This is a genomic window from Octadecabacter sp. B2R22 (assembly GCF_018861045.1).
GTDB lineage: Bacteria > Pseudomonadota > Alphaproteobacteria > Rhodobacterales > Rhodobacteraceae > Octadecabacter.
Genome location: NZ_JAHKQJ010000010.1, coordinates 452,420 through 508,443 on the forward strand (window position 1 = coordinate 452,420; position 56,024 = coordinate 508,443).

Below are 56,024 nucleotides of genomic sequence, written 5' to 3' on the forward strand. Positions count from 1 at the left end.
CTAAAAATCGGCTTGGCGGCCGTCGCGCTTGTTGGGGCCCTTGCGGCGTCGGCGTCTGCGCAAACGTTTGAGCGCGGAGAGCAGTCAGGCCGCATTCAGTGGGGTATCTGGATTGATCCGGATGGCTGTATGCACTGGATGGCTGATGGTGGCTTTGAGCAGTATCAGGTCAACCGTCTTGACCCAGAAACAGGCCGTCCGGTTTGCATGCAGGTCGAAACCTGCTTCGTTGGCGAAACGGACGCTATGTTCCACACGGACAGCTACCGCCTGACAGACAGCGCAACTGCGCGTTTGCAAGACGTCTTCAGCCAAGGTGGCGTTTCGGGTTTTGCGGTTTATGGCCACACCGATAGCCGTGCATCGAATGCCTACAACCAGACCCTTTCTGAGCACCGTGCACGTGCGGTTGCGAACGTTGGCCGTAGCGTTGGCGCTATGATCGAACGCGAGATTGGCTTCGGTGAGACCCGTCCAATCGCATCCAATGGAACCAGCGCCGGGATGGCTCAGAACCGTCGCGTCGAAGTAATCTGCTACAGGTGGTAATCATGAATACATTGAAACTTGCACTCGTAATCGGCGCTGTCGGCAGCTTGTCGGCTTGTGTTGAAGGGACCCGCCAATATCAGGGGCCAAACGACTACATCGCCGTTGCCGCTGACCTTGGCCGCGACAAGGACGACCACTTGTCAGACAATGCCGGTATCGCGGTGACACCTGATGGGTGTCAGGCATGGCTTATCGATGATGGAATTGATGGCCGCGCAAGCAACCGCCTTGACCCAGTAACGGGCCTGCCAGTGTGTGCTGGTGAACCTGGCGTGGTTTACGGCAATTACCAGAGTAATTCAGCGGGTATCCGGGACGATGTTCCTGGTGATCCTGTAGCGGTCCGTGTCGAGAACGTTGAAGTACGGGCTTACGACGGTCAGTATCAGACAGTTCATTCTGCAGACGCGCATACGCACTGATGCACTTAATGACTAAAAGAAAGGCCGCGGTGAGAACCGCGGCCTTTTTTCGTTTCAAATGTGTGACAATTTGCAGGGATGGCTTGCGTGTTCGCCCGCGACCCGCCACCATTGAAGAAACCAAACGCCGGAGAGTTGATTGACTACGACAACGCTACCCCCGACACCGTACGAAAAAGACGCAGCACCAGTCGTGCTGGAGTTTCCTGATAACTTCCTTTTGATCGACCTGTGCGGCGAACATGACCGCCACCTCGCTGACATTGAGCTTAAACTCGGCGTGCAGGTTCTGCGCCGTGGAAATCAATTGTCTATTCACGGTGAACCCGCAGCACAGAAAGAAGCCGCCGAAGTGCTGCAATCTCTTTATGAACGCCTTGAGGCGGGGCGTGCCGTGGAGATGGCCGATATCGACCGTGAAGTGCGCATGGGATCGTCCGAAAAGGGAACCGGATCCCCTGTTGGAGACCAGATGGATTTGGGAGTCGGTGATCGGGTTGAGATCAAGACCCGCAAAAAGCTGGTCGAACCCCGCACCGATGCCCAGAAGGCTTACGTCAAATCCTTGTTCAAGAACGAGCTGGGGTTTGGCATTGGTCCCGCTGGGACAGGCAAAACCTATCTGGCGGTCGCTGTCGGGGTGAACCTGTTTATTGGCGGTCATGTCGATAAGATCATCCTCAGCCGTCCTGCGGTCGAAGCGGGTGAAAAACTTGGTTATTTGCCCGGTGACATGAAGGACAAAGTCGATCCGTATATGCAGCCGCTTTACGATGCCTTGAATGACTTTTTGCCCGCCAAGCAGGTGGAAAAGCTGATTGAGGAAAAGAAGATCGAAATCGCGCCGCTTGCCTTTATGCGCGGGCGGACCCTCAGCCGCGCTTTCGTGGTGCTGGACGAAGCCCAGAACGCAACAACCATGCAGATGAAGATGTTCCTGACCCGTTTGGGTGAAGGGTCTCGGATGGTGATTACGGGCGACCGGACCCAAATCGATTTGCCGCGCGGCGTTAGTTCGGGCTTGCGGGACGCAGAGCGGCTTTTGGCCCATATTCCCAAGATTGACTTCAACTACTTCACGTCCAAGGACGTCGTGCGTCATCCGCTTGTTGCGGCGATTATCGAAGCCTACGACAAAGACGACCCGAAATAGGCCCCGCCCGTGACAGTCGCTGACATTATCGTTGAGGATGACCGCTGGATGGAAAACCTAGCCCCGCTGGCTGAGCAAGCGGTAGTGGCTGCTTTGGGGGGCGTTGGGTTAGACGCTGGGGCATTTGAGGTCAGTATTCTGGCCTGTGATGATGCCCGCATCGCCGCGCTCAACGAAGATTTCCGTCAAAAGGGCAGTGCGACCAATGTACTGTCATGGCCATCTGATGAGAGGGCCGCCGAAGATGACGGCGAAATGCCTGATCCGCCAAACCTTCCGATGGACGCCGAATTGGGTGATATTGCCATTTCCTACGATACTTGTGCGCGCGAAGCCGCCGAGGCGGGCAAGCCATTTGAGCACCATGTGATCCACCTTTTGGTGCATGGAACCCTTCATTTGTTGGGCTTTGATCACATACGTGACGGGGACGCCACGCTTATGGAGGGTTTAGAGACAGAAATCCTTGGTAAACTGGACATCCCTGACCCATATTCGTAAGGACAGTATCTTGGTCGCAGTATGCGGCCGCATTTGGAAACGGAGACAATGGGCGACACCACTGACGGACCTTCTAGCGCAGCGCAAAGCGCGCTAAGTGATACCCAAATTAGCAAGAGTAAGCGCGGCTTTTTCAGCCGTATTGTCGAGGCGCTTAGCCCCTCGGACACCCCCGAAGATATTACCCCCGTAACAGGATACTCGCCGCCGCTCGAAGCGCGTGGGATGATGAACCTGCGCAGCATGCGGGTCGAAGACGTGATGATCCCCAAAGCCGATATTGTGGCTGTTCCGGTGACGATCAATCGTGATGACTTGGTGCAGGTGTTTCGCGATAGCGGGCTGACACGTTTGCCCGTGTTTGACGGGACGTTGGACACGCCCATCGGGTTTGTGAACCTCAAGGATTTCGCGCTGACGCACGGATTTAACGGGCGATCCAAAGCATTCAATCTACGTGATCTTGCGCGAACTTTGTTGTTTGTACCGCCATCTATGCCGCTAGGAGTCCTGCTTCAAAAGATGCAGGCGGAACGTATTCACATGGCATTGGTCATTGATGAATACGGTGGGTCTGACGGACTGGTAACCATCGAAGATCTGATCGAACAGGTCGTCGGTGAAATCGAAGACGAACATGACGCTGATGAAGACACTCTTTGGGTCTTAGAGAAGCCAGGTGTCTTTATGGTCGAAGCCAAGGCGCCGTTGGATGAATTTGAGTCCGAAATTGGTATGCCTTTGACGGAACACGAAGAGATCGACGAAGAAGAGATCGACACATTGGGCGGCCTTGTTTTCATGTTGGCCGGTCATGTGCCTGCACGCGGCGAAGTGATCGTTCACCCTGAAGGTCCTGAGTTTGAAGTGGTCGAAGCCGACCCTCGCCGCATTAAACGACTGCGCGTCCGACTAACAGGGACAAGCAGTGGCTAAGCTGCACCCTAGCAATCTGGCGCAACGGTTTGCTGCTTGGCCACGCGTGGCGCGCATTGCCGGACCTGTCGTGTTGGGGGCTCTGGCTGCTCTCGGCCATGAAAGTTGGGCGACCGGTTTTTGGTGGGTCACGATCCCGTTCATTTTGGCGTTGCTGAGCTTGCCAGCGGCCTCGAAAAAGGCCGCATCGTTTGGCTGGCTCCTTGGGGTTGGTTACTTTGCCGTGACATTAAGATGGATTGTCGAACCGTTTCTTGTTGATCCGGTCCGTCATGGTTGGATGGCGCCCTTTGCGATCCTATTTCTGTCGGGTGGATTAGCCTTGTTTTGGGGGGCTGCGTTCTGGTTGGCGCGGTGGTTTTCAGTTGGGCGGGCGAATGCCATGCTTTGGTTGCCGATCACATTGACCCTTGCCGAACTTATGCGCGGTCACGTTTTCACGGGGTTCCCGTGGGGGTTGCCGTCTTACACCTTGATTGGCGGCGTCGGGGATGTGTGGTTCGCTTGGGTCGGGCCTTATGGCACGACTTTGTTATTGTTGGGTCTTATCGGAGTGGTTGCCTATAGTTTGCATCGCGGATGGACGTTGATTTGGCCGGCTTTGGTTGGGTGTCTGTTTGCCACGCTTGGTTTGCAGGCGCTCACGCCGCAAGCGCCAGAACCGAATAGGGATGTCACACTTCGTCTGGTTCAACCGAACGCGCCGCAGCATCAAAAGTGGGATCGCGACTGGATGCCAGTTTTCTTTGAACGCGCGATTGCCCAAACGAGCGCAGGTGATCCACCCGACGTGGTTATTTGGCCGGAAACATCAATTCCGTCGTTGTTGAACTATGCCCAACCCTTGATCGAACGGATGTCGATTGCCGCGCGTGGCGCCCCCGTTGTGGCGGGCATTCAACGCGAAGACGCCAACGCCTACTTCAACTCCGCCATTGTAATCGAGGGGCCGACGACCGTTGGCGACATTATGGATAAGGCCCATTTGGTGCCGTTTGGTGAATATATTCCGCTGGCCCATGTTCTGGTCCCGCTTGGGCTTGGCACTTTGGTTGAGCAAGTCGCAGGATTCACAGCAGGGCAGGGCGATGGGTTGATGGAGATCGACGGGTTTGGCCTTGCACGAGTCCTGATCTGTTACGAAGGGATTTTCCCTGAAGAAATCCAACGTGGTGACGTGCGGCCCGATGTTTTGTTGATCCTGACGAATGATGCATGGTTTGGGACGAATGCTGGCCCTCGCCAACATCTGGTGCAAGCGCAGGCGCGCGCGATTGAACAGGGCTTGCCTGTCATCCGTGCTGCGAATACTGGAATTTCCGCCGTTATCGATGCGCGTGGTGAAATCGTTGATAGCTTGCCGCTGAACGAGGCCGGTTATCTTGACGCTCATGTCCCCAACGCTTTGCCGCCGACGGCCTATGCGCAGATCGGGGATTGGCCGTTGTTGGTGTTGCTGGGCCTCTTCTTTTTGCTGGGGCTTGTGCGACGTCGCGTTATAGCCGTTGACCCATTGGTTGAGCAGGGATAGGCGGAACCAACCTTAATCCATCCACAACGGCTTCCTGACGTGGATTGGCATATGAACTGGAGCACTTCTCATGGCACGTCAAAACTATACCTTTACGTCGGAATCCGTTTCCGAGGGGCATCCCGATAAAGTCTGTGACCGTATCTCGGACGCGGTCCTAGATGCGATGATCGCGATCGAACCCGAAGCACGCGTGGCCGCGGAGACCTTCGCGACGACAAACCAAGTTGTTATCGGTGGAGAGATTGGCTTGTCAGACCCGACCCGCCTGACGGCGATGATGGGTGATATAGACCAGATTGCCCGCGATTGCATCAGAGACATCGGGTATGAGCAGGACAAGTTTCATTGGAAATATTGCAATGTGCTGAACCTGTTGCATGAACAGTCCGCGCATATTGCTCAAGGCGTCGATGCCGCTGGTAGCAAAGACGAAGGCGCTGGCGATCAGGGCATCATGTTCGGCTACGCTGTGAATGAAACGCCAGAATTGATGCCGGCCCCAATTCACTACGCCCATGCCGTGCTGCGTCGTTTGGCTGAGGTCCGCAAGAACGGAACTGAACCGACGCTTGGCCCTGACGCTAAATCCCAGCTGTCAGTTCGGTATGAAAACGGTGTGCCTGTTGGGGTGTCGTCGTTGGTATTGTCGACCCAGCACCTAGACGAAAACATGACCAGCGCAGATGTGCGCGCCGTGGTGGAACCTTATATCCGTGAAGTTCTGCCGGAAGGTTGGCTTGATGATCAAACTGCGTGGCACGTGAACCCGACGGGTAAGTTTGTCATTGGTGGACCTGATGGTGACGCGGGCCTGACGGGGCGCAAGATTATCGTTGATACGTATGGCGGTGCCGCACCCCACGGCGGCGGCGCGTTTTCTGGCAAAGACCCGACCAAGGTGGACCGCTCTGCTGCATATGCGGCGCGCTATCTGGCCAAGAACGTTGTGGCGTCTGGGATGGCGGAACGCTGCACTGTGCAGTTGTCCTATGCCATTGGCGTTGCTGCTCCGCTGTCTATTTACGTGGATACGCACCAGACAGGGACTGTTGAGGCTGCGGCGATTGAGGCTGCGATCCCGAAGGTTATGGATTTGACCCCGCGCGGCATTCGCACACATCTGCAATTGAATAAACCGATCTATCAGCGCACGGCTGCTTACGGGCACTTTGGCCGTAAACCGGATGCGGATGGCGGGTTTTCATGGGAAGCCACTGATCTAGTTGAAGTTTTGAAAAAAGAAGTTTGAGGAAGTTACCATGACCAAGTCATTTGGGTTCTACTGTACGCGTTTTGTTATCTATTCTGTTGCCGTCATTTTGATGTCTGTGGCGATTATTTGGGGCGCATATGCTTTCGCGCCTGACCTTGCGGCGACCTTCTTTCAGGGCGGCAGTGGAACAGGTATGGGTATCGTGACGGTCTTGTTGCCAGCGATGCTTGTTGCGCAGCAGTTTTACAAACATGAACAGCGCCGTATGACTTCTGGCGAAGGGTGGTCGATGGCATTTGTGTTCACGGTTCTGACATTTGCGGTGAGCGCTGCAATGATTTGGGTTGGTACACTGATCGTTCCGTTGACGGACGTCGAGCGCGGTACAATGGCGGACATGTGGAACAATGACAGCCAATTGTTGATGATGATTGCAGGGGGCTTTGCAGTTTTCCTGATCCTTGTGATCAAGCTGATGCTTTGGTCTGGTGTGCGCGGTGAAATCAAGAAAGCGGAACGTCTGGCCGCGAAAGCAGCGCGCAAAGCTTGAGAATGTCGGACGGCAAAGCTAAAGGGCAGGGATGAAACATCCTGACCGTCCGCATCGCAATTTCTATGGCCGCCTAAAAGGCAAACATCTGAAGGATAGCCAAAAGGGCTATCTGGAAGATGATCTTGCGGCTTTGTCCCCTGGTCTTGTGGATTGGGACGTGAACCCAACCCGCGAAAACCTTGATTTGCAGGGTTTGTTCGGGGGCAGTGATACGTGGCTTGAGGTTGGCTTTGGCGGTGGTGAACACGTGATCCATCAAGCGGCTGATAATCCGAACGTCGGGATCATCGGTTGCGAACCTTATATCAACGGCGTCGCGATGTTGTTGGGCAAAATCCGCAATGCGAGCGTTGATAATCTGCGCATCTACCCGGGTGATGTGCGGGACATGTTTGATGTCTTACCGGACGCATCTATTTCCAAAGCGTTCCTGTTGTATCCTGACCCTTGGCCCAAGGCGCGTCATCACCGTCGCCGCTTTGTAACGCCAGAACATCTTGAACCACTTGTGCGGGTTTTGAAACCAGGCGCGGAGTTTCGTGTTGCGACAGATATTCCGGATTATGTGCGTCAAACGCTAGAAGAAGTTCCGAAGGCTGGGTTTGAGTGGCTGGCCGAAGGGCCAACCGATTGGCGCACACCTTGGAGCGATTGGATTTCCACAAGGTACGAACAAAAAGCTCTGCGTGAGGGTCGCACACCCCATTATCTGACGTTCCGAAAGCGGTAATCGCCGTGATCGAATGGGCTGCGCCCATCCGATCCGCTGGGGGCTGTTTGCCCCCAGACCCCCAAAGGTATTTCTGAAACAAAGGCAAGGGGCGTGGACCTTGCGGCGTGTGCAGTTTATCAGGCGCTAACAGTTTTGAAGGACACACTATGTCGAGCCATGGCGACCCTATTCCAATGACATCCCGCAAGGGCGGCCCTTTGAAGGGCGAAGCCCATGTTCCCGGTGATAAGTCGATTTCGCATCGGTCGTTGATTTTAGGTGCGATGGCCGTCGGTGAGACAAAGATTTCCGGTCTTCTGGAAGGGCAGGACGTGTTGGACACGGGCCGCGCTATGGAAGCGTTTGGCGCTGAAGTGATTAACCACGGCGGTGGAGAATGGTCCGTGCATGGTGTTGGTGTCGGCGGGTTTTCAGAACCTGACACTGTGATCGATTGTGGAAACTCGGGCACGGGTGTTCGATTGATCATGGGGACAATGGCAACCAGCGATATTACGGTGACGTTTACGGGGGATGCGTCTTTGAACGGGCGTCCCATGGGGCGCGTGACGGATCCTTTGGCCTTGTTTGGCACACAGGCCGTTGGCCGTGAAGGCGGCCGTCTGCCGATGACGATTGTTGGTGCGAAGGCGCCCGTGCCGGTGCGCTACACCGTACCGATGCCGTCCGCGCAGGTGAAATCAGCTGTTTTGTTGGCAGGGTTGAACGCCCCCGGTGAAACTGTGGTCATCGAAAAAGAAGCAACGCGCGACCATACCGAGCGGATGTTGGTGGGTTTTGGTGCAAAGCTAAGCGTTGAAGAAACCGACGAGGGGCGCGTTATTACGCTGGTGGGTCAGCCTGAGTTAAAGCCACAGACGATTGTAGTGCCGCGCGACCCAAGCTCGGCAGCGTTTCCTGTGTGTGCCGCGTTGTTGGCCGAAGGGTCTGACGTATTGGTCCCCAATATCGGGCTGAACCCGACGCGCGCTGGGCTGTTCTACACCCTCCAAGAGATGGGTGCAGATCTGACATTCGAAAATATGCGTGAAGAAGGTGGTGAGCCTGTTGCCGATCTGCGCGCGCGGTATTCACCTGATATGAAGGGCATCGAAGTGCCTCCTGCGCGGGCTGCGTCGATGATCGACGAATACCCAGTTTTGTCAGTGGTCGCGGCCTTTGCGAAAGGCGACACTGTGATGCGCGGCGTCAAAGAATTGCGCGTCAAAGAAAGCGACCGGATTGATGCTATGGCCAAAGGGCTGCGGGCGGCTGGTGTGGCTGTTGATGAGGGCGATGATTGGTGGATCGTTACAGGTGCGGGCTTTGGCAATGTTGAGGGCGGCATAACCGCAGCCAGCCAGTTGGATCACCGTATCGCGATGTCGTTCCTTGTGATGGGACTGGCCACGAACAAGCCGATGTCGGTGGATGATGGCGGCCCGATTGCCACATCGTTCCCGATTTTTGAAGGCCTGATGAAAAATCTGGGCGCGGGGATCGTGCGGCAGAACGCATGATTTTGGCCCTGCGCAGGGTTTCGGGGTGGACCGCGATTTATGCCTATCTGATGATGGGGGCGGTTTTGTATTTCCGCGTCTTGCCGGGGACAGATTGGCATTGGCCGCCGGATTTTCACCTGACAGGGTATAGCGCCCAAAGCATCGCACCCTTTCTTGAAGCCCTTAGTGGGCGGATACTGGATGGTTATGCGCGAGTACTTGGCCTCTACGACCGGATATTCATTGTGGCTCTTGCGTGCTGGATGGCTCTCGTCGGGTGGCGCGGATCGGGGATCCGGTATTTTGTTGTCGGGTTGGCGTTGGTTTACGCCGCCATTGATCTGTCCGAAAATGCGGCGTTGTTGCGGGTGATCAGGGCGGATCAGCCATCTTTGGCGATGGTCGATATCGCGCATCATTTAACATTGGCGAAATTTGCGGCACTCTATCTTTGTGCGCTGGTTTTGATTGTGCACCTAAGGAGATCGGTATGAAGTTCACGGTTGCTATCGACGGGCCTGCGGCTGCAGGCAAAGGAACCATTTCCAAAGCGGTTGCCGCGCATTTTGGGTTTGCCCATCTGGACACAGGCTTGTTGTACCGCGCCGTTGGGGCAAAGGTGCTGAACGGGGCGGACCCGTTGCAAGCGGCACAAACCCTTGAGGCGATTGATCTGGACGCCACGCATCTGCGCACGCCTGAAGTCGCGCAAGCGGCCAGCCGTGTTGCAGTGGACAGCGATGTCCGCGCGGCCTTGACCGCGTTTCAAATACAGTTTGCCGGGCGCGATGGTGGCGCGGTACTGGACGGGCGCGATATTGGAACCGTCATTTGCCCGAACGCAGATGTTAAACTGTTTGTCACAGCCAGTGCCGCAACTCGTGCGCAACGACGGCTGGATGAGCTGACTGCCAATGGGATGGGTTTGGATTTCGAACAGGTTCTCGCCGATGTGCAGGCGCGTGACAAACGAGACAGGGAGCGCGAGACGGCGCCATTAAAGCCTGCGGAAGATGCGATACAGTTGGACACGTCTGACATGAGTGCCGAGGATGCCATTGCGCAAGCGATTGCGCACATCAAATCCAAGCACGGCTAAAGTCTAGATGTGGGTCCGATGATCCGAGAGGCTTGGCGCGTCTAGGTGCGGTATTCCGTTGAAGGTCATCAGAAACGTGCCCTCCGGACGGATGCGGAAACGATGCAGCGAAGAATTGTAGATCGGCAAAAGCACATGGGCCATTTGGTGTGTGCTGAGGCCGAGTGCGCCGCGCATCACCATGCCAATAACGCCACCAGATGTGACGCAAAGCACCCGTTTCCCAGGTTTGGTGGCTTCTTGCAGCGCCGTGAGGATGCGGGTTTCGAATGTTGCAAAGGGTTCGGCACCATTGATCGTCGCCTTTTCCCACGCGGCCAAGGTTTGCGGCATGTGCACTGCAAATTCATCGGCGCTGTTTGGGGGCTCTACGCCGTGATGCAGCTGCATATCCCGAACAAGGGCGAAATATTCCATTTCGTTCAGGCGTTCATCAAAGCGTTCTGGAGCATAGCCCATTCCTGCGGCGGTTTCGCGGTGACGTCGCATCGTGCCTGCTAAAATTTGGTCAAAGGGGGCCTCGTGGTCGCGCATCCAATCGCCCAATAGCTTGGCTTGAACGTGACCTAGGTCTGACAGGCGGTCATAGTCTTCTTCCGTCTCGGCGCCTGTGTTGGCTTGCCCGTGTCGAACCAAATAAAGCTCACCCATTAGTTTTCCCGTTCCATTTCTTTTGCCAAGTCAGCCCAAAGACTGGCCGAACGTGCGCTGGTGCATTCGAGCGCATTGAGATCGATGGCCCAGCCGCCGATGTCGCGCGACTGCATTTCACACTCCGCAATGTTGCGCAATTGAAGTTCCCGGATTAGCGGGTCGTCTGGGGCAGCCTGTTCGACTTGGTCCTTCCAGAACGCATCGTTGATGAGCGCCAGTTCACCGCATTCGATCCAGTTGATCCCGCAGTAAATATCCAGCCGTAAGGGCACGACGCCCTCGTCAATCATGATGTCGGAGGCAACGGTGACGCAATGGTTTGGCGGGAAGGGTTCGTCTTCAGGCAGGGTTGCAATGGCTGTCGCATCGCATCCCACGTTAATTGCGATAGAGGCTGCCAAGGCGGGCAGGCCTTCGTCCTCAAAAGGGGCTACACATGTTTCGGCATCTGTAAAACCGCACTCGAATGCGGCCCATGCGACGGCGCGTTTCAAGGCATAAGCCGCGCTGAGGTCTTTTTCGCAATTGCGCGCGAGATCGGGGCGATCTGGGTCCGCGACACAGGTGTCCAAAGTTGCTTCATACGTAAAAAGCAATGGGCGCGGCGTCCAATCGGCGGCGACGAGCGAAGGTAAAAAGGCCATCAAGGCAAGCAATCGAAACATTGTGCGACAATGACCTACCACCGCTGGAGGCACAATCGGTGACGTGCTAGGAGTTGGGCAATTCCCAGCCGAAAGCACCATGATGTCTGACCTCACGATCACATGCCCGACTTGCAACAGCGAGATCGAACTGACCGAACAACTTGCCGGACCATTGTTGGCGGACAATCAGAAACGATTTGCGGAAACGCTGGCGCGACAAGAAGCCGACGCTGCCCGCGCCGTCGCCGACGCCAAAGCACAAGCCTTGGCGGCCGGTAAAGCGGAGGCGAACGCCGAGCAGGTCGCCATGACAGAACGCTTGAAAGAACAAGACGCCAAATTGCGCGAGGCCCAAGCTGCAGCGACCAAGGCGATGAAACGAGAACAGGAACTGCAGGACAAAGAAGCAGAACTTGAGCTGACTGTCCAAAAAATGATCGCGGCGGAGCGCGAAGCGATGGGCGAAAAGCTGGCCAAGGACGCCGAAGAAAAGGCCGCACTGAAAGTTGCCGAACAGGCGCAGATGATCGAGGGCATGAAAAAGCAAATCGAAGCGCTGAAACAAAAATCTGAACAAGGATCGATGCAGACCCAAGGCGAAGCGGCGGAAATTGTTCTGGAAGACACGCTTGCGCAAGCATTTCCGATGGACGGCTTCTCTCCCGTGGCTAAGGGGCAAAGTGGTGCAGATGTGCAGCAGGATGTCATGGGGCAGGGCGGCATTGCGGGGCGTATCCTTTGGGAAAGCAAACGCACGAAGAACTGGACTGCGGGTTGGCTGGCCAAGCTGCGGGACGATCAACGGAGCAGCGGGTGCGAGATCGCCGTGATTACGTCGGTGGCCCTACCGGACGGCATCGACAGTTTTGGCATCGTCGACGGTGTCTGGGTGTGCGCGCCGCGCTATGCCATTCCGCTGGCAACGTCGTTGCGCCAAGGCCTCATTGAGGTTGCGGGCGCCAAAGGGCGCGCGATGGGGCAGGAAACCAAGATGGAAATGGTTTACGATTATCTGACGGGAACCCAGTTTAAGCAACGGATTGATGCCATCGTTGAACGGTTCGAAGACATGCAAGACAATCTACGCAAAGAACGCGTGTTCATCGAAAAGCAATGGGCGTTGCGCGCGAAACAGATTGATTTGGTGATTGCGTCGACCGTCGGAATGCATGGGGACCTTCAGGGAATTGCGGGCCGATCCATGCCCGAAATCGAAAGCGTGGATGGCTTGATGATTGGTCAGGACCGCGACCTCGACTAGTCACGCAAATACGCACATTAAATGTGTGTGTCGGGGCATTGCGTACACGGGGAAACACCCTACTTGTCGCTAGGAAGCACTCAATGCGGGTGCAGCGATTAAAAGGATTCTCCGATGTTAGATGCACTTCCCTCTACGCTTTCAGACGCTTTGCAGTGGCGTTATGCCGTGAAAAAGTTCGACCCCTCAAAGCCAGTCTCAGACGACAAGATTGACGCTATTCTGGATGCGATCCAATTAGCGCCGACATCCAGCGGCTCGCAACCGTTCAAAGTTTTTGTCATTCGCAATGATGATGTGCGCGCCAAATTGCGCGCGGTGTCGTTTGACCAACCACAGGTGACGGACAGCACGGCATTGCTCGTTTTTGCGGCTTGGGAAAACTACAGCGAACAGCGGATCGACGATGTCGTTGATGTTCACGCGGAACAACGCCCCGGCACGCGCGAGATGCTCGAAGGGTATTACGGCAACCTGAAGGCCATGTATTTGCCTCGCGATCCCTATGTGAACTTTGAACACGCGGCACGCCAATCCTACATTGCGCTTGGATTTGCGATGTATACGGCTGCACAGATGCAGATCGACACAACACCAATGGAAGGTTTTGACGCCGCCGCTGTTGATGAAATTCTTGGGCTGTCGGATCAAGGGCTGAAAGCTGTGAGCTTCCTCGCGGTCGGCACGCGCGCGGATGAAGGTGATTGGCTGGCGCCGATGGCAAAAGTCCGCAAAAGCAAAGATGTCCTGTTCGAACGGATTGATTGATTCCTTCGAGCACGAATACACCGCCGATCAGCACATGTTGGTCGGCGGTTTTACATTTTAGAGCCGCGCAAGGCTTTGCGCGATTTCATTAACAGTACTGGCGCTGTCATGTCCTGGCCGTTCTGCCGAAATACGCATCCCCAATAGGTCAGATTGATACCGGCGTGCGAGACGCGCGGGATCATGCGTGTCGCCGATCTCCTGATTATCCTGTGCGGCTGAAAACAAGGCGGCAAAACGGTTTTCCATCGTGTTGAGGTGTGCGTTTGCGTGATCGGCAAGCGGGTGATCATGCGGTGACAGTTCGAGCATGGTTTTGACCAGCATACAGGCCCGTGCGGCGGCGGCATCGTTTTCGATGATATGGCGGGGGTAGGCCTGCAATGCGCCCAGAGGGCCACGGTCCTGCGCCAATGCCTCGAGGGCGGCAGCCCCGTCTTTTGCGTATTGATCCAAAGTCAGTTGATACAGCGCATCCTTGGACCCAAAAGCGGCATAAAAGCTGCCCGGTTTGAGGTTCAGCGTCTTTTCCAGATCCTTAAGGGACGTTCCAGCCCAGCCCTGCTTCCAGAACACGTCGCGGGCGCGGCGGATGAGATCGTCTCGGTCATATGATGGTTTACGTGGCATGTTTCGTGCTGATCACAATATTGTTGAGCGGTTACTCAATTATATACTTGAGTGATCGCTCAAGAAAGGGCAAATGTCAGTCATCAACTCAAACGGAGATTCCCATGACCGACTTCCCATCCTACGACCTCGATACAGCGCCCGAAGCATCCAAGCCTTTGCTGGAAAAATCCCAAGCGGCGTTTGGCCGTCTTCCTGGCTTGCACAAGGTCATGTCCGGTAGCCCGCAGGCGCTTGAAGGGTACCAAGTGCTGCACAAGCTCGCGACTGAGACTGATTTTGACGCGGACGAAATCACTGTCGTTTGGCAGACCATCAACGTCGAAAACGAATGCCACTACTGTGTGCCAGCCCACACAGGCATCGCGAAGATGATGAAAGTCGATGACGCGTTGTCCAACGCATTGCGCGACGAAGCGCCACTGCCAACAGCCAAGCTGGAAGCTCTGCGCAAGTTCACACTTCAGGTTGTCCGCCAGCGCGGTTACATCGAAGACGCACAATTCGAAGCGTTTTTCGCAGCGGGTTTCACACACCGTTCCGCATTGGATGTGGTTCTGGTCGTAGCGCAGAAAACTATGTCCAACTACATCAACCACTTTGCCAAAACACCAGTGGACGAAGTGTTCCACCCGCTGCTTTGGACACGTGGCGATACACCTGTTGAATCCTAATAATTCGATCTGTTCTGTTGCAGGAACACAAGAAAGGGACGCCCTCGGGCGCCCCTTATATTTTGAGTAACGAAATGGGGGTTTCGGTGCCTAAAACTCGGTTCCGGCCTTACGCGAATTTGCGGACGGACTGCGTTTGGACGCCAAGGCCGTCAATCCCAAGGCGCATGGTTTCACCACCTTTGAGGTAGGTTTGCGGGGTCAGTCCCATGCCAACACCCGGAGGTGTTCCCGTTGAGATCACATCACCGGCTTGCAGGCTCATGAATTGTGAACAATAGGCGATCAGATGTGGCACCTTGTAAACCATCGTGGATGTGGTCCCGTTCTGATGACGTGCGCCGTCCACCTCGAGCCACATGTGCAGGTTGTCATAATCGCCAACTTCGTCCGGTGTAACCAGCCATGGCCCCAATGGGCCGAACGTATCGCAGCCTTTGCCTTTGTCCCACGTGCCGGCCCGTTCGATCTGATACTCACGTTCTGAGACATCATTTACGACACAGAACCCCGCAACATGATCCATCGCGTCGGCCTCGTCGATATAAGCGCCGCCCTTACCGATGACGACGCCAAGTTCAACTTCCCAATCGGTTTTTTGGGACCCACGCGGAATAATGACATCATCGTTAGGGCCAACGATGGACGAAGTCCATTTGCTGAAAATGACAGGTTCAGGCGGCACTTCTAGGCCGCTTTCAGCCGCGTGATCGGCGTAGTTCAAACCGATACAAATGAATTTTCCGGTTTGACCGACGCAAGGCCCAAGGCGCAAATCGTCCTGTGGGGTGCCGTCCACGATGGGCAGGGCCGCGATGTCCAAGGCTTTAAGTCGCGCGATCGTTTCGGGCAAAAGCGCCGCGGCTGCGATATCACCGACATGATTAGACAGATCACGAACGCGGCCTTCCGCATCAAGACAACCAGGTTTTTCTTGGCCCGCAGGCCCGTAGCGCAATAATTTCATGTGGTCCTCGGACGTTAAGAGAATAGGTGTCGCAGCCCGAAAAAAGGGAAACGGGCTGCGACGATATTTAGATCAATCGTAAAGAACAGCCGCGATGTCCGCGTCGTCCATGTTGTCGGCGTCATAATAGTAGAAGCCCGTATCGATGATTTTCGGAACCGTTACGCCATTGATTGTATCAACCGCGGCTTTCACTGTTTCATAACCGATACCCACTGGGTTCTGCGTAATCGCACCCGCCATGAGCCCAGAACGCACTGCGGCTTTTTGGGCCGCACCACTATCATACCCGATGATAACTACGTCCGAACTGCTTTCGGTGACGCCGTTCACGATGCCAATCGCAGACCCTTCGTTCGCGCCGAACAGGCCCTTGATGTCAGGGTTGGCTGTTAGGATCGACTTTGTGATCTCGGTTGAGATCAGGTGGTCACCACCGCCGTACTGGATCGAAACGATTTCGATGTCAGGGTACTTGGCTTCAACTTGATTGACGAAGCCGTCGACGCGTTCAATGCCGGTGACGCTGGTTTGGTCATGGGAAATAATCGCGACCTTGCCAGCACCGCCGATGGCCTCTGCCATCTTGTCAGCAGCCAGCGCAGCAGATGCGAGGTTGTCCGTGGTACAGGTCGTGACAGGAATGTCGCTGGCAACGCCACTATCAAAGGCGATAATTGGAACGCCAGCTGCATCGATTTCACGCAACATCGGGATCGATGCTTGACTGTCCACAGCGGCAAAACCAACGGCTGCCGGATTTTTAGCAAGAGCAGCGGCGAGCATATCAATCTGACGATCTACCTGACCTTCGTTGTCGGGGCCTTCAAACGTGACCTCAACGCCGAACTCCTCAGCGGCCTGTTCAGAGCCCAGCTTTACGGCCTGCCAGAACTGGTGTGAGAAGCCCTTTGAGATAAGTGGGATGTAGTGCCGAGTCTGGCCAATTGCGACCGTTACGCTGGCCATGACCGTCGTAGCACCCATGCCCGCGAGCATTGTTCTTCTGTTCAACATTTTTTTCTCCTCCAAGATATATGTGTTGATCGTTTGGTTATCGTCAGGGGCTTAGGGCCCTCTTGTTTTAGCTTTGTTTGCGGCGTCTTACGGTGTCGGCGTAGACGGCGAGAATGATGATTGCTCCGGTCACAACGGTTTGCCATTCTTGAGCCACGGACAGGATCCGCAAGCCGTTCAGCAGCACCGCCATGATAAGTGCCCCGATCAGTGTGCCCAAAATTGTCCCGCGTCCGCCCGAAAGCGACGTGCCGCCGATAACGACCGCTGCGATGGCCTCGAGTTCATAACCAAGACCAAGAGCGGGTTGCGCGGAATTCAAACGCGACGCGATGATCAAGCCAGCGATACCGACGATGGCTCCGGACAGGGTGTAGATCGCGATTTTCCAGTTATTTGTGTTGACGCCAGACAGGCGCACAGCTTCTTCGTTGCTGCCCAAGGCAAAGCAATAGCGCCCAAGGACGGTGCGGCTCAGGATGTAGGATGTTGCGCCAGCCACAAGGAACAGGATCAACACGCCATTGGGGATCGGAAGCGCCGGGAACACTTCTCCGATCAAGGACCCTCTGGAAATCAGATCAAAACCCGGCGTGTCGTTGAAATAGATCGGGCGGGTGCCGGAAATCACAAGGCTAAGTCCCTTGAGGATCAGCATCATCCCGAGTGTTGCGATGAAAGGGGGGATTTTCATGCGCGCAACGAAGGTCCCCGACAAGAACCCGCAGAACGCGCCGGTGGCAATCCCCGCAAGAACGCCGATCGGCAGGGGCATTCCGATGTTGGTCAAAACCACACCAGTCATTACGGCCGTAAACGTCATCAAAGTACCAACGGACAGATCAATGCCGCCCGTAATGATCACCAAAGTCGCCGCAATCGCCAGCACGCCGTTTACGGATGTCGCTTGCAGGATGGCGATCATGTTAGATGTTTGCATGAAGTTCGGGGACGCGATGCTGAACCCGATCAACAGAATGACAAGGCTGGCAAACGCGAGGATCTTTTGAAATGCCCCACCTGCCGCGAGTTTGGCCAAAGTGCCTTGCGTGTTGGTATTGATGGTCGCAGTCATTGTGTCGTTTCCTCGGTTTGTTCGGCCAGACCGTCGGTCTGTGTGGCGAGTTTCATGATGTTCTCTTGGGTGGCCTCTTCGCGCGGCACGATCCCTGTCAGTCGGCCTTCACACATCACGGCGATGCGGTGGGACAGGCGCAGAATTTCGGGCAGTTCAGACGAAATTACGATGATCGCGCGGCCTTGTGCGGCCAAGTCTTCGAGAAGCGCATAGATTTCGGATTTCGCGCCAATGTCGATGCCGCGCGTGGGTTCGTCGAAAATCAGAATGTCGCAGTCACGCAGTAACCATTTGGCGATGACGACCTTTTGTTGATTGCCCCCCGATAGAAAACGCACTTCTTGCATGTCCGACGGAGTGCGGATTCCAAGACGGTCGATATATTCGAGAGCAACGCGTTCCATCGCGGTTTCGTTCAAGACACCTGAGCGCCCCGCAAACCGCCCTAGATCGGCCATCGCAATATTGGCCCGCACGGTCATGTCCACCGCGAGGCCAAAGTGTTTGCGATCCTCTGAGAGATAGCCGATGCCCGCCTGAACCGCTGTATGCGGTGTTCTGATGTTGACTGGCTGCTCATGCACGAGGATTTCGCCACTGTCGCGCGGGTCCGCGCCAAAGATGATCCGTGCAACCTCGGTTCGGCCTGCGCCCATCAGGCCCGCAAACCCCAGTATCTCGCCCTTGCGGACATTAAAGCTTACGTCGCGTACCTCAGATCCGCGTGACAAATTGCGAACTTCGAGTGCGACAGGGCTTTGGGACGTATCAGGGATGTCTGGCGTGTCTTGGGTCACTTCGCGGCCAACCATCAGTTGGATAATTGTGGAGAGGGGCGTGTCGGCGGCTTGAACGGTGTCGATATAGGCGCCGTCGCGCAGGATCGTAACGCGATCTGCAATGCGTTTGATCTCATCCATGCGGTGGCTAATGTAAACAATGCCAACGCCGTCGTTCTTCAACTTGTCGATGACCTTGAACAACTCGTTGATTTCTGTGTCGTTCAGCGCGGCGGTGGGTTCGTCCATGATCAGAACGCGCGGGCTGTAGGACAACGCCTTGGCAATTTCGATAAGCTGCTGGCGTGCGATTGTCTGGGTGCTGACCTGCGTGCGCGGATCCATTTTGAGATTCAGAGACGCGAAAATCTCAGCCGTTTGCGCGTTCAGCGCGGCTTCGTCCAAGCGTCCGAAACGGCGGCGTGGTTCGCGCCCGATCAACACATTTTGCGCCGCTGTCAGGTCGTTCATCAGGCTGAGTTCTTGGTGGATAATCCCGATCCCAAGGTCCTGCGCCGCGCGCGGCCCGTCTGGGGCCGCGGGCTTGCCATCCACGAGCATTTCGCCCCCGTCACGGGCGTAGATGCCGGACATGATTTTCATCAGGGTCGATTTACCAGCGCCATTCTCGCCCATTAGGGCGTGAACTTCGCCGGGGCGTAGATCAAACTGCACATCCTTCAGGGCATGAACCCCGGGAAATCGCTTTTCGATCCCTTTCATTTCGACCAAGTTCGTCATGTTTTTCCGGCCCTCCCAAGCCACGTCACGCTAGATCGTGCAGCCGCCATCGACCAAAACAGATTGACCGGTCATGAACTGGCCATCGTTGGACAACAGCAAGACAATCATCGGCGTTAGATCATCAACAACGGACAAGCGCCCCATGGGTTGGCGTGCGATGAAATCTTTTTCGGCCTGAACGGGGTCTGGTGCCTCGGCAATACGACCCTGCAAGGCAGGTGTGTTGACCGTCCCCGGGCAAAGAGCGTTACAGCGCAGGTTTTGGGCGACAAAATCCGCCGCAATCGCCTTGGTCAGCCCGATGACCGCGGCTTTGGTTGCGCCATAAGCCGTGCGATTGATGAACCCCTTTTCGGAGGACGCCATGGACGACATGTTCAGGATGGCTGCCGTGCCTTCGCTGCCTGCACGGCGCAACAATCCGGGCGTGAACGCACGACACATACGCACCATCGAGGTGACATTGAGGTTGAGCGAAAAGTCCCATGCGGCATCGTCAAGTTCCAGAATAGAGCCGTGATGGACGACGCCTGCGCAATTGAACAGACCGTCCAGATCAGGCAGGTCCGCGGCCAATGCATTGATCGCATCCACATCCGTGACGTCCAGAACGCGGGTTTCGATGCCGTCAACACTGTCCAGCTGCGCCAGAAGGTCCGCGTTAATATCCGTGGCGATCACGCGCGCGCCTTCAGCCGCACAGGCCCGCGCGCTCGCCGCGCCAATTCCTTGGGCCGCAGCGGTGATCAATATTGTCTTATTTTTCAGCTTCATGTCGTTCCCCATTTTCACATCACCGCACCGATCTGCCACGGCACGAATTCTACTCCACCAAATCCAAGGTCTTCACTTTTCGTTTGTTCGCCGGACGCGATGTTTATGAACATCTCAAAAATCTCGCGGCCCTTGTCCTGTAGGCTGACACCGTCGCTGACGATATCGCCACAGTTGATGTCCATATCCTCGGACATGCGGGCATACATTTCAGAATTTGTTGCAATTTTTATGCAAGGCGTGGGCATGTAGCCCGATACAGACCCGCGCCCTGTCGTAAAGACGATCAGGTTCGCACCGGATGCAATTTGCCCCGTCACGGAACACGGATCAAAGCCGGGGCTGTCCATAAAGACAAAACCCTTCTTTTCGATCTTTTCGCCAAATAGATACACGTCTGTTAAAGGCGCGCTGCCGCTTTTTGCGACCGCACCGAGAGATTTTTCAAGGATCGTGGTCAACCCGCCGCGTTTGTTGCCGGGGCTTGGGTTGTTGTCCATCTCGCCTTTGTTGCGTGCGGTGTAGTCCTCCCACCAGCGCACGCGATCAATCAGTTTCTCACCGACCTCAACAGACACCGCACGACGGGTCAGAAGATGTTCAGCGCCGTAGATTTCCGATGTCTCGGACAGGATCGTTGTCGCCCCATGCCGCACCAGCATATCAGACGCGACGCCGAGCGCTGGGTTGGCTGTGATGCCGGAATACCCGTCGGACCCGCCGCACTGCATTCCCAACATCAGCTCGGAAATGGGGGCGGGCTTACGCGTGGCAGTGTTCGCCAAAGCGGCCATGCTACGTAGTTCTTCAAGACCCTTATCGATGGTTTTGCGCGTGCCGCCCGTTTGCTGAATGGTCATATAGCGCAGCGCGCCATCGGCCCGAATTTCACGCCCCCCGACAAGGTCAGAGATCTGCATGACCTCGCAACCAAGGCCGATAAGGAGAATGCCACCAAAGTTCGGGTGCTGGGCATAACCGGAAAGTGTGCGAAATAGGGTATCATATCCTTCGTTGTTCCCTGACATGCCGCAGCCCGTCCCGTGAGTGATGGGAACGATACCGTCAATGTTTGGAAAGTCGTCCAGCAGGCCGGATTTCTCGGCGGCTTCAGCAATAAACTTTGCAACCGAACCGGAACAATTCACCGATGTTAGAATGCCTAGGTAATTGCGGGTGCCCACGCGACCGTCAGCGCGGTGGTAACCGTTGAAGGTACGGGCGCTTGATGCTGTGGGCAATGTGTGGGCTTCGCTGGCGTGGGCGTAATCTTGTTCGTGCTCACCCATGCCGAGGTTTTGGACGTGAACGTGTTCGCCAGCTGCGATATCGCGTGTCGCTTGCCCGATAATCTGTCCATACCGCAGCACGTTTTCACCCTGCACGATTGGGCGAAGTGCAACCTTATGCCCTTGTTGCAAGGATTGAAGTGCCGCGTGTCCGGTGTCTCCGATGGCGTCACCCGCAGCGATGTCAGCCAAGGCGATGGCGACATTGTCCTGTTGGTTCAGCGTAAGGAGGCGGGACGGCTGGCTCATATGCTTCATTCCTGTGGCTGGCAGTTCTCAATTTCGATATTGTGTTAACTAGCTTGAAGTTGACGCATCTGTCAACTAACATGTCAGTTGGAGAAACACAGTACGCTATGTCTGAACTTACGCTTGAAATTAACGATTTGGACGGTCCGCTGGGTCAACGCGTCTACACGACCCTGCGCCGCAGTATTCTAGAAATGTCGCTCACGCCGGGGGCGATTCTGCGCAAAGGTGCGCTTTGTGAACAGCTCGGTGTGTCCCGATCCCCCGTCGCCGAGGCATTGGGGCGACTGTCTTCTGACGGGCTTGTCGACATCATTCCGCAATCCGCAACGCGCGTCTCACGATTTTCTATGGCTCAATTGCTTGAGGAGAACTTTCTGCGCGAGGCCGTAGAAGTCGCCGCTGTAGAGCGGGTCGCCCAGAACCGCACCGAGGAACAGCTCAAGCGTCTTTCGCGAAATCTGCGCCTTCAGGGTTTGCTTGTTGACGACAAGGACTTTCAGGGCTTCTTTGAAGCCGATCTGGAATTCCACGAGATGATCTTAGGCTTTACAGGATTCCCCAAAGTGACACTCGTCGCGGAGGAAATGACGCTCCAGCTTCGTCGCGCCCGAATGTTGATGCTTCCTGAGCCTGGACGGCCGGCCCAAGCGGTGGCTGAGCACCAAGCGATCTTTGACGCGATCAAAGCGCAAGATGTCGATGCCGCGCGCGGCGCGATGTCTTTCCACCTTCGGCAAATGGTCAAGCGCATCGAGCCGCTTGAACGGCAGTATCCAGAATTTTTCCACACGACCTAGAAAGGGTCCAAATGAAACTTGCGACAAGAAATGCCCTAAATGACAGGACAAAGGCTCCTGTTTTGTTGTCGCAACTGGGCTTTGGCGGCGCGCCACTGGGGAACCTTTATCGAAAGATTGAGGACGAGGAGGCGCAGGCAACACTTGATGCCGCATGGGACGCGGGGTTGCGGTATTTTGACACCGCGCCGCAATACGGGCTTGGGCGCTCTGAGATGCGCATCGCGGATGCGCTGGAGCGGTTTGACGCCAACGAGCTGATGTTATCAACCAAGGTCGGGCGTATCTTGGAAGACTGCGCCTTAGAAGAAGTCACGCCTGAAGCTTTTGTGGATGTGCCGCAAAAGCGGATCATCTTTGATTTTACATATGACGGGATCATGCGCAGTTACAGCGATAGTGTCGCCCGTCTTCGGAGCGACAAGATCGACATGTTGTTCCTGCATGACATTGACGCGGGCACACACGGGCAAGCGTTTGAAGACAACAACCTGAGCCAGTTATTCAGCGGCGGCGGGTATCGTGCATTGGCCGAACTGCGCGACGCAGGGCGCATTTCGGCCATTGGTGCGGGCGTCAACAGCTGGCAGATTTGCGAACGCCTACTGGGCGAAGCGGATTTCGACGGCTTCTTGCTTGCGGGTCGTTATACGTTGCTTGAACAAGACCCGCTTGAGACGTTCTTACCGCTGTGTCTGAAGCGCGATGTCGGGATCATTTTGGGTGGGCCGTATAATTCGGGTATTCTGGCCACGGGGCCGATCGAAGGTGCGCGCTATGATTACGCGCCAGCCCCTGATGCGATACTTGATCGGGTTCGTGCAATAAAAGAGGTTTGCGATGCCCACGCGACCCCCTTGATAGCGGCGGCGCTTCAATTTCCCTTGGGCCACCCCGCCGTGAAATCGGTGATCCCCGGTGCCTCAAACCCGAGCGAAGTGCGTCAGAACGTCAAAATCTTTGAAACACCTATCCCCGACGCCTTGTGGTCTGACCTGAAATCGCAGGGGCTTATCCGGCAAGATGCTTTGGTGCCAAAGGAGTCCACAAATGCTGCGTAATATCCCCCCCATCTTGTCCCCCGAAATTTTGTGGGCGTTGCGGGCAATGGGCCACGGCGACGACGTTGTCATCGCCGATGCGAACTTTCCGGCAACGGCTCTTGGCGCGCGCGTCCACCGTCTGGACGGTCTGACAGCGACAGATGTTTTGCAGGCTGTTTTGACGGTTCTTCCCATGGACCGCTTTGTCGACAGCCCTGCATTGGTCATGGAAGTGGTCGATGATCCAGATGTGGTGCCGCCCATCGTGGACGAATTTCAGACCATCGCAACCACCACCGCTGACATCCCCGTTACATTGGATCGGCTAGAACGTTTCGCGTTCTACGATCGTGCCAAGACCGCATTTGCCGTTATCCAAACCGGCGAGACACGGCTCTATGGGAATATCATCCTCAAGAAAGGGGTGATCGGAGCATGATTGTCGATGCCCATCAGCATTTTTGGCAGCTTGATCGGGGCGATTACGGATGGTTAACGCCAGATCTGGCCCCGCTTTACCGTGACTTCATGCCCGACGATTTGACACCGATCCTGTCGCAACACGACATCGATGGAACCATCCTCGTGCAAGCGGCCCCGACCATTGCCGAAACAGAGTTTCTTTTGCAAATCGCAGACCAGACGCCCTTTGTGTTGGGCGTGGTGGGATGGACGGACTTTGAGGCCCCTTCAGCCGCCAGCGATATTGATCGGTTGGCGCGGAATCCCAAGCTGGTCGGTCTGCGCCCGATGATCCAGGATATAGCCGAGGACGACTGGATGCTTCGGCCCGAGTTAACCCCTGCATTCGAAGCGATGATAGAGGCTGACCTGACCTTTGATGCGTTGGTCCTGCCGCGACATCTGCCATACCTGCGCCAACTCCTATCGCGACATCCGAACCTACGTACCGTGATAGACCATGGCGCCAAGCCCGATATTTCGAAGGGCGAAATTGACGACTGGGCAAACGACATCGCAGCCCTCGCGAAAGATAATGGTGCCTATTGCAAGCTGTCCGGCCTTTTGACCGAAGCGGGGAAGGATTGGACGCCCGCCAGCGTGGCCCCTTACGTTGCGCATTTGTTTGATCAGTTCGGACCCCGCAGGTTGGTTTGGGGTAGCGATTGGCCGGTTCTGACACTTGCGGCGGGGTATGAGACTTGGATCGATATAGCGACATCTCTGATGCCTGACGAAACGGACCAAGACGCCTTTTGGGGCGGAAATGCCGCCGCCCTTTACAAGATTTAAGCATGGCACGCGGGGCGACTTCTGTTTTGCATGGGCTCGGTTTCGGGCTTTCCCGACGTCGCCAACAACGCTTGCAAACAGGGGCAAACCGGCCTATACGCGCGGCTGTTGATGGGTCGTTAGAACACACAGCTGAGCAGGGTCGGAGTTTCCGGCCCTCTTTTGTTGTTCTGGGACGTATCAGCGAAACCTTAACTTGCACCCACCTTTGGTGGGATAACCTAAAGTCCGGCGGAACCGATCCCGCGCAGGCAAACACATACCGGAAACAGACGCCACATGGCTCAGAACGTATCAATGGACGAGTTTGAAGCACTCTTGAACGAAAGCTTCGAAATCGACACACCTCAAGAAGGTAGTGTCGTAAAAGGCAAAGTCATCGCAATCGAGAATGGCCAAGCTATCATCGACGTCGGCTACAAAATGGAAGGCCGCGTTGACGTAAAAGAATTCGCAAATCCTGGCGAAGCTCCTGAAATCAATGTTGGCGACAGCGTCGAAGTATTCCTTCGTTCGTCTGAGAACGCCCGCGGCGAAGCAGTTATCTCCCGCGAGATGGCACGCCGTGAAGAAGCTTGGGATCGCCTCGAGAAAGCATATGCAGACGAAGAGCGCGTTGAAGGCGCAATCTTTGGTCGCGTTAAAGGTGGCTTCACTGTTGATCTGGGCGGCGCAGTTGCGTTCTTGCCAGGTTCCCAAGTTGACGTACGCCCAGTACGTGACGCTGGCCCATTGATGGGTCTCAAGCAGCCGTTCCAGGTTCTCAAGATGGACCGTCGTCGTGGCAACATCGTTGTGTCCCGTCGCGCAATCCTCGAAGAGTCCCGTGCAGAACAGCGCGCTGAAGTTATCGGCAACCTGACAGAAGGTCAGGAAGTTGACGGCGTGGTTAAGAACATCACTGAATACGGTGCGTTCGTTGACCTTGGCGGCGTAGACGGCCTGTTGCACGTCACAGACATGGCATGGCGCCGTGTGAACCACCCATCCGAGATCCTCACAATCGGTGAGACAATCAAGGTTCAGGTGATCAAGATCAACAAAGACACGCACCGCATCAGCCTCGGCATGAAGCAGTTGCAAGAAGACCCATGGGATGCTGTGGCCGCGAAATACGCGCTGGACACAACACACACTGGTCGCGTGACAAACATCACTGACTACGGCGCATTCGTTGAGCTGGAAGCCGGTGTTGAAGGTCTTGTACACGTTTCCGAAATGTCTTGGACAAAGAAAAACGTACACCCAGGCAAAATCGTGTCTACTTCTCAGGAAGTCGAAGTCATGGTTCTGGAAATCGACGAAACAAAACGTCGCGTTTCCCTTGGCCTCAAGCAGACTCAGCGCAACCCATGGGAAGTGTTTGCAGAAACACACCCTGAAGGCACTGAAGTCGAAGGCGAAGTCAAAAACATCACCGAATTCGGTCTGTTTGTTGGCCTCGAAGGCGACATCGACGGCATGGTTCACCTGTCCGACCTGACATGGGAAGGCCGCGGCGAGGACGTCATCGGCGACTACCGCAAGGGCGACATGGTAAATGCTAAGGTGACTGAAGTAGACGTTGAGAAAGAGCGCATCAGCCTCTCCATCAAAGCTATGGACGGTGACCCGTTTGCAGACGCAACTGGCGACGTGAAACGCGGTACGATCATCACTGTTGAAGTGACTAAGATCGAAGACGGCGGCATCGAAGTCGACTATGAAGGCGCGAAATCCTTCATCCGTCGTTCTGACCTGTCCCGTGACCGTGCAGAACAGCGCCCAGAGCGTTTCGGCGTAGGCGACAAGGTCGACGTTCGCGTCACCAACATCGACGCCAAGACACGTCGTTTGGGCCTGTCCATCAAAGCACGCGAGATCGCGGAAGAAAAAGAAGCAGTTGAGCAGTTCGGTTCTTCCGACTCCGGCGCATCTTTGGGCGACATCTTGGGCGCAGCCTTGGGCAAAGGCGACGACGAGTAATCGATCGTTTCGGCCTGTTTCAGGCCACTTGAAAATGACGAACCCCGTTGGTGAAAACCGGCGGGGTTTTGTCGTTCTGGTGAGAGATCATCGCGAATCGGGCGCGAATGCTGCTCTGCGGCAATTCTCAGGACTCTGGTTGAGGGCCGCTCGAAATGGCAATCTCAGTGGATTAAGACCCGAAAACGTCTGAAAAGGCAGGTAAATTTGTAGATCGGGTTCTTCCGTGAACGAAATTTCCACCCTATAGTTACCGTCAAAGGGCAGATGCGCCACTGCCACTGATAACACCTGGGGAGACGACTATATGATCCGGTCCAAACTGATTGAGACTATTGCTGCGGAAAACCCGCACCTTTATCAACGTGACGTCGAGAATATCGTGAACACAATTTTTGACCGTATCATTGACGCAATGGCGGATGGTGATCGTGTCGAACTTCGTGGTTTTGGTGCATTTTCTGTTAAGAAACGCGATGCGCGTTTGGGACGCAACCCACGCACAGGGGATGCGGTTCAAGTCGAAGAAAAACATGTACCATTTTTTAAGACCGGTAAGCTCTTGCGGGACCGCCTGAACGGGAAGTAAACTACCGTCATGAAATATATCAAATATACCTTTTGGCTGATCGTTGCGGTCTGCCTCATTATCGTCGGGATGGCGAACCGCGGTATCGTGACTTTGCGTGCGATGCCAGAAGGCTTGGCCAGTCAGTTGGGAATTTCACCGGACATCGAGATGCCATTGTTTATGGCGATCTTTATCGGTGTCGGCATTGGCCTGTTGATCGGGTTCATGTGGGAATGGGTTCGTGAGCACCGTATGCGCAGCCACGCGAAATCCAAGGTCCGCGAAGTTGATGCGCTGAAGCGCGAGATCGATTCGCTGAAAACTGAAAAGCACGAAGGCAAAGACGAGATCGTCGCGCTGCTTGATAAAGCCAGCTGAACACCATGACCGTTCCAGTAAAGATTTGCGGGCTGGTTGAGCCCGTAACCGTTGCAGCTGCGGCAGCCGCGGGTGCGCGTTATCTGGGATTTAACTTTTTCCCGAAAAGCCCCCGTTATGTGTCCCCCGAACAGGCGGCAGCGTTGATGCTGGATGTGCCGATAGGCGTGGCCAAGGTGTCGTTGACGGTCAATGCCGATGACGCAACGCTTGATGAGATTGTGAGCACCACAACGACGGACATGTTGCAGTTGCATGGCAGTGAAAGCCCACAGCGTGTCGCAGAAGTACGCGCGCGCTATGGTTTGCCAGTCCTTAAGGCAATCGGGATCGCCGAAGCCGCTGACTTGGAGCAGATCGACATCTTTTCAGACGTCGCAGATCAGCTTTTAGTCGATGCGAAAGCCCCCAAAGGCGCAGTCTTGCCCGGTGGCAATGGTTTGGCGTTTGATTGGGAACTTCTGCGGTCGCGCAAATACTGGACCAAGCCGTGGCTGTTGGCGGGCGGCCTGACACCAAGCAACGCAGCACTGGCACTCGCCAAGACAGGTGCGACGCAGTTGGATGTGTCCTCGGGGGTAGAATCTGCACCCGGTGTAAAGGACGCAGATATGATCCGAGCGTTTATTAATGCAGCAAATGCACCTGCGGCACCCTCGCTGAGCTAGGAAACACCACGGGCGGCTTTACGGGGTGGCAGGACCGCGCTACATCTCGCGCCAGCCCCATGCAAACGGCGGAGACTCGCGATGAACGATCTATTCAATTCCTTCATGACTGGCCCTGATGAAAAGGGCCGTTTCGGTGATTTCGGTGGGCGGTTCGTCTCTGAAACGTTGATGCCTCTGATCCTTGAGCTTGAGGAGCAGTATGAGCACGCCAAAACGGACGAGTCGTTCTGGGCGGAAATGCACGATCTGTGGACGCACTATGTGGGTCGCCCATCCCCGTTGTATCACGCCGAACGCCTGACAGAGCATTTGGGTGGCGCGAAGATTTACCTCAAGCGCGACGAGTTGAACCACACCGGCGCCCATAAGATCAACAACGTGTTGGGCCAGATCATCCTGGCACGCCGTATGGGCAAGACTCGGATCATCGCGGAAACCGGTGCTGGGCAGCACGGCGTGGCTACGGCGACGGTTTGTGCAAAGTTCGGATTGAAATGCGTGGTCTACATGGGCGCTCATGACGTTGAACGTCAGGCCCCCAACGTATTCCGTATGAAACTGCTTGGCGCAGAGGTTGTTCCTGTGACGTCGGGCCGTGGCACACTGAAAGACGCGATGAACGACGCCCTGCGCGACTGGGTAACCAATGTGCGTGATACATTCTACTGCATCGGCACCGTTGCGGGACCACATCCATACCCCGCTATGGTCCGTGATTTCCAAGCGATCATCGGCAAAGAAACCAAAGAACAGTTGCACGCTGCAGAAGGCCGGTTGCCAGATACATTGATTGCCGCAATTGGCGGTGGATCTAACGCGATGGGTCTGTTCTTCCCGTTTCTCGATGACAAGAGCGTCAACATCATCGGCGTCGAAGCGGGCGGTAAAGGCGTTAACGCCAAGATGGAACATTGTGCGTCGCTGACAGGCGGTCGTCCGGGTGTACTGCACGGCAACCGCACGTATCTGTTGCAAGACGATGACGGTCAAATTCTAGAGGGCCATTCGATATCTGCGGGCCTCGATTACCCTGGTATCGGACCAGAACACAGCTGGCTGCATGAAATCGGCCGCGCTGAGTATGTGTCGATCACGGATGTCGAGGCGTTGGAAGCGTTCCAGCTGTCGTGTGAAATGGAAGGCATCATTCCCGCGTTGGAACCATCGCATGCCTTGGCGCATGTTTGCAAAATCGCTCCGGACCTTCCGTCTGACCATTTGTTGGTCATGAATATGTGTGGCCGTGGTGACAAGGATATTTTCACCGTCGCCAAGGCCCTCGGCTGGGATATGGACAACGGCTAATAGACATGGCGCAACCGCGCTAGAAAGCCCGCCCGGTGTGGCGGGCTTTTGCTGTTTTCGCATAAACTGAGGTTTATGGACGTGTTACCCAGGTTTACAGGCGTCCAAATAAACTCATGATCAATGTCACCAGCGCATCATGGATGGTCTGGTTTGGACATGCCATGCAATCGGGTGTGGTCTTGTCTGTAAAAGGAAAACGTCATGATGAAATCGAAAATTTTTGCAACGACCGCTTTGGTAGCAGTGTCTGCAACCTTCGCGATGGCCCAATCGCCAACAGATCAGATTGTCGCTAATCTGCAATCGCAGGGTTTTACACGGATCGAAATCGAAGAAGGCCCAACCCAGATCAAAGTTGAAGCGATCCGCGCCAGTAATAGGCTCGAAGTCGTTTACAGCGTCTTGACCGGTGAGATTCTGCGTCAGGAAATGGAACCTGTTGATCGCGGAGACGACACATCGCCTGGCCTTGAAATTGATACCGCAGATGAAGATTTTGTCGGCGATGATGACCACGACGACGACGACGATGATGACCACGACGACGACGATGATGACCACGACGATGATGACGACGACGATGATGACGACGATGATGATGATGACGACGATGATGATGATGATGATGATGATGATGATGACGACGATGATGATGATGATGACGACGATGATGATGATGATGACGACTAGGTCATTGTCTCCAGACGCTTTACTTCACACCTCAGGCCGTCCGGCCTGGGGTTTCACTTGCGGGGGACATGAATGCTAAAACGGATTTTAACCGCTGCCAGTCTTGCGATCGTTGTTGCCACGAGCGCCGGAGCGCAGACGACGCAAGACGACATAATCCGGCAGCTACAGGCTGATGGGTATCGGGATATCCGGGTGTCTCGCACTTGGTTGGGAAGGGTCCGTGTGGTTGCCGAAGGAGGTGATCGGCACCGCGAGGTTGTGTTCAATCCAATCACCGGAGAGATTCTGCGCGATTTTGTCCAGCGCAATCATCGCGAATTAGAGCATGACGATGATGATCGGTCGACAACACGCCCGACAAGCAATGGTGGTGCCACGGGCGGTGATGAAGATGACGATCATCAAGACGATGAAGATGAAGATGACGACGAAGATGATGAAGATGATGAAGACGATGATGAAGATGAAGATGACGACGAAGATGAAGACGATGATGAAGACGATGATGAAGACGATGATGAAGATGAAGATGAGGGGGAAGACGATTGATCTGCTTTACACCCCGATACGCCGAATGTAGCCCTCTATGACCCATCGCTTTGTCCTGATCTCGATCTTTGCCTTACAGATTGTCTGTGCTGCGTTTTTTGTGTTGAAAACTTTCTCTGCGCTTTTGGGCATCGGGCCCTTCTCTTGGCAGCTTCTTGAATTGATCGAGATCGGCGCCGCCTTGGGCTTGTTGTTGGGGGCGGTTCTTGGGGGATTGGCGGTGCGGCGGTCACTGAGACGCTCCGCACGGATCGAGGATCAGCTGCGGGCAGCGTCCGGTGCCTTCATGGAGCTGTTGAACGATCGGTTTGACCAGTGGTCCCTCACGCCAGCAGAGAAGGACGTGGCATTGTTTTCTATTAAAGGCCTGTCGACCGCCGAAATAGCACAACTGCGCGAGACGTCTGAGGGCACCGTGAAGGCGCAAACCAACGCGATCTACCGCAAGGCCAAGGTGAGCGGCCGTTCCCAACTTTTGGCGCTATTCATTGATGATTTGGTGGATATGCCTGCCGCTGCTGAAAAAGCCACCAGCGGCTAGGAGGCCGTCGCTGCGTGGCGTTGTAACACGGTCAGGGGGACGATTTCCAAGGCGCGGTTGTGGGTCGCCGCAAGGTTAACCCGTGGTGCGCAGCCTTCATCGGCCGCTTGCAAAAACCGCGCGGCACAGAGGCACCAGCTATCCCCCGACTTCAGTCCAACAAAGCCAAATTCAGGACGAGAGGTGCTCAGGTCATTGCCGACATATTTGCTGAACGCGAGAAATTCATCCGTCATTACGGCGCACACCGTATGGCTGCCGCTGTCTTGATCGCAGGTGTCACAGGCTCCATTGCGAAAGAACCCTGTCATTGGGTCCGTTGAACAGGTCTGCAACGTCTCACCGAGCACATTGAGAGAAGGGTCTTTATCCATCAGTCGAGGCTTTCTGCTATTGCTCGGAACATTGCGACGTTGCTGTCCGCCACGCCATCCTCGCGAAACGCGCGATCTGCGGCGTTTACCGCAATAACAACGCCGCGCGTGCGGTCAATGTAGATGTATTGGCCGTAAATGCCACGGGCCATGAATTGGCCTTCGGAGGCACCAACGGGCACCCACCACTGGTATCCGTATCCAATTGCTCCATCGGCGGTTGGGGCGCTGGCGGCGGTGCTTTCTTCGATCCATGCTTCGGATACGATGCGATTTCCGAACGCGATTCCGCCGTTGGCGACCATGTTACCGAACAGCGCGTAATCATGGGTCGTGAGGTTCAGACCACCCAGCACAAAGGCGACCTCGTGTCCGTCCGCCAGATAGTAAGGTGTGACGGTAAGCCCGAGAGGTCCGATGACCTTTTCGCTGAGCAAGTCAGGGATTGAACGGCCCGTTGCGCCACGAATTACCATGCCGACGATGTGGGTGTCGATCGACACATACTGCCATTGGCTGCCAGGTGCCGCGAAGGTTTCGTTTAGCCCTTCGGCAAACCCGTCCATAGATTGACCAAGCGCAAGGACGCGGCCCATTTTGTTTATGTCGCTCCAGAAATCGAGGTAGTCCTCGTCAAACGTGACGCCGGAGGACATCTGCAACACGTCTTTGATGCTGGCATCTTCATAAGACGATCCAACAAGGGACGGCACGTACTGGGTGACTGGCGCGTCAAGGTCGGGGATGGTGCCGTCTTCGTGTAAGATGCCCATCAGGACAGACAAGAACGACTTGGCGACAGACCAGCTAATCCTAAGGGACGCGGCAGGATTGTCTTCGTCATTTGTCGTCAGTGGGTAGCTTTCATGACGGATTACACCGTTTTGCACCACGATGACGCCGGTTACAGCGCGGTCTTCGCTCCATAACTCAAACCCCGTCGGCGGCGTCATTGGCGCGCCTGTGGGGAGCTGGTTCACGATGGTGTCGTCACGCGTCAGGGGGATATGCTCGAACATCGTGTCCATGGCTTTGAAATTGGCGACGATGCGATCTTGGGAAAAGAGAGAGTTAACAGCCATCAAACGCGCGACTTTCTCGCGCTGAAGAACAGCAATCACCGAGATGAGAAGAAGGCACAGCAGAAGGCCAATCCCGATCCATTTCAAAGTGGTCTTCATAGCGGTTCCCTTGATTTCTTTTTGCAGCCTGACACGGGGCGTGGACTGCGACAAGTCAGATGGCCCAGTCGACCCAACGTCCATGAAAATCGACGCGGCCAAGCGAAAGGTGCAAATCGCCAGGCCAAAGCCGGAGCGTCAGGGCGGCGCCATTTCCAGCGCCATCATTTTCCATCTGAACAAAGGCCAACGGGCTGTCGGGCGTCGCTGTCGCGCCCGCGTCTTGGATGAGCGTGAGGCCTTGTTTTTGTTTTTCCGCGGGGAAATACTGCCATGCTACGGTGGTGTAGATCATATGGGTTTGGCCGCTAATATGGGGCAGGCGGGGCGCGAGCCAGTCAATGGCGTCGCCTTGATCTACGGGTGCTGGCGGCAAATCGAGAGCTGCATCCGTAAGCTCTAGTCTGTGTGGCTGGTCGGGCCAAAGGTACGCACGCAGGCGCAAGCTGTCTTCGATTGGATCGACTGGGTTCAAATCAACACCACGTCGCTCAACGACCCGAGGGTGCGTCATTGGGGGCAGATTGCCCGTCCAGTCAGGTCTTAGCGTCAAGGCGGCATCTGTGGGCCCATAGGTGGTGTCGCCAACTTGTAACGCGAAGCGATTCCAGCTGAGGTTCAGTCCCGCGCTTGCGCCAAGCTCAGACACCCTCATTGGGTTGGGGAAGTACTCGGTGATCTTGTGCGCGGCGGCGATCAACGCGGATGCGCGGCGGACTTCGTTGGTTTGGGGGGGATTGTCGATAAAGGCGTCGATCTGGGCAGTATAATTGCGAAAGGTTTGGTCAAGAGCGCGCCAAAGATCATCATCCGACACTACAGCGGGCGGATAGACGGTATCGAGCACTCGATCTCCCGAGAGGCGCAGCGCATGTAGTGCTCCACACAATCGCAATGGCACGCTATCACCGCCCGGGCCAATGTCGCCTTGCCAGTCAAACAGGCGATCTGTCAGAGGTGATCCGCGTCGCAGTTGCTTGGCCAAGACGCGGCACAGCTGGCCCATAAAGGGTGAACCTAGTGCGATGCAGTGGTCGGCCTGCTGAAGAAACGCTGTGCGCAGCCCTTCCATTAACGGAACTTGTCCGCGAGTTTTTGCATGGCCGAACGCGTGTCAGCTTCCGCCTTAGGTTCCTGATCTTGGTTCGGCTTGGATGCGGCCGCTTTTTGATTTGGCTTGGCATCCGGTTCTTGTTGGCTTGATTTCTGGGTTCCTGTTGACGGTCGCGGTGGGTTCACTCGCAAGGCAACTGCATTTAGGAATTTCGGGCCTTCATCATCAGCCAGATAGGCGATCCCGTCAGACATGCCGCGCAAGACATCGTCGAGCCAGTTCTGATCCGCTTTGGCAAAGTCGCTCAGTACATAGCCCGGAACGCGATCTTTGTGGCCCGGGTGGCCAACGCCCAAACGCACGCGATCGTAATGCGGCCCGATGTGTTGATGAATTGAGCGTAGACCGTTGTGGCCCGCATGACCGCCTCCAGCCTTTAGGCGCACTTTAGCTGGGGCGAGATCGATCTCATCATGGAACACGGTCACATCCGTGCTGTCGAGCTTGTAAAACCGCATTGCTTCGCCGACGGATTGACCAGACAGGTTCATGAAAGTCTCTGGCTTAAGAAGGATGACCTTCTCGCGTCCCAAACGACCTTCGCTGACCTGGCCCTGAAATTTGCCACGCCATGGGGCAAAGCCGTGATCGCGCGCGAATTCATCCAGCGCCATAAAGCCGATGTTGTGTCGGTTCTGCGCGTATTTCGAACCGGGGTTTCCGAGGCCAACAAATAATTTCATGCCGTCTTATATCGGCACTGGTTCCCGTCGCCCAGCCCCCAGATCGCAGGGATGAAGTGATAAAAATTGTAACGATCTGAAAATGACTTGGTAACGGTTTGTTCAGGCCGACTGTTGCATCTCTCATGGGTGAATGAGGAACCAAATGCCGAATCCCCCACCTACAAAAGCCATCGTACCGAACATGATTGAACCCGACGGGGATGTAATCATGAACGCGCTGACTTTTGCGCGCAGCCATCTGGATATGGAGGTTGCTTTTCTCGCGCGGATCGTTGGTGATGACCTCGTCTTTGAAACTGTCGTTGGCCCGGAAACCGAAAAGGTAATTGTGGTCGGGCAGTCCGTTCCAATGAAATCGACATTGTCTCAATACATTCTCGAAGGCCTCCTTCCTGAGCTGATTACGGACGTAAAAGACTTCCCCTTCATCCAAGACCTCGGTGTGCTGAAGACCATCAAAATTCAGTCCCATGTCGGCATCCCGATTTACGATTCTGAGGGGGCGATCTACGGGATGTTTAGCTGTGTTGATAGCCGGCCAAGGCCATCGTTAAACGCCCGAGATCTTAAGGTAATGCGGGCTTTTGCATCGCTTTCGGCAGATCAAATCATCCGGCGACTGGCTCAGGAAGAGGCTGCTGCATTGAAGCGAAAGGCAATCGAATCCGTCTTGGAAGGGCAATCGTTTGAGATTGCGTTGCAGCCTATCATGCGGTTGCAGGGGGATGGAACGGCGGGCTACGAGGCGCTTTGCCGGTTCTCTCCTGAACCGTATCGCGCTCCGAACTTATGGTTTGATGATGCCGCCGAAGCAGGGCTGCAGGTGACCTTGGAATTACTGGTCATTGAGGCGGCCCTCGCTCTCCTGCCGCATCTGCCCCCCGAAAGCTATCTCGCGGTGAACTCGTCTCCCAATACGTTGGCGACAGGCAAAATTGCCAAACTACTGGACGATGTTGATGGATCTCGGGTGTTGGTCGAAATAACCGAGCACGCCGAGATCGCGAACCTCGATCAGTTGCTTATGGCGATTGATCAATTGCGCGAACAGAACGTGCGGATTGCAGTGGATGACGCGGGTGCAGGGTATTCCGGCTTGCAACAGATCGTTCGGTTGCGGCCTGAGGTTATCAAACTGGATATGTCGCTGACACAGGACGTCGACAAAGACCTCGCGCGGCGGTCGCTGGCATCGGCGATGGTGCAGTTTGCCAAAGACACCAATGCACGGGTCGTGGCCGAGGGCATCGAAACCGAGGCCGAGATGAGAACCCTGAAACGGCTCGGGGTTGATATGGGGCAGGGGTATCATCTTGGTCGGCCAAAGCTGGCGGCGAATATGTTCGAGCTGGAACAGACGGCCTAAGTCTGCACAGGCCTGCGAAACGAAAAAGGGCGCGCCATTGGCACGCCCTTTGAAAGTCAGTTGGCCGTGTGGCCAACGTCTTATTCGTCGGAAGCTTCTGTTGTTGCTGGAACTTCGTCCGCTGCAACTTCTTCGCCTTCGTCCTCGTCGTCCTCAGCAGATGTAAGGCTCGCTGGGGCTTGAAGGTTCGCAATAACGAAATCACGATCGATTGTTGGTTTCGCGCCTTCAGGCAGCTTGATCGAAGAAATAGTGATCGTGTCACCAATTTCGAGACCGGTCAGGTCGACAGTCAGGCTTTCTGGGATGTCGCCAGCTGTCACAACCAATTCAACTTCGTTACGAACCGGGATCAGAACGCCGCCAGCTTTCAACGCAGGACATTCGTCTTCGTTGATGAATTCAACGCCGATGAACAGGTTGATTTTCGTTGTGCGCTTCAGGCGCATGAAGTCGAGGTGTGTTGGCAAATCTTTAACAACGTGGCGCTGCACGTTACGGCAGATCACACGAACGTCGTCTTGTCCTTCAACCTTCAGGTTGAACAGTGTGGACAAGAAACGGCCTGCTTTCAGCTTCTTCAACAGTACGTTGAAGGGCACGTTGATTGCGATTGGGTCTTCACCACCACCGTAAACAACACCCGGGACGAGGCCGTCGCGGCGTGCTTGGCGCGCAGCGCCTTTACCTGTGTCAGTGCGAAGTGTTGCTTCAAAATCTGGAACTTGGCCAGCCATCTTGGTCTTCCTTTCAATTCGCGCGTCGCTCAACTCTGTTAGCGACCCACTTTTCCATGTCAGGAACCGTGCTGGTCCCTAGTGAAGTCGCGCGTATAGGGCAGGTTTGGCCTTTTGAAAAGGGGGATTCTTGCGCGGATGCGCTAGGCCCATTTGCCAGAAAAATCTTCCGGGACCAGGAGTATGTTTTTATCGACGGTCTTAATGTCGCGGTGTCCGCAAAATGCCATCGTCAGATCCAACTCTTTGTGGATAACTTCAAGCGCCTTCGTTACACCTGCTTCGCCCATCGCGCCAAGCCCGTTGACGAACGCGCGACCAATATAGGTGCCCTTCGCACCAAGAGCGATCGCCTTCAACACGTCCTGACCCGAGCGGATACCACTGTCAAAGTGAACTTCGACGCGGTGCCCCACGGCGTCAACAATCTGTTCCAGCATACGAATGGACGACAGTGCGCCATCCAGTTGGCGCCCGCCGTGATTGGACACGATAATCGCATCAACCCCAAGGTCGGCGGCCTTTTTGGCATCTTCGACGTCCAGAATACCTTTCAGGATCACCGGGCCATCCCACATCTTCATCAGTTCCGCGATGCGGTCCCAATCGAGAGATTGATCGAATGCAGTTGCGGTCCAGTCGGCCAGCGAAGAGGGGTCGCTAACGTCTTTGGCATGGCCGACGATATTGCCGAAAAAGCGGCGTTTGGTTTGCAGCATTTGCAAGCCCCAAGTCCATTTTGTCGCCAGATCAAGCATTGTCGGGATGGTGAATTTCGGCGGGGCCGTTAGCCCGTTCTTGAGGTCTTTGTGCCGCTGGCCGAGGATTTGCAGATCAAGGGTGATGACGATTGCCGAACATTTGGCCGCTTTGGCGCGATCGATCAACCGCTTCATAAAGTCGTTGTCCTTAATGGTGTAGACCTGAAACCAGAACGGTTTGGTCGTGTTCTCTGCAACGTCTTCGATGGAACAGATCGACATCGTCGACAATGTGAACGGAACGCCGAACTTCTCCGCGGCTTTCGCGGCTTTGATTTCACCGTCGGCACATTGCATCCCCGTCAACCCGACGGGCGCGAGTGCGACGGGCATCGCAACGTCCTGTCCGATCATCTGGCTTGTGGTTGTGCGGTTGGCCATGTCCACGGCGACGCGTTGGCGCAGGCGGATCTGCTCAAAGTCAGATGTGTTTTCGCGAAAGGTCTGCTCGGTCCATGACCCACTTTCGGCGTAGTCATAAAACATCTTCGGCGTGCGCCGTTTGTGCAGGCGTTTCAGGTCGTCGATTGTGGTAATGACAGGCATGGCACGGGCTTTCACTGATATTGGTTAGGTTCTTTTACCAATATCAGCTTTTCGGCGCAAATGCTAAGTCCGCATCGCTGTTATGCAGCGTGCGCACCGTCCGATAGAGTTTTCACAAACGCCAAGACATCGGCCACGGGTTCACCTGCGCCGATTTTTTCAACAATTGCCGAACCGACAACTGTGCCATCCGCGACGCCAGCGATATCTTTGGCTGTCTCGGGGGTGCGCACGCCAAACCCAACAATGACGGGCAGGTCGGTTGATGCCTTGATCCGGGCAACTTCGGGCGCAACATCAGAGGCTTGGGCCGCCGCCGCGCCTGTCGTTCCCGTGACGGACACATAATAAAGGAAACCGGATGTATTCTGGAGCACCTTGGGCAGGCGTTTTGCATCTGTCGTCGGTGTCGCAAGGCGAATGAAATTCAGACCGGCGGCCTGCGCAGGAATGCAAAGCTCTTCGTCTTCTTCGGGCGGTAAGTCGACGATGATCAGGCCATCGATACCAGCTTCTTTGGCTTGTTCCAAAAATAGATCAACGCCACGCGAATAGATCGGGTTGTAATAGCCCATCATCACAATCGGTGTGGTGTCGTCGGTCTTGCGCAACTCGGCCGCGATAGACAGCGTCTGGTCCAACGTCATGCCACCATCAAGGGCGCGTTGTCCTGCCAGTTGAATGGTCGCACCGTCTGCCATCGGGTCGGTGAAGGGTAGGCCCAGCTCGATGACATCAACACCTGCAGCTGGCAGGCCTTTCACGATCTCGAGTGAGGTTTCGTAGTCAGGGTCGCCCGCCATCACATAAGCAACAAAGGCTTTCTTGCCGGCTGCACTGAGTTCGGCAAATTTGGCGTCAATTCTGCTCATGGTCGTCCCCTGATCGTGGTGTCGTTTTTCCTTTAGCGGGTTTGCGCGAAAGGACGGGGGAAATCAATGGGCGACATTCAACAGGGCCCAAACAAGGCGCGAATACAGATGGTTGCTTGCGATAGGTCGGGTCACGGCCTAGAAGCCCAAGAAACACGGGTTTAAGGAGCGATCTGATGGGTTTTAAAATGGGTATCGTCGGCATGCCAAATGTCGGAAAGTCAACGCTTTTCAATGCGTTGACACGCACAGCGGCGGCACAGGCCGCTAATTTCCCGTTTTGTACAATTGAACCCAACGTCGGCGAGGTTGCCGTTCCCGACGCGCGCCTTGATAAATTGGCTGAAATTGCGACGTCCAAATCGATCATTCCGACACGCATGACATTTGTTGATATTGCGGGCCTCGTGAAGGGCGCAAGCAAAGGCGAAGGCCTCGGCAACCAGTTCCTCGCCAACATTCGTGAAACAGATGCGATCGCTCATGTTCTGCGCTGCTTTGAGGACGGGGACGTTACACACGTTGACGGTCGCGTTGATCCGGTCGCGGATGCAGAGACCATCGAAACCGAGTTGATGCTCGCCGATCTTGAAAGCATCGAGAAGCGGTTGCAGAACCTTGTGCGCAAGGTAAAGGGCGGCGACAAAGACGCGGTTCAGCAAGTACGTCTGCTAGAGGCGGCAAAGGCGGCTTTGGAAGACGGCAAGCCAGCCCGCGTTCTGGAAATTGACGAAGACGACGTTAAGGCATGGAAAATGCTGCAGCTGTTGACGACAAAACCTGTTCTTTATGTCTGCAACGTCGGCGAGTCCGAAGCGTCAGAAGGGAATGCCCACTCTGCCGCCGTGGCTGAAATGGCCGCATCGCAAGGCAACTCGCACGTTATTATCTCCGCTCAGATCGAAGAAGAAATCAGCCAGCTGGAAGACGACGAAGCACAAATGTTCCTTGAAGAAATGGGACTGAACGAGGCCGGTCTGGATCGTTTGATCAAGGCAGGTTACGCGTTGCTGCACCTGGAAACCTATTTCACCGTCGGCCCGAAAGAAGCCCGCGCTTGGACCATCAAAGAAGGCACATCAGCCCCGAAAGCGGCCGGCGTGATTCATGGTGATTTCGAGAAGGGCTTCATCCGCGCAGAGACTATCGCCTACGATGACTTTGTCACATTGGGCGGTGAACAAGCCGCGAAAGAGGCCGGGAAGATGCGTGCCGAGGGCAAGGGATACATCGTCAAAGACGGCGACGTCCTGCACTTCCTGTTTAACACCTAAAACAAACGTGACCTAATGCGGCGGAAGCCGGCTGAAGGGTGTCTTTACCGCCAAACATTTACCCGCGACGGACGCTTGTTTGGGCAGCGTGTTTGTACCTTAAGACGATGATAAGCAGGCATTATTCGCTATTTTCGTGCCGTTCCTGTTGTGGCAAGTCTTTCGATGTCCATAATATCGAAATTTCAGACTTGCCCCCCATGGCCACTACAACTAAACGGGTCAACGGAGACGTGGCCGAGTGGTCGAAGGCGCTCCCCTGCTAAGGGAGTAGGCCCGGAAGGGTCTCGAGGGTTCGAATCCCTTCGTCTCCGCCACCACACCATTATTTCTAGTTTGATTGGGTCGCCTTGGGCGGCCCTTTTGCCGGAGCGAATTGCTCGCAACAGCAAAAGTTCCTGCTTTCACCCTTTGGCGCCGCTTGGTGCGATACGTGCGGGGCTTGCAAGTCTCAGAACGTTTTACGCTCTCCGTCTCGTGCGGCCGCATCGGCTGCGTCGGCCAGCATTTGTGCTTTTAGCCCGTCTTCGCCGGTTGGCGTCATCGGCACGTTCGACACGATGCTGGACACGAAATGTTCCATCTCAGCGCGGTAGGCGGCTGCGTAACGTTCCAGAAAGAAGGGCTGTGTTGCCGCAGTTTGGTGGCCTGCACCGGTTGCCAGTTGAACGGAGTTCTCGAGCATATTGTCCGCGCGCAGCATGCCTTTTGACCCGTGCACTTCGATCCGTTGATCGTAGCCATAGGTCGCACGGCGCGAATTGCTGATCTGGCACAGCTTACCGCTTGCGGTCTTTAGGGTCACAACCGCTGTGTCGAAGTCACCAGCATCGCCGATTGCAGGGTCAACAAGACAGGACGCTTCTGCGGTAAGTTCAACAGGTTCTTCGCCGAGTAAGAACCGCGCCATATCAAGGTCGTGAATCATCATATCGCGGAAAATTCCGCCAGATGTTTTGATGTAGCCGATGGGCGGCGGGGCAGGGTCGCGCGACAGGATCGTGACGATTTCCACATCCCCGATGACCTGATCGGCAATCTGTTTTTGCAAGTGGGCAAAGCTCGGGTCAAAGCGGCGATTGAAGGCCACCATGAACGGCACGCCAGCGACCTCAACTGCGGCCAGGCATTCGCGAATGCGGTCCACGGACAGATCGACAGGTTTTTCGCAAAAGATCGCTTTGCCTTGTGCCGCGGCTTTGTGAATGAGGTCGTAGTGCGTGGTCGTCGGCGTGCCGATCACGACCGCATCAATGCTTGGGTCTTCCAACATCTCGTCGCTGGTCATGACCTGTGCGCCCAATTGCCCTGCCAATGCGCTCGCCGCTTCTGGCAGGAAATCCGATACAGCAGCTGCCCGCGCGGTGTGCATTCCCGCAAGCGTGGCGCCGTGAACTTGGCCGATGCGGCCACATCCCAAAAGTCCGATATTGAGCATGATTTATCCTTTTAGCGGGGCAAGAACGCGGCGCGTGGCTGCGATCATAGGTGTTTCTGTGTCTTTCAAGATCGATACACGATCAAACCGTTTAGGATCTGAGGCAACAGCGTCGCGTAGGGCCGCGCCGAATGCCATACGCAGTTCGGTGCCGATGTTGAATTTGCAGATGTTGGTGTTTCGGGCCAGTCGCGCGCGTTGTTCGACGGGCACGCCTGATCCGCCATGGATCACCAAAGGCACGTCCGTGACGGCTTGGATTGCAGCGATGCGCGCTTCGTCCAGCCCGCCTTCTTTGTCTTCTTGAAGGTGTACGTTGCCAACCGAGATTGCCATTGCATCCACCCCTGTGAGACGCGCGAATTCGGCGGCCTCTGCAGGGTCGGTTCCGGCGGAGGCTTCGCCTGACGCGTAGCCCACGAACCCGATTTCACCTTCGCAGGAAATGCCTGCTGCATGGGCCATGTCAGCGATGCGTTTGGTTTCCTCGACATTTTCGGCGAATGGCTTACGCGACCCATCAAACATTAAGGACGTGAACCCAGAATCCAGTGCCTCGGCGCATTCATCATAGGTATAGCCGTGGTCCAGATGCGCCACGACAGGCACCGATGCGTTCTCGGCCAGATGGCGGAACATCTTTCCAAGAACGGGCAGGGGCGTGTGTGCTCTGCATCCGGGGCCAGCCTGTAGAATGACAGGGCAGTTTTCAGCCTCCGCGGCATGCACAAAGGCACGCATGTCTTCCCAACCGAGCGTAACGAGACCAGCAACCGCCGTTCCGTTCTTCAGCGCGGGCTGTAAGACATCCGCGAGTGTGACCAATGGCATAGTGCGCTCCTATTTGAATTTTGCGATCATGTCTTTGATGCCGGGGATCGTTTCGACCTGATAGGCATGGCTGGGCTGGAAGAACTGCACGAGGCTGCGCTGTGACAACCCGCCAAGGATCGTGAAATAATACATTTGATAGCCCGGCAGCACCGCGCAAGGGTGATAACCGCTGTCGAGGCAGATCGTTGAGCCATCCACGATGTGATAGGCGTCACCCGCCTTGCCGTCTTCGCGCTGCAACATCTGCACGCCTGACCCGTGGTTGGGTTTGAAACGGAAGTTGTAGGTTTCATCGTGGCGCGTTTCTTGCGGTAGACGGTCTGTGTCGTGCTTATGGCTTGGGAAGCCGGACCATCCACCTTCGCCGACGGTGAACAACTCGGATACCAGTAGGCGACCAACCTTGTCGTGATACTTGGTACCAAGGATATGTTTGATCTTGCGGTGGGTCTTAGTGTCGTCGGATCCGTATTGGACCATGTCCAGTTCATCCGAACGCACGGCAAAGGCATCTAACACCTTGTCGTAGCGCGCACCGGCCACAAAAACCTCGGCTTCATCCGAGGTGCAGACGATTTCTGCTTTTGCGGCGGTGGGGACGTAGACGCCCTCTGGTTCACCGTCCCAAACGTCTTCGCCACGGCCGCCGATATCACCGGCTTTGAAGCCTTCGATGTCGATGTCGATGCTGCCCGTGGCAGGCACGATACAGGTCTCATAGCCGGGCACTTCATATTCAAAGGCTTGCCCCTTTTTCAACTTCACGATGTTGAAATAGTTCAGCGGAACGGTGCTGTCGTCGATATCAACGATAGGTTTGTTGTGGTTGTCGAAGGGAGCAATATGCATGATCGTTCCTTTAGCGTTGAGTTGGGCCGGGGTGGGTGGCCAGAAAAGTTTCAAGCGTTTTGGTGTTTGCCATCGCAGGCGCACAGCCGGGCCGAGAGACGGTGACAGACGCGCAGGCAGAGCCACGCAGGAGAGATGTCTTGAGGTCGTGACCATCTGCGAGAGACGTCAAAAGGCCGGCCATAAAGCTATCACCAGCACCTGTCGGTTTGAGCGCCTCGACTGGGTAGATACCTGTGTGGATTTCTTGGCCCTCAGCAAAGGTGATCGCCCCTTCGGGCCCCATTTTGTAAACAACAATCGCGGCGGTGCTTTGCGAAAGCTCACGCGCCTTTTCCAAGCCCTTGTCGATGGACCCCGCCATAAAGCCGAATTCTTCGTCATTGCCGACGATCATGTCGCATTGATCGGCCGCGCGGCTAAGGACATCTGCGGCAACTTCGGCAGAGGGCCATGAATAGGGGCGATAATCGACATCGAAAATAATCGGCAGTCCGGCTTTCTTGGCCAGATCAAATGCACGGAAGGTCGCGCTGCGGGAAGGTTCTGCGGCCAGCACTGTCCCCGCCGTAATCAGCGCGCCGAAACGGGCGTAATCGACGGCTTCGACGTCTGCGTTGTTCATCTCGAAATCAGCGGCGCCGTTGCGGTAGATAACGGACTGGTGCCCCTCAAGACGGCTTTCGTAGACAGCGAGAGAGTTCCGAAACTCGCCGCCGACAGGGGTGACGTAGTCAGTGCCGACGCCGTAGCGCTTTAGTTGATTTACACAGTAACGTCCGATGCTGTCGTCAGATACCCGCGTTACGATGGTTGCCTTTCCGCCCAGTTTGCAAATGCCCGCCGCCGTGTTGGCAGACGATCCGCCAAGACCTGCGTGAAAGGTTTCGGCGTCTTCTGTTGCCGTGCCTGCGGGCGTGAAGAAATCCATGCCTGCACGTCCGACGATCACGAAGTTATTGGCTTTGATGCCTTTTAGCAGCGAACTCATGTTAAACGCCTTTTCGCTGTTTGGGCCGGCTGCTTTCCCAATCTTTATGGGCGGCCGTGACTTTAGCGTTTTCTGAGGTATGGGGTGTGCCGACTTCCCACCATGTGTGGCCTTCGGTCGTCCAGCCCTCATAGGGGTCTACTTTCATGACGATGACATAGGTCTGGTCAGCCGCCTTCGCGCGGGCAAATGCTTCGGCAAGGCCTGAGGGATCTGCAACCGTTTCCGCCAGTGCGCCCATGGAACGTGCGTGTGCCTCGAAATCAACGCCGACCTGATGGGTCGCCGTTGGCGTGTCCGCGATCAGGTTGTTGAAGCTTTCGTTTCCGGTGTTGTTTTGCAGTTTGTTGATGACCGCAAAGCCGCCGTTGTCCAGCACCAGGATGATCATCTTCTTCTGTGTCAGAACCGAGGAATAGACATCCGAGTTCATCAACAGGTATGACCCGTCGCCCGTGAACACGATGGTATCTTGATCTGGTTCTTTTTCGGACTGCGCAATCCGCGCGCCCCAACCGCCAGCAATCTCATAACCCATACAAGAAAAGCCGAATTCAACATCGACCGTTCCGATATCCAACGTGCGCCAGTTTGCTGTAACTTCGGCAGGTAGCCCGCCAGCCGCCGCAACGACCCGATCACGTGGATCGCAAGCCGCGTTCACCACTCCGATCGCCTGCGCATAAGACGCAGGGCCATTCCCGAGGCGGGTGTTGCCTTCGACATAGTCGTCCCACTTGGCCCGCTCGGCTTTGGCCGTTGCGACCCAGTCATCGGGGGACACATATCCAATGAGTGCGTCTTGCAATGCGTTCAACGCTAGTTTGGCATCACCCACGACCGTTGCCGACATGTGTTTTGCAGCATCATGGCGCGCCGCGTTCAATCCGATGATCTGTGCGTCTTGGGCAAATGCAGTCCACGACCCTGTCGTGAAATCTTGCAATCGCGTTCCAACGGCGAGAATAACATCAGCCTTTTCAGCAATCGCATTTGCACTGTCCGACCCCGTCACCCCAAGTGGTCCGATGTTGAGGGCGTGCGTCGCTTTTAGGTTCGCACGTCCAGCGATGGTTTCGACAACGGGGATGGAATGGGTTTCTGCGAAACGTGTCAGTTCGTCCACAGCGCCGGAGTATTGCACACCACCACCCGCGATGATCATCGGGCGTTTCGCGGCCTTCAACAGCGCGGCGGCCTCGGCGATTTCTGCGACATCCGCGGCCTGACGTCGGATGCGATGGACACGTTTATCAAAGAAGGACGCGGGGTAGTCATATGTCCAACCCTGCACGTCTTGCGGCAAACCAAGGAATGCAGGGCCACAATCGGCGGGATCAAGCATTGTATTCAATGCTGCGGGCAAGGATTGAATGATCTGCGCTGGATGCGTGATCCGATCCCAGTAGCGGCTGACGGCCTTAAAGGCGTCGTTCACACCAAAGGTCGGGTTTCCATAATGCTCGAGCTGCTGCAGCACGGGGTCGGGCAGGCGGGTCAAGAAGGCATCGCCGCATAACAACAACATCGGCAAGCGGTTCGCATGGGCCAGTGCGGCACTTGTCAAAAGATTCGCCGTGCCGGGGCCTGCACTTGCGGTGCAAAACATGAAGCGGCGACGCAGATGGGCCTTGGCGTAAGCCGCAGCGGCAAAGCCCATGCCTTGTTCGTTCTGACCGCGGTAAAGGGGCAATTCATCTTGATGGTCGTGCAGGGCTTCACCAAGGCAGGTGACATTGCCGTGGCCGAATATGCCAAACCCACCGCCACACAGGCGCGTTTCTTCACCGTCGATTTCAATGTATTGTGCTGCAAGATACCGCACGATTGCTTGCGCAGTTGTCAGCGTGATTGTTTGGTTTACGTTTGCCACAGCGGCGCCTCCACGAAATTGAGCATGACGCACAGCAAATCGCTATTGACCTGCGCCCCCAATCAAAGATAGCCGTTTTGCAACCGGTTGCAACGGGATTCTTTTGGGAGAGAGAAAAAGTGGCTGAAATTGGAATTGGACTGATTGGCGGCGGCTATATGGGGAAAGCCCATTCCGTCGCGTATGCTGCTGTCGCAGGGGTGTTCGATACCCCATTGCGCCCCGTGCTTGAGATGATCGGCGCGTCGTCGCCTGCGTCCGCCGAACGGTACCGTGCATCCTATGGGTTTAAACGTGGAACTGACGATTGGCGCACGCTGGTTGCAGACGACGCAGTAGGGGCAATCGTTATCGCTTCGCCGCAGTCCACGCATCGCGAGATCGCCGAAGCCGCCTTTGCGCTGGGCAAACCAGTGTTTTGTGAAAAGCCCCTTGGTGCATCGCTGGAAGATAGCCGTGCAATGCTGGCGGCGGCTGAGGCTTCTGGCGCCATTCACATGACGGGGTTCAACTACATCCGCACGCCAGCGTCGCAGTTTGCAAGACAGCTCGTGGCTGAAGGGCGGATCGGGGATGTGACTTGGTTTCGTGGTGAACATACCGAAGACTTCCTCGCGGATGAGACCCTACCAGCGACATGGCGCACGACAGGGGATGCCAATGGCACCATGGGCGATCTTGCGCCCCATATGATCAACGCGGCACGTGCGCTCATTGGGCCAATCACCAGGCTGAGCGCGACAGCGGAAACCGTCCACACGACCCGCCCCGGTGGGATTGTTGATAACGATGACCAAGCACAGATGATGTGCCGTTTTGAAAATGGCGCACAGGGACACCTGTTCTTTAGCCGGATCGCGACAGGTCGAAAGATGGGCTATGCCTATGAAATCCATGGCACAAAGGGCGCGATCCGCTTTGATCAAGAAGATCAGAACGCGCTGCATCTCTATACGATGGAAGGCCCCGAGGCTGAACGCGGGTTTCGCAAGATCCTAACGGGACCGGCGCATCCTGATTATCTGCCGTTCTGTCAGGGCCCCGGCCACGGGACTGGGTATCAGGATCAGATTATAATTGAGGCCCACGACTTTTTGCGGGCCATTCATGAACAACGCAACATCTGGCCAACCTTCGCCGAAGGGATGGAAGTAAACCGCGTTGTCACAGCTGCACTGGCTTCAAGTCGCACGGGCGCTTGGGTCGACATCAAAAATTTCTAACTGAAAGGGCTTGATCATGATCAAGATTGGCAACGCACCATGTTCTTGGGGAGTCGAGTTTGCGGATGATCCGCGTAACCCGAATTGGCGCAAAGTGCTGCAGGAAAATGCAGGCGCAGGTTATACTGGGATCGAACTTGGCCCGGTTGGGTTTATGCCCGAGGACCCAGCCTTACTGTCGGATGCTCTCGAAGAGTTCGGGCAAACGTTGGTGGGTGGGGTGGTTTTCCGGCCGTTCCATGACCCGGACGCGTGGGATGATGTGATGGACGGCGCTGTTCGGACTTGCAAAGCATTGCGGGCCCATGGCGCAGAGCACCTCGTTTTGATCGACAGCATTTCACCACGCCGTGCGCCCACAGCGGGCCGTGCCGGTGAGGCGGAACAAATGGATAAAGCAGAGTGGACGGCCTACCGCGACAAGTTCGCGACAATCGCAAAGATGGGAACGGAAGAATACGGCCTGACGGTTGGCATCCACGCCCACGCTGGCGGGTTCATGGACTTTGAACCTGAGTTGGACCGCTTGTTGGCAGAGGTCGACGAAAGCATTCTTAAGATCTGTTTCGACACGGGGCACCATTCCTATGCAGGCTTTGATCCGGTGGCGTTCATGCGCCGCAATATCGACCGTATCAGCTACATGCATTTTAAAGACATCGACCCGAAGGTGAAAGCGCAGGTCGTGTCGAACCGAACCGATTTCTACGACGCCTGTGGGCAAGGGATTTTCTGCAACCTCGGCGATGGGGATGTCGATTTTCCAGCGGTGCGTCAGGTGTTGTTAGACAATGGTTTTGATGGCTGGTGCACGGTTGAACAGGACTGCGACCCTGAAGGCGACACATCGCCAATCGATGATGCAAAACTGAACCGCGCCTACTTGCGGTCTATTGGATTTGAAGGAGCTTAAGGTCATGGCGAAACTGAAATGGGGTATGATCGGTGGCGGCGAAGGCAGCCAAATTGGTCCTGCACACCGTCTTGGGTCCGGTTTGGACGGGCTGTTTGAATTTTCGGCCGGTGCGTTGGATCACCGCCCCGAAGAAGGCATCGATTACGGGCAGCGTCTCGGGCTTGGTGATCGCGCCTATGGGTCTTGGCAGGACATGCTTGAGGGCGAAAAGAAACGCGACGACCGCGTTGATCTGGTGACTGTCGCCACGCCCAACTCAACTCACTTTGAGATCACCAAAGCCTACCTTGAGGCCGGTTTTCATGTACTGTGCGAAAAGCCTATGACAATGACCGTCGAGGAAGGTCAGGAAATCGTCGAGATCGCCAGCAAGACAGGTAACATCTGCGCCGTGAACTACGGGTACTCTGGGTACTCGTTGGTTCGGCACATGCGCGCGATGATTGCGCGTGGGGATATCGGCAAAGTGCGTTTGGTGAATGCAGAATTTGCCCATGGTCACCATGCAGATGCGACGGATGCGGATAACCCTCGTGTGCGGTGGCGGTATGATCCCGCACAGGCGGGTGTGTCTGCACAGTTTGCGGATTGCGGAATTCACGCGCTGCATATGGCGAGCTTTGTCACCGGCCAAGAGGTCACAAAACTCTCGGCGGATTGTGTGTCTTGCATTGATGTGCGCACGCTTGAGGATGATGCGATGGTCAACTTCCGCATGGATGGCGGCACGGTTGGCCGTCTGTGGACATCGTCTATCGCCATTGGTCGCCAGCACGGGTTGGGCATTCAGGTGTTTGGGGAAACTGGAGGGCTGCGTTGGAGCCAGGAACACCCCAACCAGCTTTATTATATGCCGCTTGGTGAACGCATGCAGGTTATTGAACGCGGCGAAGAGAACCTCTCTCCAGAAGCAGATCGCACCAGCCGCGTGACCATCGGCCATGCCGAAGGGATGCCGCTGGCGTTCGCCAATATCTACACCGATTTGGCCGAGGCCATCAGCGCACGTAAAGAAGGCCGTGTGATGGATCGGGCTGCGAACCTTTTCCCACGTGCTGAGGATGGGTTGCGTTCCATGGCGGCTGTTGTTGCTGTCGCTGAATCTGGCAAAAAAGATGGTGCGTGGCTTGATGCGCGCCCACCAATGTTTCGCTAACGAACGGGCGCCCGTTAAATCGGGCGCCTAAGCGGGCCGCAGCGTGCCGCGTTCGACAACGGATCCGTCGAATAGGCGGGCCTTCGGTTCTAGTGTGGGGTCGGCGACCAGTTCTGTAACGCGTGCGATGGATGCCGCGATGATTTCGGACACTGGGTTATGAATCGTGGTCAGATTGATGTTTTCCCAACCTGCCATTTCCATGTCGTTCAGACCGATAATGCCGACATCGTCCGGAACCTTCAGGCCTGCTGTCTGAAGCGCGGACATAGCCCCAATGGACAACACATCATCGCCGCAGAAATAGGCTTGCGCTGGCTTTGATGCCAACAGACGGGTCATCTCTTCGCGACCAGCTTCGAAAGAATAAGCAGTGGCAAAACTAGAGGTCGCGCTCATGCCGCTATGTTGTGCGACTTCTTCCATGAACCCCGCTTGGCGGTCGATTGTCGACGTCGCACTGGCTGGGCCGCCCAAAAAGCCGACATTTGTATAGCCGCGATCAATTAGGGTTCGCGCGGCCAGTCTTCCGGCAGCGATGTTGTCGATCCCCAAAACATCAACGGCCGGTGCTTCGGATTGGCGACCAAAAGAATGCACCACAGGGACACCAGCATCACGGAACGCACGCGCGAAATCGTGGGGCAGGGTGGAGGATGCGACAATCACACCGTCTACCGAATATTGGCGAAGCATCCGCACAGACGCTTCTGGGTCGGTTTCATCCGTTAGGTTCACCAGCAATGGGCGCAGGTCCCGTTCATGCAGCCCACGGGTAAACAGATCGAATACCTCGAGGAAAATCGGGTTGTGAAAGTTGTTGGAAACAAGCCCGATCATCTTGGTGCGACCGGTGGTCAGTGACGAGGCGAGGGCGTTAGGGCTGTAGCCCAGTTCGTTTGCCGCTGTCATGACTTTATTGCGGGTCTTGGCAGACACAGACGCGCCTTCAGTGAAGGTTCGTGAAACCGCGGAACGGGACACGCCCGCCAGTTCCGCAACATCTTTTAATGTGACAGCCATCCGGTCCTATTCGTCGGAAATGGCGCTGTAGTCAATCGTGGCAAACTGCCACGCGCAGATCACGCCAATTCCGATGAAGATGATCGCCCAGAGGACGGCCCCCGTGCTTAGCTCGAAGAGGCCCCACGCCGCCAGCACGATGACAATGGCGACGCGGATCCAGGCGGGCGCAAAGAAGGGGTGGTAAAGATCGATGAGCTTCCTCATGCGACCCCTTCGTATTCTGCGCCCGTTTTGGCCCCTGTGATATAGCTCACCACATCTTCCCCCGTGAAATCACCATTCTTAATGTCGAGGTTCGCACAAATGCGCCCACGACGAAAGACGATGATACGATCCACAAGATCAAACACCTGCCGCATATTGTGCGACACAAGGATCAGGCTTTCGCCTTGTTCCTTGAGGGTGCGAACGATGTTTTCGACCTGCGCTGTTTCTTGCACACCAAGGGCGGCCGTCGGCTCATCCATGATTGTCAGCTTGGACGCAAACGTTGCCGTGCGCGCGATGGCCACACATTGACGTTGGCCGCCAGACATATTGGCGATGCTGTTCTTGATGTTCGGGATTTTGACGCCCGTTTTTTCAAGCCCGGCCATCGTATCGCCGCGCATGCCCTTATAGTCCAACAGGCGAAACGGACCCAGCCAGTTGAACTTGGTCTTTTCGCGACCAAGGAACAGATTGTCCGGCACGTTGAGATCGTCCGCAAGCGCGAGGGTTTGGAACACGGTTTCGATCCCTGCTTCACGGGCGTCAAGCGGACCGGCAAAATGGACGTCGTTGCCATCGAACGTCACAGTGCCGCGGGTGCGTTGTTCAACACCTGTGATTTGGCGAACAAAGGTAGATTTGCCCGCACCGTTGTCGCCCATGATCGCGACGTGTTCGCCGCGCTCAAGTTTGAAATCCGCATCTTCAAGTGCGTGAACGCCGCCGTAGTGTTTGGTCAGGCCTTTGGTTTCCAGAATGATATCTGACATTGCTATGCCCTCCCTTATGCCCGCGCCGCGGCGCGTTTTTGTTGCCACTGATCAAGCGCGACCGCGCCCACAATGATGCAGCCAAGAACCATTTCTTGGTAGTAAGCGCCAAGGCGCAAGAACGTGAAACCCGACGTGATAACGCCGATGATCAGCGCGCCAATAACGGTGCCAATGATCGAACCGCGCCCGCCGAACAAGGACACGCCGCCGATGACGGCCATGGCGATCGCCTCAAGCTCATACGACAGGCCCATTCCGGATTGTGCGGTCAGGTTCTTGGACGTCAGGATTACTGCGGCAAGGCCCGCCAGACCGCCAGCGATCAGATAGACCAGCACAAGGTGGCGCGGCACGTTGATGCCCGACATCCGTGCGGCAGCCTCGTTGGAGCCAATCGCATAGGTGTGTTTGCCGTAAACTGTGTAGTTCATGATGAAGTGGAACAGCACCGCGAGCGACAAGAAGATGATAACCGGCATCATGCCTGCGCCAATTTTGGCGTAGCTTTCTGTCGGAAAAGACACGGGGTTACCCAGTGACCACCACTGTGCGACGCCGCGCGCAAATAGCATCATGCCGAGGGTCGCAATGAAGGGTGGAATGCGAGAGTAGGCGACCAATACCCCGTTTATGATGCCGGCGATCATACCGACGCTCAGCCCAACAATAATCGGGACGACGACAGGCAAATCCAAGGCCCAATCGCCAAAGATCGCTTTTGGGTTCGGGCCGCCGTTCACTTCGGCGACTTGTGCGAAACTCATCGCGATCATGGCCGTTGCGCCCACGACGGACCCTGACGACAAATCGATCCCTGCCGTGATGATCACCTGAGTGACGCCAATTGCGATGATACCGATGATCGCGACCTGAATAATAATGATACGAAGACGCGCTTCGTTAAAGATGCTGTCAAAACGGTCACGTGAGTCAAACAACAGACTTTGCTGCATGAAGATCGCGCCGAGAATTTCAAAGACGATCACGATTAGAATGAGGGCCGCGAATACGTTTAACTCATTAGGCCATTGGCGTTTGGATTTGTCATACGTCAGGCCGCCTGTGCCTTCACTTGTGTCCGACATCGGTCCGTTCTCCTACATGATCGGGGGTGTTGTTTGTGGTGCAGGGCCGCATATCAGCAGCCCTGCACGGTATCTGAGTCCGCCTGATTGGCTTACTGGAGGAAGTCACCGATGTTGTCTGGTGTCACTAACTTGAACGGGATGAAGACCGTCTGGTCCACGTCGTCGCCGTTGATCAGCGCGATTGCTGTGTCGATGGAACCGGCGCCCTGACCTGCAAGGTCTTGGAACACTGTGACGTCCATTTCGCCAGCCTGCATGGAGAGCAGAGCGTCGGATGTCGCGTCAACACCACCAACGACAACGTCGTCCATGGAAATGCCGGCCGCTTTCATCGCCTGAATAGCGCCCAGCGCCATTTCATCGTTGTTGCCGAAAACAGCGTCGAATGGCTCACCGGAGGAAATCCAGTTTGTCATCAGATCGTTTGCTTCATCGCGAGACCAGTTTGCAGTCTGCTCGTCGATCAGAGTGATGAAGTTACACATGTCCATGCCGATAACGTCATGGAAATCCTTGGAGCGCTGAACAGCCGCTTGGTTAGAAAGCTGACCCATCAACATGTACGCAGTCGCGCCGCCGGATTTACCTTCAGCACGCAGCTGACGACACATCTGGAACGCGGCCAAAGTACCGGATTCGATTTCGTTAGATGCTACGAACGCCTGACCTTCTGGCAGTGTGTCCATGTTAACGGGCTGACGGTTCACGTAGACCAGCGGAATGCCTGCAGCAGCTGCTGCGTTGGACATGGCTTCGGTTGCGTTTGTGTCAACTGCGTTCACGATGATCGCATCAACGCCAGACGCGATGAAGTTGTTGATCTGGTCGAGCTGCTTTGCAACGTCGTCTGTCGCATCTTCGATCTGTAAAGACACGCCATCCAGCATTTCTTCGTGTGCTGTCATGCCGTTGCGCATGACGGTCAGGCCGTTGTCGTCGAAACGCGCAACGGATACACCGATTTGCTGCGCCATAGCCGATGTTCCCATCAGCATTGTCAGGCCTGCGGCCATAAATAGCTTGTTCATTGGTTTCCTCCCAAAAATCGTGCCCGGCACACGGTTCATTTCCCGGGGCCCTCTTTGACAAGGGCTTTCACTTCACATCTCCTCAGGCCTCCCTTTCGGCGATTTGAGCAGTTATGAATTTCGTTGACTCAGCGATGTTTGCGGCTGGGTTTTCCAGTGCATGAACGTCGGCTGAAAAAGCCTCAAAAGAATATGGGCCAGTATAGCCTTGCGCCCGCAGTTCAGCGATTTGCGCAATATTTCCGAGGCGGTCTTGGTCATCGACCAGCCCGCGCATGTCGTCCGTCATGTCGTCAAACTTCACGTGAGGGTCTGTCACGCCAGAGATGTGAACGATCTTGGTTTCTGCGGCGAAAACTTCGGTTTCACCCGACAGCGCATGATGAAACGTATCGTGGATCAGCGCGAAACACGTAGGGTTCTGCATTTCGTCCAATACGGTGCGCACATCTGCTTTTAGTCGCAAGCTGGCGTTGGGGAACCCTAGCGGTTCGATCAATCCTGTGATGCCTGAGTGTTCAAACAACGGCAGCAACGCGGTCAGTGTACCGCGCAATTGGTCCTGTTGGACCTGACGCGGTACTGGGCTGTCCTGGATGCGTGGGATGAGCGCGATGGCCTCGGCGCCGCACTCTTGAGCAAGCGCGATCAGGTCCCGCACTTTGTCGCGGCTTTCTGTGTCGTTGTCGTTGAAGCCATAGACTTCGGCCAAGGCCAGAATGCGCAACGCCTTGCGGGCGGCGGCGTCGCGGATCATCGCCGGTGCCGCGCTATCAAACAAAGGCGTCGCCAAGTCATTGCGCAGCTCGATACCGACACAACCCATTTCAACAGCCGCATCCATGGCCGCGAGCGTCGCGGCGTGAGGCATAGTTTGATGGTTTAGACCGATAGGAAACATTCAGTGGCAGCCCTTTGATTCGGGGACCAGTCTAGTTCGGATGGAAATTTTTGCAACCGGTTGCAGTTTTGAGGCTGGACGGCTGAAAAAGCGTTCCGAAAACGAGGCGGAGGGGCCCCAATAGTGGCACGTGTCGTCTGCTGGCGCTGTCAATCACAGCTTCGACGGTGACAAATAGGGCTAATTGTTAAGAGAGTATTCTTTGTGCGCCGCCTCCAAGGAGGAGCGGGCAATGTGACAAACGGCGGCCGCCATGGATCGGTTTGTGGCTGGGTTTAGGCCCTAAGGATGGCGGTTGCTTCGACTTCAACCTTGAATTCTTTGCGGGTGAAGCCGCTCACGATCAGGAGCGTTGATGCTGGTCGCACAGTGACCCCGTCGAGCCATGCATCACGCACGGCCATATAGTCAGCGAAATAAGAGCGATCGGTGACGAAAGCGCTGAGACGTACAACATCTTTGGGGCCGCACCCTGCGTCTTTCAGGATCGCGGAAATGTTAGCAAAACACTGTTCGGCCTGCGTGCGCACGTCGTCGGCACAGCTGCCATCCGGCGCAAGCCCGAGCTGCCCTGACGTGACAATCAAATGGCCGACCGGCCCGCTTTTGATCCCGTGGTTGTAGTCGCCAAACGGTGGGGCAATTGTGGTTGGGTTTATGGCCTGTGTCATGATCTTGGACGCCTCTAGGTATGACTTAGAATCGGCATGTGATGCCATTTTGTGCGGATACAAGCATAGGGTGTGCCTCTAAACGCAGCACTCCCAAATAGATGGTGCTCGTTTTTTGTACAGCTCGGGGCGGGGCGCTCAAAAATTAACCTATTCTTAGTATCTCATCGCAAACGCAGTCCTTTGGTTCGTGCGATCCCGCGCGACGCCTCGTTAGTTTCATCCGTGACCTTTCACCCATGGAGACTTTCAATGACCCTTAAGCAAACAATCACTGTCGCCTCGTTGGCAGCCATGACGGCAAGCAACGCGTTCGCTCAAGACCTGACGCCCGTTACATTCGGGACCAACTGGCTTGCCCAAGCTGAACACGGTGGTTTCTATCAGGCCGTGGCTGACGGCACCTACGCTGAATGCGGCTTGGACGTGACTATCGTGTCTGGCGGGCCGCAGGTGAACAACCGCGCGTTAATGTTGGCTGGCCGCATTGACTACCACATGGGCGGCGATCTGTTGCAGGCGTTCAACGCGGCCAAGGAAGGCATTCCTGTGGTTGCTGTTATGGCCACGTTCCAGAAACACCCGCAGGTCATCATTTCACACCCTGGCCAAGCCGAGACCTTTGAAGACCTGCGCGACCTCACGCTGTTGATCG

Annotated in this window: 61 protein-coding genes, 1 tRNA gene and 1 riboswitch (2 of these 63 running past the window's edge); of the genes, 34 read left to right on the plus strand and 28 right to left on the minus strand. The window is 55.7% G+C overall.

The window, feature by feature from the left end; genetic code table 11:
- The 12 genes from KO486_RS15110 to KO486_RS15165 form a co-directional block, all read left to right on the plus strand.
- On the plus strand, positions 1-549 hold the 3' portion of the coding sequence (locus KO486_RS15110) for an OmpA family protein (RefSeq protein WP_252734821.1). It extends 9 nt beyond the left edge of the window; 549 of the gene's 558 nt are visible here — the last part of the coding sequence; the start codon falls outside the window, past its left edge; its stop codon occupies positions 547-549.
- A gap of 2 nt (positions 550-551) precedes the next feature.
- Positions 552-974, plus strand: a complete 423-nt coding sequence (locus tag KO486_RS15115) for a hypothetical protein (RefSeq protein WP_216038106.1) — start codon at positions 552-554, stop codon at positions 972-974.
- Between the two features lie 139 nt (positions 975-1,113).
- Positions 1,114-2,127, plus strand: coding sequence for a PhoH family protein (locus tag KO486_RS15120; protein WP_216038107.1), 1,014 nt, complete (start codon positions 1,114-1,116; stop codon positions 2,125-2,127).
- Between the two features lie 48 nt (positions 2,128-2,175).
- Positions 2,176-2,628, plus strand: coding sequence for an rRNA maturation RNase YbeY (ybeY, locus tag KO486_RS15125; RefSeq protein WP_216038368.1), 453 nt, complete (start codon positions 2,176-2,178; stop codon positions 2,626-2,628).
- A 48-nt stretch (positions 2,629-2,676) separates the two neighbouring features.
- Positions 2,677-3,564, plus strand: a complete 888-nt coding sequence (locus KO486_RS15130) for a hemolysin family protein (RefSeq protein ID WP_216038108.1) — start codon at positions 2,677-2,679, stop codon at positions 3,562-3,564.
- A complete protein-coding gene (gene lnt, locus KO486_RS15135; RefSeq protein WP_216038109.1) occupies positions 3,557-5,095 on the plus strand; it encodes an apolipoprotein N-acyltransferase in 1,539 nt (512 codons plus the stop codon). Before KO486_RS15130 ends, lnt begins: the two co-directional genes overlap by 8 nt.
- Before the next feature lie 15 nt (positions 5,096-5,110).
- A riboswitch (SAM-SAH riboswitch) is annotated at positions 5,111-5,159 on the plus strand.
- Between the two features lie 6 nt (positions 5,160-5,165).
- On the plus strand, positions 5,166-6,347 hold the full coding sequence (gene metK, locus KO486_RS15140; protein WP_216038110.1) for a methionine adenosyltransferase: 1,182 nt from the start codon (positions 5,166-5,168) through the stop codon (positions 6,345-6,347).
- A gap of 10 nt (positions 6,348-6,357) precedes the next feature.
- On the plus strand, positions 6,358-6,861 hold the full coding sequence (locus KO486_RS15145) for an ABZJ_00895 family protein (RefSeq protein WP_216038111.1): 504 nt from the start codon (positions 6,358-6,360) through the stop codon (positions 6,859-6,861).
- A 31-nt stretch (positions 6,862-6,892) separates the two neighbouring features.
- Positions 6,893-7,594, plus strand: a complete 702-nt coding sequence (locus tag KO486_RS15150; protein WP_216038112.1) for a tRNA (guanine(46)-N(7))-methyltransferase TrmB — start codon at positions 6,893-6,895, stop codon at positions 7,592-7,594.
- A gap of 149 nt (positions 7,595-7,743) precedes the next feature.
- Entirely contained in the window at positions 7,744-9,096 is a 1,353-nt protein-coding gene (aroA, locus tag KO486_RS15155; protein WP_216038113.1) for a 3-phosphoshikimate 1-carboxyvinyltransferase, read from the plus strand.
- Positions 9,093-9,572 carry a hypothetical protein gene (locus KO486_RS15160; protein WP_216038114.1) on the plus strand — a complete coding sequence of 160 codons (480 nt, stop codon included), beginning with the start codon at positions 9,093-9,095 and terminating at the stop codon, positions 9,570-9,572. The genes aroA and KO486_RS15160 overlap by 4 nt, the downstream gene beginning before the upstream one ends.
- Positions 9,569-10,177 (plus strand): d(CMP) kinase, encoded by a 609-nt coding sequence (locus KO486_RS15165; protein ID WP_216038115.1) that lies wholly within the window; start codon positions 9,569-9,571, stop codon positions 10,175-10,177. Before KO486_RS15160 ends, KO486_RS15165 begins: the two co-directional genes overlap by 4 nt.
- A 3-nt stretch (positions 10,178-10,180) precedes the next feature.
- On the opposite strand, the gene KO486_RS15170 is transcribed toward KO486_RS15165, so the two are convergent.
- Positions 10,181-10,828: a histidine phosphatase family protein gene (locus KO486_RS15170; protein WP_216038116.1), complete on the minus strand. Its 648-nt coding sequence runs from the start codon at positions 10,826-10,828 to the stop codon at positions 10,181-10,183.
- Positions 10,828-11,496: a hypothetical protein gene (locus tag KO486_RS15175; protein ID WP_216038117.1), complete on the minus strand. Its 669-nt coding sequence runs from the start codon at positions 11,494-11,496 to the stop codon at positions 10,828-10,830. Before KO486_RS15175 ends, KO486_RS15170 begins: the two co-directional genes overlap by 1 nt.
- A 79-nt stretch (positions 11,497-11,575) precedes the next feature.
- Between KO486_RS15175 and KO486_RS15180 the strand changes: the two genes are divergently transcribed.
- Positions 11,576-12,739 carry a DUF2130 domain-containing protein gene (locus KO486_RS15180; protein ID WP_252734823.1) on the plus strand — a complete coding sequence of 388 codons (1,164 nt, stop codon included), beginning with the start codon at positions 11,576-11,578 and terminating at the stop codon, positions 12,737-12,739.
- A gap of 114 nt (positions 12,740-12,853) precedes the next feature.
- Positions 12,854-13,507 carry an NAD(P)H-dependent oxidoreductase gene (locus KO486_RS15185; RefSeq protein ID WP_216038118.1) on the plus strand — a complete coding sequence of 218 codons (654 nt, stop codon included), beginning with the start codon at positions 12,854-12,856 and terminating at the stop codon, positions 13,505-13,507.
- Positions 13,508-13,564: 57 nt separating this feature from the next.
- Here KO486_RS15185 and KO486_RS15190 read toward each other — a convergent pair whose 3' ends face one another.
- Positions 13,565-14,137, minus strand: a complete 573-nt coding sequence (locus KO486_RS15190) for a TetR/AcrR family transcriptional regulator (protein WP_216038119.1) — start codon at positions 14,135-14,137, stop codon at positions 13,565-13,567.
- A 104-nt stretch (positions 14,138-14,241) separates the two neighbouring features.
- On the opposite strand from KO486_RS15190, the gene KO486_RS15195 reads away from it, so the two are divergent.
- A complete protein-coding gene (locus tag KO486_RS15195) occupies positions 14,242-14,811 on the plus strand; it encodes a carboxymuconolactone decarboxylase family protein (RefSeq protein WP_216038120.1) in 570 nt (189 codons plus the stop codon).
- A 109-nt stretch (positions 14,812-14,920) separates the two neighbouring features.
- Here KO486_RS15195 and KO486_RS15200 read toward each other — a convergent pair whose 3' ends face one another.
- From KO486_RS15200 to KO486_RS15225, 6 genes are all read right to left on the minus strand, one after another.
- Entirely contained in the window at positions 14,921-15,778 is an 858-nt protein-coding gene (locus KO486_RS15200; RefSeq protein ID WP_216038121.1) for a fumarylacetoacetate hydrolase family protein, read from the minus strand.
- 72 nt (positions 15,779-15,850) lie between these two features.
- A complete protein-coding gene (locus tag KO486_RS15205; protein ID WP_216038122.1) occupies positions 15,851-16,795 on the minus strand; it encodes an ABC transporter substrate-binding protein in 945 nt (314 codons plus the stop codon).
- A gap of 67 nt (positions 16,796-16,862) precedes the next feature.
- The gene (locus KO486_RS15210; protein ID WP_216038123.1) at positions 16,863-17,870 is read right to left on the minus strand and encodes an ABC transporter permease; all 1,008 of its coding nucleotides are present in this window, start codon (positions 17,868-17,870) and stop codon (positions 16,863-16,865) included.
- Positions 17,867-19,393 carry a sugar ABC transporter ATP-binding protein gene (locus KO486_RS15215; RefSeq protein WP_216038124.1) on the minus strand — a complete coding sequence of 509 codons (1,527 nt, stop codon included), beginning with the start codon at positions 19,391-19,393 and terminating at the stop codon, positions 17,867-17,869. Before KO486_RS15215 ends, KO486_RS15210 begins: the two co-directional genes overlap by 4 nt.
- Positions 19,394-19,423: 30 nt before the next feature.
- The gene (locus KO486_RS15220) at positions 19,424-20,170 is read right to left on the minus strand and encodes an SDR family oxidoreductase (RefSeq protein ID WP_216038125.1); all 747 of its coding nucleotides are present in this window, start codon (positions 20,168-20,170) and stop codon (positions 19,424-19,426) included.
- A gap of 14 nt (positions 20,171-20,184) precedes the next feature.
- Positions 20,185-21,708, minus strand: a complete 1,524-nt coding sequence (locus tag KO486_RS15225) for an altronate dehydratase family protein (protein WP_216038126.1) — start codon at positions 21,706-21,708, stop codon at positions 20,185-20,187.
- A gap of 80 nt (positions 21,709-21,788) precedes the next feature.
- On the opposite strand from KO486_RS15225, the gene KO486_RS15230 reads away from it, so the two are divergent.
- From KO486_RS15230 to KO486_RS15285, 12 genes are all read left to right on the plus strand, one after another.
- Complete coding sequence (locus KO486_RS15230; protein WP_252734825.1) at positions 21,789-22,508, plus strand: GntR family transcriptional regulator; 720 nt, start codon at positions 21,789-21,791, stop codon at positions 22,506-22,508.
- Between the two features lie 11 nt (positions 22,509-22,519).
- Positions 22,520-23,569: an aldo/keto reductase gene (locus KO486_RS15235; protein ID WP_216038127.1), complete on the plus strand. Its 1,050-nt coding sequence runs from the start codon at positions 22,520-22,522 to the stop codon at positions 23,567-23,569.
- Positions 23,559-23,990 (plus strand): RbsD/FucU domain-containing protein, encoded by a 432-nt coding sequence (locus tag KO486_RS15240; RefSeq protein WP_216038128.1) that lies wholly within the window; start codon positions 23,559-23,561, stop codon positions 23,988-23,990. The genes KO486_RS15235 and KO486_RS15240 overlap by 11 nt, the downstream gene beginning before the upstream one ends.
- A complete protein-coding gene (locus tag KO486_RS15245) occupies positions 23,987-24,805 on the plus strand; it encodes an amidohydrolase family protein (protein WP_216038129.1) in 819 nt (272 codons plus the stop codon). The genes KO486_RS15240 and KO486_RS15245 overlap by 4 nt, the downstream gene beginning before the upstream one ends.
- A gap of 240 nt (positions 24,806-25,045) precedes the next feature.
- Complete coding sequence (rpsA, locus tag KO486_RS15250) at positions 25,046-26,770, plus strand: 30S ribosomal protein S1 (RefSeq protein ID WP_303435379.1); 1,725 nt, start codon at positions 25,046-25,048, stop codon at positions 26,768-26,770.
- A gap of 307 nt (positions 26,771-27,077) precedes the next feature.
- Entirely contained in the window at positions 27,078-27,359 is a 282-nt protein-coding gene (gene ihfB, locus KO486_RS15255) for an integration host factor subunit beta (protein ID WP_216038131.1), read from the plus strand.
- Between the two features lie 9 nt (positions 27,360-27,368).
- Positions 27,369-27,719, plus strand: a complete 351-nt coding sequence (locus tag KO486_RS15260) for a LapA family protein (protein ID WP_216038132.1) — start codon at positions 27,369-27,371, stop codon at positions 27,717-27,719.
- Between the two features lie 5 nt (positions 27,720-27,724).
- The gene (locus KO486_RS15265; RefSeq protein WP_216038133.1) at positions 27,725-28,387 is read left to right on the plus strand and encodes a phosphoribosylanthranilate isomerase; all 663 of its coding nucleotides are present in this window, start codon (positions 27,725-27,727) and stop codon (positions 28,385-28,387) included.
- Positions 28,388-28,468: 81 nt separating this feature from the next.
- The gene (gene trpB / locus KO486_RS15270; RefSeq protein WP_216038134.1) at positions 28,469-29,695 is read left to right on the plus strand and encodes a tryptophan synthase subunit beta; all 1,227 of its coding nucleotides are present in this window, start codon (positions 28,469-28,471) and stop codon (positions 29,693-29,695) included.
- A gap of 204 nt (positions 29,696-29,899) precedes the next feature.
- On the plus strand, positions 29,900-30,388 hold the full coding sequence (locus KO486_RS15275) for a PepSY domain-containing protein (RefSeq protein WP_252734827.1): 489 nt from the start codon (positions 29,900-29,902) through the stop codon (positions 30,386-30,388).
- 72 nt (positions 30,389-30,460) lie between these two features.
- Positions 30,461-30,940 carry a PepSY domain-containing protein gene (locus KO486_RS15280; protein ID WP_216038135.1) on the plus strand — a complete coding sequence of 160 codons (480 nt, stop codon included), beginning with the start codon at positions 30,461-30,463 and terminating at the stop codon, positions 30,938-30,940.
- 37 nt (positions 30,941-30,977) lie between these two features.
- A complete protein-coding gene (locus KO486_RS15285; protein ID WP_216038136.1) occupies positions 30,978-31,481 on the plus strand; it encodes a helix-turn-helix transcriptional regulator in 504 nt (167 codons plus the stop codon).
- On the opposite strand, the gene KO486_RS15290 is transcribed toward KO486_RS15285, so the two are convergent.
- Genes KO486_RS15290 through pth form a run of 4 tightly spaced genes read right to left on the minus strand, consistent with a single transcriptional unit; the run spans position 31,478 to position 34,833 of the window.
- Positions 31,478-31,855, minus strand: coding sequence for a DUF2237 domain-containing protein (locus KO486_RS15290; protein WP_216038137.1), 378 nt, complete (start codon positions 31,853-31,855; stop codon positions 31,478-31,480). The two genes, KO486_RS15285 and KO486_RS15290, sit on opposite strands and share 4 nt — an antisense overlap.
- On the minus strand, positions 31,855-33,036 hold the full coding sequence (locus KO486_RS15295; protein ID WP_216038138.1) for a serine hydrolase: 1,182 nt from the start codon (positions 33,034-33,036) through the stop codon (positions 31,855-31,857). The genes KO486_RS15290 and KO486_RS15295 overlap by 1 nt, the downstream gene beginning before the upstream one ends.
- Positions 33,037-33,091: 55 nt before the next feature.
- Positions 33,092-34,108 carry a DUF2332 family protein gene (locus tag KO486_RS15300; protein ID WP_216038139.1) on the minus strand — a complete coding sequence of 339 codons (1,017 nt, stop codon included), beginning with the start codon at positions 34,106-34,108 and terminating at the stop codon, positions 33,092-33,094.
- Positions 34,108-34,833, minus strand: a complete 726-nt coding sequence (pth, locus tag KO486_RS15305) for an aminoacyl-tRNA hydrolase (RefSeq protein ID WP_216038140.1) — start codon at positions 34,831-34,833, stop codon at positions 34,108-34,110. Before pth ends, KO486_RS15300 begins: the two co-directional genes overlap by 1 nt.
- A 211-nt stretch (positions 34,834-35,044) precedes the next feature.
- On the opposite strand from pth, the gene KO486_RS15310 reads away from it, so the two are divergent.
- Positions 35,045-36,202: an EAL domain-containing protein gene (locus KO486_RS15310; RefSeq protein ID WP_252734829.1), complete on the plus strand. Its 1,158-nt coding sequence runs from the start codon at positions 35,045-35,047 to the stop codon at positions 36,200-36,202.
- Between the two features lie 80 nt (positions 36,203-36,282).
- Here the strand turns inward: KO486_RS15310 and KO486_RS15315 are convergent, their stop codons facing one another.
- The 3 genes from KO486_RS15315 to trpA form a co-directional block, all read right to left on the minus strand.
- A complete protein-coding gene (locus KO486_RS15315) occupies positions 36,283-36,939 on the minus strand; it encodes a 50S ribosomal protein L25/general stress protein Ctc (protein ID WP_216038142.1) in 657 nt (218 codons plus the stop codon).
- A gap of 143 nt (positions 36,940-37,082) precedes the next feature.
- Positions 37,083-38,246 (minus strand): alpha-hydroxy acid oxidase, encoded by a 1,164-nt coding sequence (locus tag KO486_RS15320; protein WP_216038143.1) that lies wholly within the window; start codon positions 38,244-38,246, stop codon positions 37,083-37,085.
- Positions 38,247-38,326: 80 nt separating this feature from the next.
- Complete coding sequence (gene trpA, locus KO486_RS15325; RefSeq protein ID WP_216038144.1) at positions 38,327-39,118, minus strand: tryptophan synthase subunit alpha; 792 nt, start codon at positions 39,116-39,118, stop codon at positions 38,327-38,329.
- Between the two features lie 176 nt (positions 39,119-39,294).
- On the opposite strand from trpA, the gene ychF reads away from it, so the two are divergent.
- Together ychF and KO486_RS15335 are read left to right on the plus strand one after the other, a co-directional pair.
- Positions 39,295-40,392: a redox-regulated ATPase YchF gene (ychF, locus tag KO486_RS15330; RefSeq protein ID WP_216038145.1), complete on the plus strand. Its 1,098-nt coding sequence runs from the start codon at positions 39,295-39,297 to the stop codon at positions 40,390-40,392.
- Positions 40,393-40,619: 227 nt separating this feature from the next.
- Positions 40,620-40,709, plus strand: a tRNA-Ser gene (locus tag KO486_RS15335).
- A 134-nt stretch (positions 40,710-40,843) separates the two neighbouring features.
- Here the strand turns inward: KO486_RS15335 and iolG are convergent.
- The 5 genes from iolG to iolD are packed head-to-tail and all read right to left on the minus strand — an operon-like array spanning position 40,844 to position 46,377.
- Complete coding sequence (gene iolG / locus KO486_RS15340) at positions 40,844-41,830, minus strand: inositol 2-dehydrogenase (RefSeq protein ID WP_216038146.1); 987 nt, start codon at positions 41,828-41,830, stop codon at positions 40,844-40,846.
- A 3-nt stretch (positions 41,831-41,833) separates the two neighbouring features.
- Positions 41,834-42,661, minus strand: coding sequence for a class II fructose-bisphosphate aldolase (locus KO486_RS15345; RefSeq protein ID WP_216038147.1), 828 nt, complete (start codon positions 42,659-42,661; stop codon positions 41,834-41,836).
- 9 nt (positions 42,662-42,670) lie between these two features.
- Positions 42,671-43,513, minus strand: coding sequence for a 5-deoxy-glucuronate isomerase (locus tag KO486_RS15350; protein WP_216038148.1), 843 nt, complete (start codon positions 43,511-43,513; stop codon positions 42,671-42,673).
- 10 nt (positions 43,514-43,523) lie between these two features.
- Entirely contained in the window at positions 43,524-44,504 is a 981-nt protein-coding gene (iolC, locus tag KO486_RS15355) for a 5-dehydro-2-deoxygluconokinase (protein ID WP_216038149.1), read from the minus strand.
- Position 44,505: 1 nt separating this feature from the next.
- Positions 44,506-46,377, minus strand: a complete 1,872-nt coding sequence (gene iolD, locus KO486_RS15360) for a 3D-(3,5/4)-trihydroxycyclohexane-1,2-dione acylhydrolase (decyclizing) (RefSeq protein ID WP_216038150.1) — start codon at positions 46,375-46,377, stop codon at positions 44,506-44,508.
- Between the two features lie 119 nt (positions 46,378-46,496).
- Between iolD and KO486_RS15365 the strand changes: the two genes are divergently transcribed.
- The 3 genes from KO486_RS15365 to KO486_RS15375 are packed head-to-tail and all read left to right on the plus strand — an operon-like array spanning position 46,497 to position 49,672.
- Complete coding sequence (locus KO486_RS15365) at positions 46,497-47,600, plus strand: Gfo/Idh/MocA family oxidoreductase (RefSeq protein WP_216038151.1); 1,104 nt, start codon at positions 46,497-46,499, stop codon at positions 47,598-47,600.
- Positions 47,601-47,613: 13 nt separating this feature from the next.
- On the plus strand, positions 47,614-48,513 hold the full coding sequence (locus KO486_RS15370) for a TIM barrel protein (RefSeq protein ID WP_216038372.1): 900 nt from the start codon (positions 47,614-47,616) through the stop codon (positions 48,511-48,513).
- A gap of 4 nt (positions 48,514-48,517) precedes the next feature.
- On the plus strand, positions 48,518-49,672 hold the full coding sequence (locus KO486_RS15375; RefSeq protein ID WP_216038152.1) for a Gfo/Idh/MocA family oxidoreductase: 1,155 nt from the start codon (positions 48,518-48,520) through the stop codon (positions 49,670-49,672).
- 27 nt (positions 49,673-49,699) lie between these two features.
- On the opposite strand, the gene KO486_RS15380 is transcribed toward KO486_RS15375, so the two are convergent.
- From KO486_RS15380 to KO486_RS15410, 7 genes are all read right to left on the minus strand, one after another.
- Positions 49,700-50,695 carry a LacI family DNA-binding transcriptional regulator gene (locus KO486_RS15380; protein ID WP_216038153.1) on the minus strand — a complete coding sequence of 332 codons (996 nt, stop codon included), beginning with the start codon at positions 50,693-50,695 and terminating at the stop codon, positions 49,700-49,702.
- Between the two features lie 6 nt (positions 50,696-50,701).
- Positions 50,702-50,902, minus strand: a complete 201-nt coding sequence (locus tag KO486_RS15385) for a hypothetical protein (protein WP_216038154.1) — start codon at positions 50,900-50,902, stop codon at positions 50,702-50,704.
- Positions 50,899-51,678 (minus strand): ATP-binding cassette domain-containing protein, encoded by a 780-nt coding sequence (locus tag KO486_RS15390; RefSeq protein ID WP_216038155.1) that lies wholly within the window; start codon positions 51,676-51,678, stop codon positions 50,899-50,901. Before KO486_RS15390 ends, KO486_RS15385 begins: the two co-directional genes overlap by 4 nt.
- Positions 51,679-51,692: 14 nt before the next feature.
- Positions 51,693-52,766 carry an ABC transporter permease gene (locus tag KO486_RS15395; protein ID WP_216038156.1) on the minus strand — a complete coding sequence of 358 codons (1,074 nt, stop codon included), beginning with the start codon at positions 52,764-52,766 and terminating at the stop codon, positions 51,693-51,695.
- Positions 52,767-52,858: 92 nt separating this feature from the next.
- Positions 52,859-53,797, minus strand: a complete 939-nt coding sequence (locus tag KO486_RS15400) for a substrate-binding domain-containing protein (protein ID WP_216038157.1) — start codon at positions 53,795-53,797, stop codon at positions 52,859-52,861.
- A gap of 82 nt (positions 53,798-53,879) precedes the next feature.
- A complete protein-coding gene (locus KO486_RS15405; RefSeq protein ID WP_216038158.1) occupies positions 53,880-54,698 on the minus strand; it encodes a TIM barrel protein in 819 nt (272 codons plus the stop codon).
- Positions 54,699-54,973: 275 nt separating this feature from the next.
- Positions 54,974-55,369: a RidA family protein gene (locus KO486_RS15410; protein ID WP_216038159.1), complete on the minus strand. Its 396-nt coding sequence runs from the start codon at positions 55,367-55,369 to the stop codon at positions 54,974-54,976.
- Between the two features lie 252 nt (positions 55,370-55,621).
- Here KO486_RS15410 and KO486_RS15415 point away from each other — a divergent pair, with 252 nt between their 5' ends.
- Positions 55,622-56,024 carry the start of an ABC transporter substrate-binding protein gene (locus KO486_RS15415; protein WP_216038160.1) on the plus strand. The gene runs 593 nt beyond the window's last position, so only the first 403 of its 996 coding nucleotides appear in the window; it begins with the start codon at positions 55,622-55,624; its stop codon lies beyond the right edge, outside the window.

Coding starts and splice junctions, on each gene's coding strand:
- KO486_RS15350 (WP_216038148.1), bottom strand. CDS start 43,513: ATGCATATTGCTCCCTTCGACAACCACAACAAACCTATCGTTGATATC.
- ybeY (WP_216038368.1), top strand. CDS start 2,176: ATGGAAAACCTAGCCCCGCTGGCTGAGCAAGCGGTAGTGGCTGCTTTG.
- trpA (WP_216038144.1), bottom strand. CDS start 39,118: ATGAGCAGAATTGACGCCAAATTTGCCGAACTCAGTGCAGCCGGCAAG.
- KO486_RS15195 (WP_216038120.1), top strand. CDS start 14,242: ATGACCGACTTCCCATCCTACGACCTCGATACAGCGCCCGAAGCATCC.
- KO486_RS15375 (WP_216038152.1), top strand. CDS start 48,518: ATGGCGAAACTGAAATGGGGTATGATCGGTGGCGGCGAAGGCAGCCAA.
- KO486_RS15130 (WP_216038108.1), top strand. CDS start 2,677: ATGGGCGACACCACTGACGGACCTTCTAGCGCAGCGCAAAGCGCGCTA.
- KO486_RS15385 (WP_216038154.1), bottom strand. CDS start 50,902: ATGAGGAAGCTCATCGATCTTTACCACCCCTTCTTTGCGCCCGCCTGG.
- iolG (WP_216038146.1), bottom strand. CDS start 41,830: ATGCTCAATATCGGACTTTTGGGATGTGGCCGCATCGGCCAAGTTCAC.
- KO486_RS15200 (WP_216038121.1), bottom strand. CDS start 15,778: ATGAAATTATTGCGCTACGGGCCTGCGGGCCAAGAAAAACCTGGTTGT.
- pth (WP_216038140.1), bottom strand. CDS start 34,833: ATGAAATTATTTGTTGGCCTCGGAAACCCCGGTTCGAAATACGCGCAG.
- KO486_RS15285 (WP_216038136.1), top strand. CDS start 30,978: ATGACCCATCGCTTTGTCCTGATCTCGATCTTTGCCTTACAGATTGTC.
- KO486_RS15225 (WP_216038126.1), bottom strand. CDS start 21,708: ATGAGCCAGCCGTCCCGCCTCCTTACGCTGAACCAACAGGACAATGTC.
- iolC (WP_216038149.1), bottom strand. CDS start 44,504: ATGAGTTCGCTGCTAAAAGGCATCAAAGCCAATAACTTCGTGATCGTC.
- KO486_RS15150 (WP_216038112.1), top strand. CDS start 6,893: ATGAAACATCCTGACCGTCCGCATCGCAATTTCTATGGCCGCCTAAAA.
- KO486_RS15165 (WP_216038115.1), top strand. CDS start 9,569: ATGAAGTTCACGGTTGCTATCGACGGGCCTGCGGCTGCAGGCAAAGGA.
- KO486_RS15280 (WP_216038135.1), top strand. CDS start 30,461: ATGCTAAAACGGATTTTAACCGCTGCCAGTCTTGCGATCGTTGTTGCC.
- KO486_RS15215 (WP_216038124.1), bottom strand. CDS start 19,393: ATGACGAACTTGGTCGAAATGAAAGGGATCGAAAAGCGATTTCCCGGG.
- KO486_RS15230 (WP_252734825.1), top strand. CDS start 21,789: ATGTCAGTTGGAGAAACACAGTACGCTATGTCTGAACTTACGCTTGAA.
- KO486_RS15410 (WP_216038159.1), bottom strand. CDS start 55,369: ATGACACAGGCCATAAACCCAACCACAATTGCCCCACCGTTTGGCGAC.
- KO486_RS15400 (WP_216038157.1), bottom strand. CDS start 53,797: ATGAACAAGCTATTTATGGCCGCAGGCCTGACAATGCTGATGGGAACA.
- KO486_RS15310 (WP_252734829.1), top strand. CDS start 35,045: ATGAACGCGCTGACTTTTGCGCGCAGCCATCTGGATATGGAGGTTGCT.
- KO486_RS15390 (WP_216038155.1), bottom strand. CDS start 51,678: ATGTCAGATATCATTCTGGAAACCAAAGGCCTGACCAAACACTACGGC.
- KO486_RS15115 (WP_216038106.1), top strand. CDS start 552: ATGAATACATTGAAACTTGCACTCGTAATCGGCGCTGTCGGCAGCTTG.
- KO486_RS15210 (WP_216038123.1), bottom strand. CDS start 17,870: ATGACTGCGACCATCAATACCAACACGCAAGGCACTTTGGCCAAACTC.
- KO486_RS15190 (WP_216038119.1), bottom strand. CDS start 14,137: ATGCCACGTAAACCATCATATGACCGAGACGATCTCATCCGCCGCGCC.
- KO486_RS15295 (WP_216038138.1), bottom strand. CDS start 33,036: ATGAAGACCACTTTGAAATGGATCGGGATTGGCCTTCTGCTGTGCCTT.
- KO486_RS15185 (WP_216038118.1), top strand. CDS start 12,854: ATGTTAGATGCACTTCCCTCTACGCTTTCAGACGCTTTGCAGTGGCGT.
- KO486_RS15205 (WP_216038122.1), bottom strand. CDS start 16,795: ATGTTGAACAGAAGAACAATGCTCGCGGGCATGGGTGCTACGACGGTC.
- KO486_RS15260 (WP_216038132.1), top strand. CDS start 27,369: ATGAAATATATCAAATATACCTTTTGGCTGATCGTTGCGGTCTGCCTC.
- KO486_RS15345 (WP_216038147.1), bottom strand. CDS start 42,661: ATGCCATTGGTCACACTCGCGGATGTCTTACAGCCCGCGCTGAAGAAC.
- KO486_RS15235 (WP_216038127.1), top strand. CDS start 22,520: ATGAAACTTGCGACAAGAAATGCCCTAAATGACAGGACAAAGGCTCCT.
- metK (WP_216038110.1), top strand. CDS start 5,166: ATGGCACGTCAAAACTATACCTTTACGTCGGAATCCGTTTCCGAGGGG.
- ychF (WP_216038145.1), top strand. CDS start 39,295: ATGGGTTTTAAAATGGGTATCGTCGGCATGCCAAATGTCGGAAAGTCA.
- KO486_RS15395 (WP_216038156.1), bottom strand. CDS start 52,766: ATGTCGGACACAAGTGAAGGCACAGGCGGCCTGACGTATGACAAATCC.
- KO486_RS15160 (WP_216038114.1), top strand. CDS start 9,093: ATGATTTTGGCCCTGCGCAGGGTTTCGGGGTGGACCGCGATTTATGCC.
- KO486_RS15245 (WP_216038129.1), top strand. CDS start 23,987: ATGATTGTCGATGCCCATCAGCATTTTTGGCAGCTTGATCGGGGCGAT.
- KO486_RS15300 (WP_216038139.1), bottom strand. CDS start 34,108: ATGGAAGGGCTGCGCACAGCGTTTCTTCAGCAGGCCGACCACTGCATC.
- KO486_RS15220 (WP_216038125.1), bottom strand. CDS start 20,170: ATGAAGCTGAAAAATAAGACAATATTGATCACCGCTGCGGCCCAAGGA.
- KO486_RS15175 (WP_216038117.1), bottom strand. CDS start 11,496: ATGTTTCGATTGCTTGCCTTGATGGCCTTTTTACCTTCGCTCGTCGCC.
- KO486_RS15290 (WP_216038137.1), bottom strand. CDS start 31,855: ATGGATAAAGACCCTTCTCTCAATGTGCTCGGTGAGACGTTGCAGACC.
- KO486_RS15315 (WP_216038142.1), bottom strand. CDS start 36,939: ATGGCTGGCCAAGTTCCAGATTTTGAAGCAACACTTCGCACTGACACA.
- KO486_RS15265 (WP_216038133.1), top strand. CDS start 27,725: ATGACCGTTCCAGTAAAGATTTGCGGGCTGGTTGAGCCCGTAACCGTT.
- trpB (WP_216038134.1), top strand. CDS start 28,469: ATGAACGATCTATTCAATTCCTTCATGACTGGCCCTGATGAAAAGGGC.
- KO486_RS15240 (WP_216038128.1), top strand. CDS start 23,559: ATGCTGCGTAATATCCCCCCCATCTTGTCCCCCGAAATTTTGTGGGCG.
- KO486_RS15180 (WP_252734823.1), top strand. CDS start 11,576: ATGATGTCTGACCTCACGATCACATGCCCGACTTGCAACAGCGAGATC.
- KO486_RS15275 (WP_252734827.1), top strand. CDS start 29,900: ATGATGAAATCGAAAATTTTTGCAACGACCGCTTTGGTAGCAGTGTCT.
- KO486_RS15170 (WP_216038116.1), bottom strand. CDS start 10,828: ATGGGTGAGCTTTATTTGGTTCGACACGGGCAAGCCAACACAGGCGCC.
- KO486_RS15320 (WP_216038143.1), bottom strand. CDS start 38,246: ATGCCTGTCATTACCACAATCGACGACCTGAAACGCCTGCACAAACGG.
- KO486_RS15405 (WP_216038158.1), bottom strand. CDS start 54,698: ATGTTTCCTATCGGTCTAAACCATCAAACTATGCCTCACGCCGCGACG.
- KO486_RS15380 (WP_216038153.1), bottom strand. CDS start 50,695: ATGGCTGTCACATTAAAAGATGTTGCGGAACTGGCGGGCGTGTCCCGT.
- KO486_RS15145 (WP_216038111.1), top strand. CDS start 6,358: ATGACCAAGTCATTTGGGTTCTACTGTACGCGTTTTGTTATCTATTCT.
- ihfB (WP_216038131.1), top strand. CDS start 27,078: ATGATCCGGTCCAAACTGATTGAGACTATTGCTGCGGAAAACCCGCAC.
- aroA (WP_216038113.1), top strand. CDS start 7,744: ATGTCGAGCCATGGCGACCCTATTCCAATGACATCCCGCAAGGGCGGC.